The sequence below is a fragment of the Gordonia marina genome (assembly GCF_052036135.1).
Classification (GTDB): Bacteria; Actinomycetota; Actinomycetes; order Mycobacteriales; family Mycobacteriaceae; genus Gordonia.
This window is the reverse complement of record NZ_JBPSDN010000014.1, coordinates 1-56152: the sequence shown is the minus strand read 5'-3', so window position 1 is coordinate 56152 and position 56152 is coordinate 1. Positions and strand designations below refer to the sequence as shown.

Below are 56152 nucleotides of genomic sequence, written 5' to 3'. Positions count from 1 at the left end.
GCTGCGCCGGGCCGGGCAGATCGAGGCGCTGCTGGCCTTGGCCCGCGGTGAACAGCCCGAGGCCCTGCGCGAGCTGATCGCGCCGACCGAGTCGGCGGACGTCGCCTCGGCCTGTACCTGCCCGGACGATGCCCCGCGCTGCATCCATGTGCTGGCGACCGCCTTCGAGGTCGCCGACCGGATCGACCGGCAGCCGGCCATCCTGCTGCGGGTGATGGGCACCGACCTCCCCGATCTGCTGGCCCTCGCCCAGGACCGCTCCGACTCGGCCGCGACGGACTCACCGGATGACGTCGAGACCACCCCGGGCCGGTCGCCCTTCGACGACGCGTCGTCGCACGCTCCGGCGAGCGAGCTCAGGACCCGCGACGCCGAGACCACCGTGTTCTACGGCGACCACGCTCCCCTGCCCGCCATCCCGACGGTCCCGCGCGCCGACGCCCTCACCGAACTCGACGCGACCGCCCTGCGGGCGGCCTTGCGCGCCTCCGGTGTCGGCGCCACCCAGCTCGCCGAGGCCCTCGACGACCTCGCCGAGCTCTACGCGGTCCTGCGCGACCACCACTGACCCGGGCGCAACCCTCCGCGCCGCCTTCACCCGCACGACTCTCCTCGACGGGAGTCCCGCCCCCACCGAGTACGTGGGCAATGCCCAGCGAGTTCGGACCGACCGGCCCAGCGGGCCGGGGGTGTGTCCCACCGCACATCATGTCATTGAGTAATGGTTACAATGGTTATTGTCAGTATCGACGTCGTCGCTACCAGAAGGAATCTCCGACATGACCACCACCGAAGTCGAATCCGTCCCGACCGGCGCGCAGATCCAGGCCGCGCGCGACGGTGTCGCCCGCCGCCTGCTGAAAGGCTCGTCGAGCCGCTCGTACGATCCCGTCGTCGACATCGACTGGGAGGCCCCGTTCGTTCCGGGCAAGTACTTCCTCCCACCCCGGGTGATGAGCCTCTACGGGACCGAGGTGTGGGACGCGATGACGCCGGAGCAGCGCATCGAGATGTCCCGCCAGGAGATGGCGAACATCATGTCGGTGGGCATCTGGTTCGAGAACCTGCTCAACCGCGCCCTGCTGATCAGCCTGATGAAGGAGGATCCGGCCGCCGCGACCACGCACTACTCGCTCACCGAGATGGGCGACGAGTGCCGCCACATGACGATGTTCGGGCGCGCGATCGAGACCACCGGCACCCGCGCGTACGCGTTGCGCCGCTGGCAGCGGACCGTGATGCATCTGATCCCGGTCGTCATGCGCGGCACCGCCCTGTGGGTGATCACGCTGGTCGGCGAGGAACTGTTCGACGCCCTGCAGCGTGAGATCAAGGACGACCCGGAATTGCAGCCGATGGTCTCGCGCGTGATGCAGATCCACGTGACCGAGGAGTCGCGGCACATCGGTTTCGCCCGCGACGGCGTGATGCGGCGTATCCCGATCCGGTCGCGGTTCGACACGCTCCTCGCGTCGAGCGTGCACGGCCTCGCCGCGCCGATCTTCCGGCACCTGTTCACCAACCCGGAGATGTACCGGCGAGCGGGCTTCGACAACCCCAAGGAGATCGCACGGGTGGCCCGCGCGAACCCGAACTTCCACGACTCCCAGGTGACGTCGTTCGCGTCGCTCGCGGCCTTCCTCGAGCAGGCCGGACTGATGAACCGGTTCAGCCGGACCATGTGGAAGCGCGCGGGGTTCCTCCGATGACCGTCATCGCCCTCACCGGGACGTCACCGGCGATCGCCGAGGTCCGCCGCCACCTCGCCGCCTCGCCGCTGGACTTCCGGCTGACCGGCGACGCCGAGGCCGCCGACCTGGTCGTGACCGATGCGCCGGCGCCGGACCCGAATCACCTGACCGTGGCCTCGACGCTGGCCCCGGATACCTTCTTCGTCCGCGACGAGAGCGTCGACTATGTGATCGCGGCCCTCACCGAGGCCCAGCTCACGGCCGCGCACGGAGTCCGGGTCCGCCCGCCCGTGCAGAGCGGGACGGCACTCGAGCAGCAGAAGCCGCGCTGGTGGCAGCGCCGCCGGCGCACCGACCCCCTCGCACACTTCGATCCCGTCCACTACGACTGGGATTCGGAGGAGACCGTCGAGACCGAGGTGTTCGACGAGGACGTCGTGGTGACCGTGGGCGGCGAGGAGTTCACCGCGCGGCTGCGCGCACGCGGCCATCTCGACGGCAGCGACGGCCACTTCCACTGGGCCGGCACGCTGTACGGCGAGCGCGCGCACGCGCACAAGAGCGACGGCAAGTCGCGGGCGTCGGTCGCGGCCGCCGGGGGCGAGCCGGTGCCCGCGAAACTCACCGAGATCACCCAGTGGGGCACCGTCCGGATGACCGGCGTCGGCACTCCCCCGTGGGCGGCGGCGACCCAGGACGCATGACAGCGGCGCCCGGGGCGCTCACGCGGCCGATATGGCCGCGCGGGCGCTCGGGCGCCGTCACCGTCCCGGCCGGTAACGGAATCGTCAGCCCAGCGCCTGCGTCTCCTCGGGGAGATCGGCGAGCAGATGACCCAGTCGATCCCGTTTGGTGCGCAGATACCGGATGTTCTCCAGCGTCGGCACCGTCTCCAGCGGAACCCGGCGGGACACCGGAATGCCCTGATCCTCCAGTCGCCGGACCTTGTCCGGGTTGTTGGTCAGCAGAGCCGCCTGTTCGACGCCGAGGTGCGCCAGGATCTGGCCGGCCACCGCGTAGTCGCGCGCGTCGACCGGCGCGCCGACCGAGGTGTTGGCGTCCACCGTGTCCAGCCCCTCCGCCTGCCGACGGTAGGCCAGCAGTTTGCGGCCGAGACCGATCCCCCGGCCCTCGTGGCCGGTCAAATACACCACCACGCCGCCGCCCGCGGCCACCATCGCGGCGACGGAGACCTCGAGCTGTTCCCCGCAGTCGCACCGGCGGGACGCGAACAGGTCGCCGGTCAGGCATTCGCTGTGGATGCGCACCAGAACGTCCGCGCGTCCGGCGATGTCGCCGTAGACCATCGCGAGATGCTCCACGCCGCCGCTGGCGTAGGCGTAGGCGTGGGCCCGTCCGGCGGCCGTCGGCACCGGGGCGTTTCCGGTCGGGCGCAGCCGCTGGAACTCCTCCAGTTGGCCCACCGTGATCACCGGCAGGCCGTGCCGCGCGGCGAAGCGATGCGCGTCCTCGCCGCGCAGCATGTCCCGTCGATCCGCGGAGACCAGCTCACAGATGAGCGCGACCGGGGTGCATCCGGCGATCCGGCACAGCGCCACCCCGGCCTCGGTGTGTCCGGCACGCGCGGCCAGACCCCGGCGGTGCTCGGCGAGCGGAAAGGTGTGACCCGGCGAGGTGAAGTCCGCCGGCGTGCTGCGGGCGTCGGCGAGCGCCCGGATGGTCGCCGACCGGTCGATCGCGCTGATCCCGGTGCCGGCCCCGCGCAGGTCGACGCTGCGGAGGAACGCGGTCTGATGCACGTCGGTGTTGTCGTCCACCATCGGCGGCAGCCCGAGCCGGTCGGCGTGCTCGCGCGGCATCGGGACGCACAGCAACCCGGAGGTGTGCTCGACGAAGAAGGCGACCGCGTCGACGGTGGCGGATTCGGCCGCCATGATCAGGTCGGCTTCGTTCTCGCGCGCGGTGTCGTCGAGCACCACGGCCATGCCGCCGGCCGCGATCACGGCGGCGGCATCGCGGACCGTGCCTCCGGTGGCGGTCACCGGACGGGACACGGCGGGGTGGGTCATCGTTTCTCTCCAGACGGCGGATGCGGCAGGTGGGTGCCGAAGGTACGTGCGTGATAGGTCAGTGGTGCGCGGGCGGCGGTGTCCACGTCGGTGACAGTGCCGAAGACCACGGTGTGGTCGCCGCCGCGGATCAGGTCGGCCACCTCGCAGGTGACCCAGCCGGCGACGTCCTCGATCACCGGCACGCCCGCCTCGTCGGCCCAGGCGACGCCCTCGAACTTGGCCGCGCCCTTGCGGGCGAAGGTGAGCGCCAGATCGCCCTGCAGGGCCGACAGGATATTGATCGCGAAGCGGCGGTGCGCGCGCACGACGGCCAGCAGGTCGGAGCCCTCGTCGAGGGCGACCGCGATCATCGGCGGCGTCATCGACAGGGACATGAACGCCGAGACCGTGGTGCCGTGCGGCCGGTCGCCGTCGCGCGAGGTCACGACGACGACCGGGCTGCACACACCGGCCATGGCATCCCGGAAACGCGCACTGACATCTGTGGACATCGTGGTACCCAGGCTCTCTCGATCGGGGCCGGTCAGGGGATCAGGCCTTCGCGGCCAGCTCCGCCTCGTACTTCTTGGTCATGTGCTCGACGGCGGCCTCCTGCTTGGCCGCGTAGCCGTCGTGCACGACGCGGGCGCGGGCTGCCGCGTTGAGCGTGGGCTGGGACTGCCCCTGGAAGTGCGGCATCACGCGCTCGGCGAAGATCTGCGCGGACCGCCAGGTGTCGGCCGGGCTGGCCCAGTCGTGACCCATCTGCAGCATGGAACCGAAACCGCCGGACTGATCCCACAGGCGCTGCACCTGCTCGCGTGCCTGTTCGGCGGTGCCGATGACGCCGATGCCGTTGTCCTTGACGAAGTCGATCATCTCGTCGATGTGGTCGCCCTGCACGCCCATCTGCGGGAAGGCCGCCACGTGCTTGAAGTAGTCGAACCACTGCTCGATGCCGTACCGGACCTGGCGGCGCGCCTCGTCTTCGGTCTCGGCGAGGTGGAACAGACCGACCAGGCTCCAGTCCTTGCGGTCGACGGTCTTGCCGTGCGCCTCGGCGCGCTCCTCCATGATGCCCCAGTGGTGCGCGAGGGCATCGAAACCGTCGGCCGAGAGCGTGGCGCCGATGGACAGCAGACCGAGCCCGTGCGTACCGGCCAGTCGCGGGCCGGTCGGCGAGGCGACCGCGGCCACCGTGATCGGGATGCCGTTCTCGTTGTACGGCGCGAGCTGCAGCTGCGCGTCGATCAGTTCGTGGGTGCGCGTCTTGGCGTTGACCACCTCGCCGTTCAGCAGCCGGACGACGATGTCGACGTTCTCCTGCATCAGCTCGCGGCACGCGATCGGGTCGAGACCGATCATCATCGAGTCGGTGGGCAGCGAGCCCGGGCCCAGACCGAAGATCACCCGGCCGCGGGTGAGGTGGTCGAGCTGCATGATCCGGTCGGCCGCCCAGAGCGGGTTGTGGTAGGCGAGGGACGTGACGCCGGTGCCGAGCTTGATGCGCGGCGCACGACTGGCGGCCGCGGCGATCATGATCTCCGGTGACGCGTAGATCTCGCTGCCCGCCGAGTGATGCTCGCCGAACCAGAACTCGTCGAAGCCCAGGTTGTCGACGTGTTCGACGAAGCGCAGGTCGCGCTCCATGAGCGCGGTCGGGTTCTGGCCCGCCGGATGGAACGGCGCGAGGAAGTAGCCGAAACGAAGTCGCATGTGATTCTCCTGCTCGTGTCTGACTCACCGGCGGGTCGGCCCCACTCGGCGGTGATCACATTCTCGATCGGCAGTGACGTGCGTAACATCGCACCAAAGTGGAATCTTCGTCCGGAGACCGTGACGGCCGGGCCGGCGACACCCCATCCTGGACGGAACCGATCGGAGGCCGGAGGTACGCATGTCCAGACCTCGTCATCCCTCGCTGCCGGGCCGCGAGTACGACCGGATCTTCGCCGTGCTCGACGACTGCGGCGCGGCGCGCGACCTCCCCGATCTGAAGCTGCGCCTGATGGACTCGCTGCACGACCGGTACGGCTTCCCCAACACCACGTTCCTGACCGGACCGACGTTCCGCGGCGCGTTCCGCGACCCGGATCCGGTCGCCACCGGCCGGATCCCGGCGATCCTCGACGAGTACCACTCCGGCTGGTACCTCGACGACATGTTCTCCACCAAGGAGTCGTTCAGCGCCCTCGCCCGGACCCGCGCGATCTCCCACTCGGGACTGCGCTCACTGCCGTCCGGGGCCGTGAACTACCTGCAGGGATTCCTGTACCGGCACCGGCTGCGCAGCGCCTCGGTCCTGCATCTCGGCCTGGCGCACGGCGCGCACGCGATGGTCGGCATCTTCGACGACGAGGGCAAGGAGATCGTCGGCGAACGTCTCGCCGGCCTGGGGCTGCTCGCCCAGCAGCTGACACTGCTGGCGCGGACCCTTCCGGGCAATCCCGAGGGTTCGTGGCGCAGCAATCTCACGCCCCGCCAGCGCGAGCTCGGCGAGCTCATCGCCGACGGCAATTCGAACGAGGAGATCGCCGCGGTGCTGTCGATTCAGCTGGACACCGTGAAGAAGCACGTCAGCCACATCCTGACGGCGACCGGCGCCCGGAACCGGGTGGAGTTCGCGAAGATCGTGCTCACCGAGGAACTGTCGCGACGCTGATCGGCGGGATCCGCCCGCCGGAACTCAGAAGTCCCAGTCCTCGTCCTCGGTGTTGACGGCCTTGCCGATCACGTACGAGCTGCCCGAACCGGAGAAGAAGTCGTGGTTCTCGTCGGCGTTCGGCGACAGCGCGGACAGGATGGCCGGGTTCACGCCGGTCTCGTCCTTCGGGAACATCGCCTCGTAGCCCAGGTTCATCAGGGCCTTGTTGGCGTTGTACTTCAAGAACTTCTTGACGTCCTCCGTCAGCCCCACCTCGTCGTACAGCGATTCGGTGTAGTCCGATTCGTTGTCGTAGAGGTCGAAGAGCAGATCGAAGGTGTAGTCCTTCAGCTCGGCCCGCCGCTCGGGGGTCTCGATCTCCAGCGCCCGCTGGTACTTGTAGCCGATGTAGTAGCCGTGCACGGCCTCGTCGCGGATGATCAGCCGGATCAGGTCGGCGGTGTTGGTCAGCTTGGCGCGGCTGGACCAGTACATCGGCAGGTAGAAGCCCGAATAGAAGAGGAACGACTCGAGCAGCGTGGAGGCCACCTTGCGCTTGAGCGGGTCGTCGCCGCGGTAGTAATCCATGACGATGTGCGCCTTGCGCTGCAGGTGCTCGTTCTCCTCCGACCAGCGGAAGGCCTCGTCGATCTCCTTGGTGGAGCAGAGGGTGGAGAAGATGGAGCTGTAGCTCTTGGCGTGCACCGACTCCATGAACGCGATGTTGGTGAGCACCGCCTCCTCGTGCGGGGTCACCGCATCCGGGATCAGCGAGACGGCGCCGACGGTGCCCTGGATGGTGTCGAGCAGCGTCAGGCCGGTGAAGACCCGCATGGTGAGCTCTTTTTCGTAGTCGGTGAGGGTGCCCCACGACGGGATGTCGTTGGACACCGGCACCTTCTCCGGCAGCCAGAAGTTACCGGTCAGCCGGTCCCACACCTCGGCGTCCTTCTCGTCCGGAACGCGGTTCCAGTTGATGGCGCTGACGCGGTCGACCAGCTTGATCGGCGCGCCTTCGGCGGGACTGTGAGCGGACGCAGACATGGCACCTCGGATTTCTACGAATGTCAGACGAGCGGTGCCGTCAACACTACTCGTTGGGGACGACGACGCCCGGCACCACAAGATGGTGTGTCTCGCCCGGTGCGGCGTGTCGCGATGTTCCCGGTCCCGGGCGTGTCACGGCGGTCTGGATAGACTCGCACATCATCGGCCGACACGGGGAGGACGGGCGTGCGCACAACTCCCTTCGGCGACGCCGGACGCCGACTCGTCACCCGGCGCGTCCGCTTCTACCACGCCCTCATCGGCCTCGTCACGGTCATGTTCGCGGCCGAGACCGTCATGCACTTCACCGCCGGGGCGGCCTCCCGATGGATCGTCGCCGGGGTGGCGCTCGCGGCCGCCGGGCTGGCGGTGGGTTCGGGAATGACCGCGGCGGACCTCGGACTGGCGCGCGAGACGCTCGGCCGCGGACTGCGCTGGTCGGCCGCGATCATCGCGGTCGTGGTCGTCGCGATCGCCGCCGGGCTGGCGATCCCGCCGATCCGCGAGCTCTTCCACAACGACGCCTACCGGGATCTGTCCTGGGCACTGCTGTCCGCCTTCGTCCTCATCCCGTGGCAGACGGTCGTCCCGGAGGAACTGCTCTTCCGCGGCGTGCTCCTCGGCGCGCTGCGCCGCCGGCACACCGAGCGGACCGCCGTCATCGCCCAGGCCCTGCTGTTCGGCCTGTGGCACGTGGTGTCGGCGACCGGTCTGTCGACCGGCAACCGGGGTATCGGCGACGTCGTCGGCGCCGGCCCGGCCGGCGTCGTCCTCGGGATCCTCGGCGCCGTGGTGTTCACGACCATCGCCGGGCTGCTGTTCGGCTGGCTGCGAGTGCGCACCGGCAGTCTGCTGCCGTCCCTCGCGCTGCATTGGGCCGCCAACGGCGCCGGCGCGGTGGCCGCGGCCCTCGCCTGGAAGATCGGTTGACCCTCCCCACCGTCCTCACCCGTGCGCCGCGCCGACCTTTCCGGCCGCCGCGCTCGGCGCGTCGCGGGCCGATCGCCGCCCGCGGGCGCATGCTGATGCCATGACGGTGCTGCCGATGTTTCCGCTCGAACATCCGCTGCTCCCCGCGGAGCCGCTGAGCCTGAACGTGTTCGAGCCGCGCTACCGCCGGATGGTGAGCGACGTGCTCGCGGGCGACGGCCGGTTCGGCGTCGTACTGATCGCCCGCGGCAGCGAGGTCGGCGGCGGCGACGAGCGGTTCGGCGTCGGCACCGTCGTCCAGCTGATCGGCCATCGTCTCCAGGCGAGCGGGCAGATCCGGCTCGCCTGCCGCGGCATCGAGCGGCTGCGCGTCGTCTCCTGGCTCGACGACGACCCGTATCCCCGTGCCGAGATCGAACTCTGGCCGGACGAACCGGCCGGCGGACCCGCCGAGTGGGCCCGGGCGCGCGTTCCGTTCACGTCGGTCCTCGCCGAGACGCAGGACCTCTACGACCAGATGGCGGCGCGCAGCGGCCGGCCGGCCGTCGTGCTCGGTGCCCCGGACGATCTGCCGCCCACCGACTACACCTTCCGCACCGCCGCCAATCTGCCGCTCGGCGCGGCGGACCGGTACGACGTGCTGCGCGCCCCCGGCCCGCGTGAGCGCCTCGACGCGATGATCCGCGCCCTCGACGACGTCCTCCCCATCCTCCGCGACCGCCTCGCCCCGCAGTCCTGACGCCCCGGCTCCGGCTGTCCTCCAGAAGGAGGACAGCGCGGGTGCCGAGCCCCACCGAACGGCGCGCCTGTGCGTACGATGCCCGTGGCACACAGGAGGAGTCGCGCATGGGTGAAACGCAGTCCAGCCGGGCCGGTCAGACCTTCGGTCCGTACCGGCTCGAGTCGCTGCTCGGCAAGGGCGGCATGGGCGAGGTCTACCGGGCGCACGACACCGTCCGCGACCGCACCGTCGCGCTGAAACTGCTGCCGCCACACCTCGCCGAAGACCCCGTCTTCCAGGAGCGATTCCGCCGCGAATGCCAGACGCTGGCGCGGCTCGACGAGCCGCACGTCATCCCGATCCACGACTTCGGCGAGATCGACGGGCAGCTCTTCCTCGACATGCGGCTGGTGAACGGCAACGATCTGCGCGCCATCATGCGCGAGCGAGGGGTGCTGGAGCCCGCCGAGGCCGTCGCACTGATCGAGCAGGTCGCCGCCGCGCTCGACGCCGCGCACGACGCCGGCCTGGTGCACCGCGATGTGAAGCCGGAGAACGTGCTGGTCACCCACGCCGACTTCGCGTATCTGGTGGACTTCGGCGTCGCCCACGCCGAGACCGACACCCATCTGACCCGGACCGGTACCGCGATCGGCTCGGTCGCGTACATGGCCCCCGAGCAGTTCGACGACAAGCCGGTGACCGGTGCCGCCGACACCTACGCGATGACCGTCATGCTGTTCGAGTTGCTCACCGGCCGCAAACCGTTCCCGGGCGAATCCGTCTCGACCATCACCAAGGGAGTGCTGTTCGACGAGGTCCCGGTCGCGAGCAGCATCAATCCGGCCATCACCCCGGCGCTGGACGCCGTGCTCGCCTGGGGGCTGAACAAGTCGCCCGAGCAGCGCTGCCCGTCGTCGCTGGAGCTGGCGCGCGCGGCCCGGGCGGCCCTGGCCGGCGAACGGCCGCCGACGCTGGGCGAGTCGGAGACCGGCCTGATCGGCGGGCCGGGCGCCGGGCGCACGACCGGCTTCCCGGTCGCCCCCACGGCGGTGATGGGTTCGGTGTCGAACCCGGCCATCTCCAACCCCGCCATCTCGAACCCGGCCATCTCCAACCCGGCGATCGACCGCACCGGCGTCGCCGGGGCCGGCTATCACCCGGGCGCACTGTACGGCCCGCCCGGCGGGCAGCCGCCCGGGTATCCGCCGCAGGCGTATCCCCCGCCGCCGCCGTCGGGCCGCAGCACCACCAACACCGTCCTGCTGGTGTCCATCGGCGTCGTCATCGCGGCCCTGATCGGCATCAGCGCGTGGCTGATCGCCGACCGGATGGGCGGCTCGGACGGTAACGACACGGCCGCCGCCGGCGGCGTCACCACGGTCACCACCACCGACGACGGTGCCACCACGAGCGACGCGTCCGGCGGGACGACGGCCACCTGGACGCCCGGCTCACCGCCGTCGGACAATCAACCCTGCCCGGGGTACACCGGCGTGGGTACCGGTTACCCGCAGTGGACCGGCTGCGAGTTCGCCGCGAACGTCCGCGACGCGTATGTGCGCAGCGGCCCGATGGGCGAGGCCCGCACCGTCAACGGCTGGGCACCGCAGATGCAGAAGAACTTCGTGATGGAATGCAGTCCGTACCTGGGGATCATCGCGTGCCGCGGCGGCAACCAGGCCGTCGTGTACATCTACTGACCTCGGAGCACCCGTGCACCTTTCCCGATCGGCGCGTCCGGCGCGCGCCGCGGCCCTGTTGACCGGCGCGACCCTGGCCGTCGCCCTGACCGCCTGTTCCGAGACCCGCGGCACACCGGTCGCCTCCCCGTCGGCGCCACCGGCGGCCGCGTCGTCGTCCGATCGGCCGCCGACGGCCACCGGCCCCGAGGTCTCCGAGCTGCGCACGAGCTGGGACAGGCTGAACCTGGGCCCCGGCGTCGGCGTCGCACTGGTTCCGGTCGGCGGCGGTCCGGTGACGGCCTTCGGCGATCCGCCCGTGATGACGGCGTGGTCGACGATCAAGGTGCCGCTGTCGATCGCGGCCCTGCGCAACAAGCCCGGCGACGCCGACATCCTGGCCACGGTCAAGCAGGCGATCATCCACTCCGACAACGACGCCGCACTCAAGCTCCGCAGATCGCTGGGCGGCCCGAACGGCGCCGGCGACGCGGCGACGGCGCGCACGAAGGTCACCGACGTGCTGCGCAGCGGCGGCGACGAGAACACCGACCCGGTGCACATCGCCTACGACTCCGACGAGACCTTCGGCCTCACGCCCTGGAAGCTCACCGACGCCGCCACCTTCGCCGCACACCTGCCGTGCATGAAGAACACCGCCAAGGTCCTCGACTACATGGGCGAGGTGGACGGGATGCAGCAGTGGGGCCTGAAGTCGATCGAGATCCCCGGCGGGTCTACCGCGGTCAAGGGCGGCTGGGGCCCCGCCGACGACGGCGGCTACGACGTCCGCCAGCTGGGCCTGATCACCTTCTCCGACGGCCGCCAGGTCGCGGTCACCATGCAGAGCCACCGCGCCGGCGAGGAGATGGGCGTCGGCACCGACACGCTGGACAAGGTCGCCGCCTGGCTGAAGAAGCACCTCTCGAAGTTGCCTCGCGGCCGCTGCTGAGGCCAGTGACACGAGTGAAAGTCCGCGACTCATGACCTTATTAGGGCAACGATCCACGGACCTTCACTGGTGTCACACGAAGCACCGGACAGATAGTTGCGTTTGCAACTACAGCATGCAGCTGACGCACCCCTCCACGGCCGTCCCCTCGAGGGCCATCTGGCGCAGACGGATGTAGTACAGCGTCTTGATGCCCTTGCGCCACGCGTAGATCTGCGCCCTGTTCACGTCGCGGGTGGTGGCGGTGTCCTTGAAGAAGAGCGTCAACGACAGGCCCTGGTCGACGTGCTGCGTCGCCGCGGCGTAGGTGTCGATGATCTTCTCGTAGCCGATCTCGTAGGCGTCCTGGTAGTACTCCAGGTTGTCGTTGGTGAGGTACGGCGCCGGGTAGTAGACGCGGCCGATCTTGCCTTCCTTGCGGATCTCGATCTTCGCGGCGACCGGGTGGATGGAGCTGGTCGAGTGGTTGATGTAGCTGATCGACCCGGTCGGCGGGACGGCCTGCAGATTCTGGTTGTAGATGCCGTGCTCTTGGATCGACGCCTTCAACTCACGCCAATCGTCCTGCGTCGGGATCGCGATCCCCGAGCTGGCGAACAGGCTGCCGTCCGACTGCCCGGCGTTCGCGAACAGCTCACGCACCCGCTGGGTGGCCGGCTCCCACGGCTGATCGATGTACTTGTCGAAGAACTCGCCGGACGCGTACGTGCTGTTCTCGAAGCCGGCGAACGGGCGGCCCTTCTCCTTCGCGAGCTTGTTCGACGCGCGCAGCGCGTGGAACAGCACCGTGTAGAAGTACATGTTGGTGAAGTCGATGCCCTCCTCGCTGCCGTAGAAGATGCGCTCGCGTGCCAGGTAGCCGTGCAGATTCATCTGCCCGAGGCCGATCGCGTGCCCCTCCTCGTTCGCGCGGCGGATCGACGGCACCGAGTCGATCGACGTCTGATCGGCGACGGCGGTGAGCCCGCGGATCGCGGTCTCGATGGTCAGCCCCAGATCCGGCGAGTCCATCGCCTTGGCGATGTTCATCGACCCGAGGTTGCAGGAGATGTCCTTGCCGACATGCGAGTACGAGAGATCGTCGTTAAAGGTCGACGGCGTCGACACCTGCAGGATCTCCGAGCACAGGTTGGAGTGGGTGATCTTGCCCTCGACCGGATTCGCCCGGTTCACCGTGTCCTCGAACATGATGTACGGGTAGCCCGACTCGAACTGCAGCTCGGCGAGGGTCTGGAAGAACTCGCGCGCCCGGATCTTCGACTTGCGGATCCGCTTGTCCTCGACCATCTCGTGGTACAGCTCGGTCACGTTGACGTCGGCGAACGGCTTGCCGTAGATGCGCTCGACGTCGTACGGGCTGAACAGGTACATGTCGTCGTTGTTCTTGGCCAGCTCGAACGTGATGTCCGGGATCACGACACCCAGGCTGAGCGTCTTGATCCGGATCTTCTCGTCCGCGTTCTCCCGCTTGGTGTCCAGGAACCGGTAGATGTCCGGGTGGTGGGCGTGCAGGTACACCGCACCGGCGCCCTGGCGCGCGCCGAGCTGATTGGCGTAGCTGAACGAGTCCTCCAGCAGCTTCATGATCGGGATGACGCCGCTGCTCTGGTTCTCGATCTTCTTGATCGGCGCCCCGTGCTCGCGCACGTTCGAGAGCAGCAGGGCCACGCCGCCGCCGCGCTTGGACAGCTGCAGCGCCGAGTTGATCGACCGCCCGATCGACTCCATGTTGTCCTCGATGCGCAGCAGGAAGCACGAGACCGGCTCACCGCGCTGCTTCTTGCCCGAGTTCAGGAACGTGGGGGTGGCCGGCTGGAACCGGCCGTCGATGATCTCGTCGACCAGGTTCCGGGCCAGCGCGGTGTCACCGGCGGCCAGCGTCAGCGCCACCATGCACACACGATCCTCGAAACGCTCCAGGTAGCGCTTACCGTCGAACGTCTTCAGCGTGTAACTGGTGTAGTACTTGAACGCCCCGAGGAAGGTCGGGAAGCGGAACTTCTTCGCGTAGGCGTGCCCGAACAGCAGCTTCACGAACTCGCGGTCGTACTGCTCCAGGACCTCGGGCTCGTAGTAGTTCTCCTTGACCAGATAGTCGAGCTTCTCGTCGAGATCGTGGAAGAACACCGTGTTCTGGTTGACGTGCTGCAGGAAGTACTGCCGCGCGGCCTCGCGGTCCTTGTCGAACTGGATCCGCCCGTCCGCGTCGTACAGGTTCAGCATCGCGTTGAGCGCGTGGTAGTCGAGCTCGGCCGGGTCGTGCCCGGCCGGCCCGGCGTGCACGCCGGAGACACTCGCCGACACCGTGGTGTCGGAGGGACCATCGGTCACGGGAACTGCGGTGGGCGACAAGGAAACTCCTGCTGGTCGAGCGATGAAAAGTGTGGAGCGAAAAGACGATGAACTTTCGACGCGGCGCGCGTCAGCGTGCGAACGACGGTCCGGCGGCGAACTCGGCGAGGCCTTCGCGGACGCGGTCGACGTCGTCCGCGGTCCCCATCAGTTCGAAGCGGTAGAGGTAGGGCACCTGGCATTTGCGGGCGATGATCTCGCCGGCCACCCCGAACTCCTCACCGAAGTTCGTGTTGCCCGCCGCGATCACGCCCCGGATGAGGGAGCGGTTGTGTTCGGCGTTGAGGAAGCGGATCACCTGCTTGGGGACGTATCCGCTGCCCGCATGGGTCTCGAGGCCGCCGGTCTGGGAGATCTTGCCGCCGCCGTAGGTGGGGCAGATCAGGATGTAGGGTTCGTCGACGCGGAACTCCCCCGCGCGGTCGAGCAGCGGGATCCGCTGCGCCCGCGCCCCCAGCTTCATCACGAAGCGGTGGGTGTTCTCCGAGACCGACGAGAAGTAGACGACCAGCGGCAGCCGCGGATCACCCGCAGGCGGAACCTGCGTTCCACCCGCGACGGCCTCGGCGACTGACACGACGACGTCCCGGCGATCAGGCCGCGCGCGAGGCGACGGCCTTGATGCGATCGGGACGGTAGCCCGACCAGTGCTCGTCGGAGAGCAGCGGCCCGCTCGCTGCGCTCCCGGCGCCGGTGACCACGACGACCGGCGCCTGCAGGTACCCGAGCGCCATCACGTAGTCGCGCGCCTCGTCGTCCTGGCTGATGTCGACCACGTCGTACTCCAGGCCGTGCTTGTCGAGGGCCTTGTAGGTCGCGTTGCACTGCACGCAAGCCGGCTTGGTGTAGACGGTGATGGCCATAGCGGACTCCCTCGATCGGATGACTGTTCTCTTCGTATGACGTCCGGCGGCTTCTCCGCGGAGAATCACCACTGTGTAGTTCACCGCCGGAGCGCCGAACCGGCGCTGTGGGCCATATCTCCCCGCCGGACACCCTGAACACTACACCTTGTGTCCGATATTTCCATCGACCACAACTGCTTGTGAATAACATTCGTGAAAGTCCCAGGTGAACAGGAAGTAGTCCACAGGCGTTCCGGCGTGTCTCGGCGTGTTCGGCGTGTCGAAAACGACGGCGGGCCCGCACCGGTTCTCGGTGCGGGCCCGCGGGGCCGATCCCCGTCGCCGGAGGGACTCAGCCGGCGGCCACGAGCTCACCGAGCAGCGCCTCGAACACCGCATCGGCCTCGATGAGCGCCTCGTCGAATTCCGCGCTGCGCAGGCCGAGTTCGACGGCCTCGATCACCTCGGCGCCCGCGATACCGGCCGCCTTCCGCGCATCCTCGCGCGCCCAGGTGCCCGCGAAGCGGCCCAGCGCCGCACCGACCACGCCGACCGGGCGGCCGCTCAGGGCGCCGGCGCCGTACGGCCGGGACAGCCAGTCGATGGCGTTCTTCAGGACGGCGGGCAGTCCACCGTTGTACTCCGGGGTCACCAGCAGCACCGCGTCGGCGGCGCCGACCTGCGCGCGCAACGCCTCCACGGCGTCGCCGCGCCGCCCGTCGACGTCGATGTCCTCGTTGTAGAACGGCAGCAGGCCGAGGCCGTCGGCGATCTGGACATCGACGCCTTCCGGCGCCTCGGCCGCCAGGTGCGCGGCCAGCCGGCGGTTCACCGACTCCCGGCGCAGACTGCCGACGAGGACGACGACGGTGCGAACAGCATCAGACATGAGCGGACTCCAATCAGGGGAAACAGCACTGTTGCTCACCCTGAGTGAAACGGACCCTGGTCCTATTGGCTTCCTTTGGAATCAGTGAGACCCGTCACTTTCCGGGCACTTCGGCGCGCAGAACGACCGGGGAACACCGGGCCACACGGCGCCACCACGATATTCTCGATACATGTCCTCTCAACTCGGGCAGCCCGTGTCGCTGCCGCTGGTCCGCGGGAGCGACACCGGAGGCGAACGCGCCGACGCCGCCCGCAACCGGCAGTTGCTGCTGACCGCCGCCAAGACCCTGATCGACGATCAAGGCGCCGCGGCGGTCACCATGGATGCGGTCGCCCGCGAGGCGGGCGTGGGCAAGGGGACCGTCTTCCGCCGGTTCGGCAGCCGCACCGGGCTGATGATGGCGCTCCTGGATCACTCCGAGCACGCGCTTCAGCACGACTATCTGTCCGGCCCCGAACCCCTCGGCCCGGGCGCACCCCCGCTCGACCGGCTGATCGCCTACGGCCGGGCCCGCCTCGAGCTCACCATCGCCCACCTCGACATCCTGCTCGAGGCCGGTTCCGACGATCCCGATCGTCTCAACCACCCGGCGTGGCGGATGTCCACCCTGCACGTGCAGTATCTGCTCTCCGAGCTCGGCTATCCCGGCGGCCTGGACACGGTCGCCATCGCGATCCAGGCGCCGCTGGAGGCCATCGCCGTCCGGCACGTGATCGAGGTGATCGGCCTGACCGCCGAACAGATCGCCGACGACTGGGAACGGATGGTCCGGCTCCTGGCCGCCGGCCTCCGCTGAGCCCCGCGCCGGTCGAGACCCGCACGACGGTCTGGCGAAGTCGAGACCGCACCCGTCACCGAGGCAGATCACGCGTCACCAGCGCCGCCTCCCGCGACAGCTGCGGCCCGGCCGGCAGTAACGACACCACCGGCCACGGCGCCGGTTCCGGCTCGGCGGGCAGCCCCAGCATCTGCGCGGTGTCCGCGTCGGCGATCGGATAGCGGACACCCGCGTCGGTGATGTAGTACCGCCCACCGGGCACCGCCACCTGTTCACCGGTCCCCGGCCGCAGGTACACGCCGTCGAGCCCGGGACCGCCGCCGTCGGCCGCACTGAGCGTCACCACCCGCGCACCACCCGGCAGCGGGAGATGCGCGGTGACCAGCAGACTCTCACGCACCCCCGGCCGGCCCGCCACCGCCGACCACGACCGGCACAGCACCGGTTCAGCGCCGGCGGCCCGGCTCTCGGTCAGATCGGGCGGTGCCTCCGGGAAGCCATCGAGCGGCAGCCTGTGCACCACCGGCACCGACGCCAGCGCGGCCGGCGCCACCTGCGTCACCGTGCCCGGTGCCGTCGCGTCCGCGCCGCGCAGCGCCTCGGCGGCGACGGGTGTCAGCGGCTGGACGCCGTCGGCCAGCACCGCGAAGTACGACGGCGCATCGTCGACGCCGAGCGAGCGGACCACCGTGCCGACCGGCGTTTCGCGCAGCGTCGCCGGACCCGCCCCGCCGGCCCCCGGGATCTCCGGCACCGCGAGTTCGGGTTCGGCCGGGAACGCGTTCAGCAGGGCCGCGCTGACCGGCCGCGCCGCCACCCCGTCGAGCCCGAGCGCTCGGCGCACCGCGACCGACTCCGGCCGCAGCCGCGCCCGCACCGGCCGCGCCACCGAGTCCCGCCGCAGCTGATACAGCAGCCATTCCTCGTCGCCGGCCCGGACCAGCACGCCCGCCCGCGCCGAGGCCGGTGGCGCGGCGGGCCGGCCGGCGATCACCGCCGTGCCGCCGGCCGGATCGTCGCACACCGTCCACGTCGACTCCCGCCGGTCGGCCGGGCCGGGCAGCCCGGCCGGTGCGCCCGGGATACCGAGCGACGGGCCGCGCGGGTAGGCGCTCACCGAGCGCGCGGTGACGTTCTTGACCGGCGACGGCTCCCCGATCACCAGCCGCGCCGAGGCCAGATTCGGCACCGGATGCATCACGCCGTCGACCAGAACGAAGAGCCCGCCGGTGTCGGCGGCGACGATCTCGGCATCGGCGACCGACGGCGCCGGCCGGATGATCCCGTAGATCCCCGCCCCGGCCAGCAGTACCAGCGCGATCACCGCGCCGCCGATCAGCGCGCGCAATTCCGATCGCATGGGGTCGGCCAGCATGCGCGCATCGCGCCGGATCAGTGCGTGTTCGGCGCGGGACAATCCAAATCGGTAGCCGCTGACCTGTGCGCGCGTCGTCAACTGTCTCGGCATCGTGCTCCCCCGATCAAACGCCGTGCCGCCACCGTAGTGCCGGGTTACGGTGTTGCCACGCGCTTTCGCCGAAAGCGCGGGAACGACGGTCGTTCGGGGGAGGCGGTCATGCGGGTCCTTCGATCGCGCGCGACGACGCCGGGACGCCGCCGTACCGCGGCGTCGTCACCGTTCGACGTACCGTCCGGCGACGGCTTCCTCGGCGTCCGCCACGAGTCCGGCACCCTGTTCACGACGCTCACCGTCGGCCCCGGTCCCGCGCGCCCCCACCGCGTCGACCGGCCGTGGCCCGATCTCGGGCCGGGCGCCGTGCTGCCGCTGGCCCTGGTGGCGCAGTGGATGCGCCACCCCGACGCCGCGGCCACCGAGCTGACCGTGAGCTGTCGCGGCTCCGGCTGCGTCGGCGACGGCCCGGCCGCGGCCGCCTACCGCGGACTGACCGGCCCGCTCTCGATCGCGGCGGACCGCGGCGTCCAGCTGCGGCTCCGATTCGCCCCGCTCGCACACCCGGAGCTGGTGGCCCGGCACGGTTCCGGCAGCGCCGCACCACTGCGGGCCTGCGTCTCGGCGACCCGCAGGCTCGCGGTGCTGCTGCGGTCCGGCGGCCTCGCCGTGACCGCGCTGACCGCGGCCGAACTGACCGCCGCGGCACCGTCCACCGACCCGATCGCCGGTGACCCGCCGGACGCCGGGCACGACGATCCCGGTGCCCTGATCGGTGCCCTGACCGCGCAGTGCGCGGGCACGCCGCGGACCGCGACTCTCCTCTGGCGGCCGGGCCGCCCCGAGCCGCGGGTCTTTCTCGACCCCGACGGTCCGGCGCTTCCCGCGGCGACCGTCGCCGCCCTCACCGCCGCCGCCCTGCCCTGCGGCGGTTCCGGCACGATCGTCGGCGCCGATCACGCCGGTCACCCGATCGGCCTGCGCCTGGCCGGCCCGGCGATCGCCGAGGCGACGATCACCGGCGAACTCGACCTGGCCCGGCGGATCGTCGCCCGGCTCGCCGCGACCGGTGTCTCCGCCGCGGTGTTCACCGATCGTCCCGGGCGGTGGGCCGGCCTGATCGACGCGGTCGGCGACCCCGCGCTCCTGCACGCGGCCTCCGGCGGCACCGCGCGGGTGCTGGTCGACGACCGGCCGGATCGGCGCCTCGGCCCTCTCGACGGGCACACCGTGCTGCGGGTGGCCGGCCCCGGGACCGTCGTCGACGCTCCGCCGGAATCGCCTGCCCTGCACCAGGATCCGTCCGACCCACGACGGGCCGTCGCCGTCGGCGGCGGCCGCTCGATCCCGGTGCGCCTGGTCGGCACCCCCGCCGAGGACGCCCTGCTACGGGCGTGAGCGTGAGATCCCCGGCGCCGGCGAGGGACGTGGCAGCGTTGGCGTACAGAAGCAGCGCTCGCGAACGCTGCTCCTGTTCCGGGTCGCTGCTACGTGCGCCAGGACTAGGCCGTGTTACGAAAGTCTTCGTAGCCAATGATCGATGCTGGCGATTTCGATGGTCGCGGCGAATCGGACAGCGAGTTTGTCGTAACGAGTGGCGCAGGCCCGGTGTTGTTTCAGCTGGTTGATGCCGCATTCGACGGCGTGACGCGCTTTGTAGCGTTCGGGGTCGAAGGCCGGTGGCCGCCCGCCGGCTGAACCGCGACGGCGACGGTGCTCTCGTTGGTCCTTCGGCTGGGCGATCGTGGCGCGAATGTGATGACGGCGCAACCATGCACGATTCGAACGCGACGAGTAGGCCTTGTCGGCCAGGACCTGCTCGGGGCGACGCCGGGCACGTCCTGTCCGCTTACCGCGGATGCTGATCAGTTCCAGTACCGGGACCATCTGCGGACTGTCTCCGGCCTGACCACCGGTCAGCAGGAATGCCAGGACGCCACGACGCTGATCGATGGCGACATGGGTCTTCGTTGACCAGCCGCCACGGGAACGGCCGAACGCATGATCGGCCGGTTCGCCGGCCACTCGCTGCGTGCTGTCGCGACGCGCTCCGGCAGCATGAACGTGACCTCGCGAGGTCATCGAATCAATGCTAACCTGCCAGGACAGTACATCCTGGTCGCCGGCTGCCCCGCGCAGTGCGTCATCGATCCGTTTCCAGACTCCGGCGCGCTGCCACTGAGCGAACAGGACGTAGACCCGCCACCACGGCGGGTACCGTTCGGGCAGATCACGCCACGGACAACCACTGCGGGTCCGGTACCGGGCAGCGTCGATCAGGTCTCTGATCCGGTAGTCCCGCGGCCGGCCCCGGGAAGACGGGGCAGGAAGCAGCGGCCGTAGAAGCCGCCATTGCTCGTCGGTCAGATCGTGACGGGCCGAAGCCGATACGGTGGACATGGGAGGTCTCCCAGCGTGCGTTGATGATTCGACACCAACTTCGTAAGCCCGGAGACCTCCCCTCAGCACTCAGACACGCCGAAGCACCACCAGACACTTTCGTAACACGGCCTAGACGGTCAGCGGCACCCGGGAACGGAAGAACACCGCGTGCGCCGACGCGGCGTGCACCACCACATCGGGATCGGAGTCGGCCAGCCACAGCGCGTCGCCGCATCGCACAGTGCAGCGGCGGCCGTCCGGACCGGCCACCTCGATGCGTCCGGCGGTGACGGTCAGGATCTGCGGACCGGGCATGTCGAAGCTGACGCTCGCCGGGGCGCGCAGCGCGGTGCCGTCGAGTTCCACCCGAGACAGCCGGAATTCGGGGGCCGGCGTCAGATAGATCCGTTCGGCGCCGACGGTCTGGATGTCGGGCATCAGCTCCGCGCAGGAGACCGGGTGGAAGTCGAGCACGCGGAGCAGTTCGGGCACGTCGATGTGCTTCGGGGTCAGTCCGCCGCGAAGCACGTTGTCGGAGTTGGCCATCGCCTCCACCGCGGACCCGCGCAGGTACGCGTGCAGATTGCCGGCGGCCAGATAGATCGCCTCCCCGGGACGCAGGCGCACGAAGTTCAGGAGCAGGGCGGCGAGCACGCCGGGGTCGTTCGGGTAGGCCTCCCCCAGTTCGAGCACCGCGCGCAGTTCGTCGGCGAACGGCGTCGCGCCGCGCTCCAGGGCCGCGATCGCACCGGTCAGCACCTGCGGGACCAGCGTGGCGATCACCGGCTCGGGCAGCGTCAGCCAGGTGGTGAAGACCGCCCGCAGCCCGTCGCGGTCCGGCGCCCCGACGAGCATGCCGAGCGCCGAGTCGAGGCCGGGGACCTGCAGGCTGCGCAGGAGCTCGACGGTCACCGCGGGGTCGCGGAATCCGGCCAGCGCCTCGAAGTCGCTCAGCGCCACGACCACTTCCGGCTTGTGCCACGAATCGCGGTAGTTGCGCCGCGGATCGTCCGGGGCCAGGCCCGCGGCGTTCTCCGCGGCGAATCCCACCCGTGCCTGCTCGGAACTCGGGTGCGCCTGCAGGGACAGCGGTTCGTCGGCGGCCAGGACCTTCACCAGGAACGGCAGCCGTCCCTCGAAGGCGGCGGCGGTGCGCGTGCCGAGCGCGGCGGCCGGGTCGTCGTCGATCACGGCCAGCAGGTCGCCGGGGGTGCCGTCGAGCCGGGCGGGCGACGCCGGGTGCGCACCGAACCACAGCTCGGCCTCCGGGTGGGCCGACGGCGCGGACCGGCCCTGGAGTTCGGCGATCGCGGTGCGTGAACCCCACGCGTAGGGGCGTACCACCCCCTTGAGCACCTTCATTCCAGCGTCCTGTCCGTCATCCCCGCACCCGGTGTCCCCGTGTTCGGCCCCGCCATCGTCTCATTCATTCTGCCCCGGTCAGCGCCAGGTAGGCCGCGGCGAGTTGGGCTCGCACGACGATCACCAGGTAGGCGCCCAGATCGGCCGGGGTATCGGCGAGCGCCTCGGCCCCGCCGGACGGGTTCGCCGGGGGCGGGCCGGCGTCGTCGACCTGCTCGGTCACCACGTCGACCGCGCGGTCGCCGATGCGCCGGTGGGCGAACCAGGATCGCGCGGCGAGGGTCACCAGGAACGCCCGGATCGGGTCGCGCGCCGGCGGTCCGTCGAACTCCGGGTCGTAGAAGAGCGATTCGGCCGGCGCGGGTGCACCGCGGCCGGCGAGCACTGCCAGGATCCGGGCTTCCTCGGCGACGGCGGCGGGCACGCCGCCGATCTCGAAGAACGCGGCGGCCGCCTGTGCGGCGGCCGCGGCCGCGGCCGGGGTGTCCCCGGTCCAGGCCAGTCCGTGGCCGGCCGCGCGCATCGCCAGCAGTTTCGCCTGGTTGTGGAAACTCTCCTGGCCCGGATGCCCGACGGCGGCCTCGGCGTCGAGCCGGTCGGCGAGCTCGGCGAGCGGTTCGGGCCGCGGCGCCACCCGCACGGCCGCGAGCCCGGTCAGCACGGCGCTCAGACCCGCGACATGACCGGTGAACCGGAAGCGCGGATCGATCGGCAGCCGCGGTGCGAGGTTCACGAACTCGGCGGCCCCGCGGCGGCCGACACCGGCGGCCTCGGCCAGCGGGCCTTCGAGCGGTGCCAGGACGACGATCTCCGCGCGGCGCCGCGCGGCGCGGGCGAGCGCGTCGGAGAGCAGCGGGTCGCCGGCGTCGTCGCCCAGCACCACCACGACGTCGAGCGGTCCGATCCAGCCGGGCAGCACCGGCACCACAACCAGCGGTACGTCGATCCGCCCGCCGAAAGCGGCGACCACCAGCGCGGACGCGCGGGCACCGACGGTCCCGCCGCCGGTGACGATCACGACGGCCCGCGGCCGCAGCGTGGACAGGGGTTCCAGCACGCCCTCGGCTTGCGCCTCCGCGACGGCGCGCACCTGGGCACCGGCCATCGCGGCGCTGCGCAGCAGACCGTCGCGGTCGACGGAGTACAGCGACTCCACGTCGTCCAGATCGTCGATGATGGCGGGCATGGTCACACGATGCGCGCGGTGAGCGGGGTCAGTCAACCGGGTCCGGGAGCACCCGCAGGTGCCCACGACGACCCGGGCGCGGACCGGCGGCCGGGGCGCTCCGCGCGGACTCCCGTTCGGCGCGATGGCGGCCCGGTTCGTCGGCGCCGCGACGCGGACCCGGCCGCAGGTCCAAGGCGGCGTCGACATCGGCGCGGGAGGTGAACGACGGCAGCGGCGGCAGCCCGGGGCCGCCGCCGACGGCACCGGCTTCGCGCACCACGTCGGCGAGGGCGGTGAGGTCCTGGTCCTCGGCGGGCTGCACGAAGTCACGCTCACTGCGCAGCAGTTCCCAGCCGCGGGGCACGGTGATCCGGTCGGCGTGCTCGGAACACAGATCCCAGGAGTGCGGCTCGTCAGCGCCGGCCAGCGGCCCGACGACCGCCGTCGACTCGGCGTAGACGAAGGTCAGGGTGGCGACCGCGAGGCGCGAGCACCCGGGACGGCAGCACTGACGGGGAGCGTTCACGAAGGTCAGCCTATCGTCTGGACCGCCGCGGGCAGACATCGACACGCATCGGCCGCGCGTAGACTGCCGCCTATGCGCTTTCGACCGGCGACTCCGCGCGAACTCCTCGTCCCGCCGCGGCGCACGCGCGACCGGCACGGCCGGGGTCTGCGCGGCCCGCTGCTACCGCCCGTGGTGCCCGCCTACCGGACCCGCGCCGACCGCTTCGACCGGGCGGCGACGGCCGCCTTCGCCGAGCTCGACGCGCTCTGGCACGACCGGCTCACCGATCTCGACGTGGCCGTCGACGACATCCCGCGCATGCTGCCCCGCGACCTGGACACCGTGCAGTGGCCCGAGGAGGTCACCGCGGACGGCCCGGTCCCCCTCGCCCGGCTGATCGGCGCGGGCGTCGACGCCCGCGGGCGCTCGACCCGCGCGCAGCTGATCCTGTTCCGGCGGCCCATCGAGCTGCGGGCCACCGGCGACGAGGAACTGCCGGAGATCCTCCGCGAGGTACTGATCCAGCAGATCGCCACCTATCTGGGCGTGGACGAGGAGACCGTCGAGGACGGCCCGGAACTCTGACTCGGCACCCCGGAGACGACACCGGCCCGGCAGCTCACGCTGCCGGGCCGGTTCGTCATGTCTGGCTCAGATGATGCCGCGCTTGAGACGGCGGCGCTCCCGCTCGGACAGGCCGCCCCAGATCCCGAAACGCTCGTCATTGCCCAGCGCGTATTCGAGGCATTCGGCCTTGACCTCGCAGCCGTGGCAGATCCGCTTCGCTTCGCGGGTCGAGCCGCCCTTCTCCGGGAAGAACGCCTCGGGGTCGGTCTGTGCGCAGAGCGCGCGCTCCTGCCACTGGTCCTCGGCGTCGTCGATGAACGCGTCGAAGCCTTCGGGCACCACCGAGAGATGGCTGCCGTCGGTGGTGAAGACCGAACTCGACGACGAGATACCGGTTTGTGTTCCGTGGCCCGCTGACGTCATCGCCGCCTCCCTGCTCGATATGGTCGTGGGTCTCGCGTCGTGCGATCCCCAAGAGCGAATGCGGCGAAGCGTCCGCTGAATCACACAGTTGTGATTACACACGGAAGCGGGCGCCACGGTCAAGCGAACGGCGAAGATTCCTTAATATCACCTGAAAGTCGCCGGCGCTGCACGGCGCGCCATACTTTCAGCGTTTTCGGCGTGTCGGGCAAACGGACGACCCCTCCGCCGCCCGGAACCGCGCACCCGGGACCGCCGGAAGTAGGGTGTTCGCTGTGAAGGTGACGGTACTGGTCGGGGGCGTCGGCGGCGCCCGGTTCCTGCAGGGTGTCCGGGAGGTCTTCGGGCGCACCCCCTTCCCCGCGGTCGACGCTCCCGCCGACGGCGAGCCCGTCGCCGCGGCGCCCGCGAACGAGGTCACGGCGATCGTCAACGTCGGCGACGACGCCTGGATGCACGGCGTGCGCATCTGCCCGGATCTCGACACGTGCATGTACACCCTGGGCGACGGCATCGACACCGACCGCGGCTGGGGCCGCCGCGAGGAGACCTGGCACGCCAAGGAGGAGCTGGCCGCGTACGGCGCCGATCCCGACTGGTTCGGTCTCGGCGACCGCGATCTGGCCACCCATCTGATCCGGACGCAGATGCTCGATGCCGGATACCGGCTGTCCGACATCGCCGCGGCCCTGTGCCGGCGCTGGCAGCCCGGCGTGCGGCTGCTCCCGGTGACCGACGACCGGCACGAGACGCACGTAGTGGTCGACAAGCCCGGCGGCGAACCCGGCGAACGGATCGCCATGCACTTCCAGGAGTGGTGGGTGCGCTACCGGGCGCAGCTGCCCACCCACAGCTTCGCCCACGTCGGGCAGCCGGGCACCGAGACCGCGCCGGCGCCCGGGGTGCAGGCGGCGATCGACGAGGCCGACATCGTGCTCCTGGCGCCGAGCAACCCGGTGGTCTCGATCGGCGCCATCACCTCGGTGCCGGGGATCCGTGCCGCGCTCCGCCGCACCTGCGCGCCGGTGGTCGGCGTCAGCCCGGTGATCGACGACAAGCCGCTGCGCGGTATGGCCGACGAGTGTCTATCGGTGATCGGCGTGCCGACGACGGCGCGGGCGATCGCCGAGCACTACGGCGCGCGCGGCGGAAACGGGCTGCTCGACGGCTGGCTGGTGGCCCCCGGCGATGCCGCGGCCGCCACCCCGATCGACGGTATCGCCGTCGCCGAGGCACCGCTGCTGATGACCGATCCGGCGGCCACCGCCGCGATGGTGCGCGCCGCGTGCGCGCTCGGCGGGGTGCCGGTGTGACCGATCACGCGGCGGCCGGGGAACTGACCCTCCGGCCGGTGACCGGACTCGGCGAATTCGGCCCGGACAGCGACCTCGCGGGTGAGCTGCTCGCGGCCGCGCCGTGGATCGCCGACGACGACGTCGTGGTGGTCACCAGCAAGGTCTTCTCCAAGATCGAGGGCCGCACGGTGCCCGCTCCGTCCGATCCGGATGAGCGGGATGCGTTGCGCCGCAAGCTGATCGACGACGAGACCGTGCGCGTCGTGGCCCGCCGCGACCGGCTGCTGATCACCGAGAACCGCAACGGCCTGGTGCAGGCCGCCGCGGGCGTGGACGGATCCAACGTCGCCACCGATCAGCTGGCGCTGCTGCCGCTCGACCCCGACGCCAGCGCGGCGCGGCTGCGCGCGGAGTTCGCCGCCCGCGGCCGCCACGTGGCCGTGCTGGTGACCGACACCATGGGGCGGGCCTGGCGGGCCGGGCAGACCGACGTCGCGATCGGGGCGGCCGGGATCGCGGTCCGGCACGGCTATGAGGGCACCGTCGACGCGCACGGGAATCCGCTGGTGGTCACCGACATCGCCGTCGCCGACGAGCTGGCCGCCGCCGCCGACCTGGTGAAGGGGAAGCTCGGCGGCATCCCGGTCGCCGTCGTGCGCGGCCTGGCGCCGGTCGACGACGGCAGCAACGCCCACGATCTGGTGCGCGACCCGGCGTCGGACATGTTCCGGCTCGGCACCGACGACGCGCTCGCGCAGGGCCGGCGCCAGGCGCTGCTCACCCGGCGCAGCGTGCGGGCGTTCGCGCCCGGCGCCGTCGATCCGGATCTCCTGCACGCCGCCTTCGCCGAGGCGCTGACCGCGCCGGCGCCGCACCACACCCATCCGGTGCGGTTCGTCTGGGTGCGCGATGCCGGGCGGCGGGCGGCGCTCCTCGACGCGATGGCCGAGGACTGGCGCGCGGATCTGGCCGGCGACGCCAAGTCCGCGTCGTCGATCGACAAGCGGGTGGCGCGCGGGCAGATCCTGTACGACGCCCCGGAACTCGTGATCCCGGTGCTGACCGGCGACGGCATGCACGTCTACCCCGACGACCGCCGCAACGACTGCGAGGACACCATGTTCACCGTCGCCGCGGGCGCGGCGGTCGGGTATCTGCTGGTCGCGCTCTCGGTGCGCGGGGTCGGCAGTTGCTGGGTGGGTTCGACGATCTTCGCCGCGCCCACCGTGCGGCGCGTGCTCGACCTGCCCGAGCACTGGGCACCGCTCGGTGCCGTCGCGATCGGCCGGCCGGCCGACGATCCCGGGCTCCGCGGGCCCGCCGACGCCGAAGGACTGGTGGTGCTCCGATGACCGAGCGATTGGCGGCGTCGACGCGCTCCGCGCTGACCGCGTGGACCGCGCCGGACGCCGAGCAGGATGCCCTGCGACACACGTACCTGGCGTTCCTGGACGCCGCCGCGAATCCGTGCGAGCGGGCGTGTGTCCCCGGGCATGTCACAGCGTCGGCGATCGTCTTCGACGCGACCGGGGAGCACGTGCTCCTGACCCTGCATCCGCGCGTCGGCATGTGGGTGCAGCTGGGTGGTCATTGCGAGCCCGGCGACCCCGGGCTCGCCGCGGCCGCGCTGCGCGAGGCGACCGAGGAGTCCGGCCTCACCGGCCTCACGCTCAGCACCGGGCCGGTGCACCTGCACACCCACCCGATCACCTGCTCGCTGGGGAAGCCGACCCGGCACCTGGACGTGCGCTTCGGCGCCGTCGCCCCGGCCACCGGCGACGGCACCCCGCCGCCGCCCGTGCGCAGCAGCGAATCGGTCGATCTCGCCTGGTGGCCGGTCGACGCCCTCCCCGACGAGGTCGACGCCGTGACGGTCCCGCCGCTGATCGCCCACGCCCGCACCGCCCTGCGCGCGCAGGGTCTCCTCCCCTGACCCGAGGCCCGGATCGTGCGACCGAGCGCCCCACGATGATCGAGCGATCGCCCCACCGGCATGGAAGTGCCTCACCAGCATGAGACCGGCCGGCCGGCCGGGAACCGCTCAGCCGGCATACGACCACTAGAACGGCTTAGACGACCTCGTTCTTCGCCACGGTCACGATTCCGCCGACGCTCACGGTGAAGCGCTCTTTGTCGTGCTCGAGGTCGACGCCGACCTGGCCGCCGTTGCTGACCTGGACGTTCTTGTCCAGGATCGCGTTGCGCACCACCGCGTTCCGGCCGACCCGGACGCCGGGCATCAGGACGCTGCCCTGGACCACGGCGCCGTCTTCGATCACGACGTCGTTGAACAGCACGGAACTGTGCACGGTCGCGCCGGACACGATGCAGCCAGCGCCGACCATCGAGTCGTTGGCGGAGCCGCCCTTGATGAACTTCGCCGGCGGCAGGTGTGAGGTCTCGCCGCGGATCGGCCAGCGCTCGTTGTAGAGGTTGAACACCGGGTTGGCCGAGACCAGATCCATGTGCGCCTCGTAGAACGCGTCGATGGTGCCGACGTCGCGCCAGTAGCCGCGGTCGCGGGGGGTGGCGCCGGGGACCGCGTTGTCGTTGAAGTCGTAGACGTAGGCCTCGCCCCGTTCCACGAAGGCGGGGATGATGTCGCCGCCCATGTCGTGATCGGAGTCCGGATCGGCGGCGTCGGTGCGCAGGATGTCGACCAGGGCCTGCGTGGTGAACACGTAGTTGCCCATCGACGCGTAGGTGACGTCGGGGTCGTCGGGTGTGCCCGGCGGGTCGCTCGGCTTCTCCACGAAGCGGGTGATCACGTTCTCCGCATCGGAGTCGATGCAGCCGAAGGCCACCGCCTCCTTGCGCGGTACCCGGATCCCGGCGACGGTGACCGAGGCCCCGGTGGCGATGTGCTGTTCCACCATCTGGGAGGGATCCATGCGGTAGACGTGGTCGGCGCCGAAGACGACGATGTATTCGGGCTTCTCGTCTTCGATGAGATTCATCGACTGAAAGATCGCGTCAGCGCTGCCGGTGTACCAGCGCGGCCCGAGTCGCTGCTGCGCGGGGACCGGCGTGATGAACTCCCCGTGGAAGCCCGACGACCACCAGGTCTGCGAGATGTGCCGGTCGAGCGAGTGCGACTTGTACTGGGTCAGCACGCAGATCCGCTCGTAACCGGCGTTGACCAGGTTCGACAGGACGAAGTCGATCAGCCGGTACGAGCTGCCGAACGGCACCGCGGGTTTGGCCCGGTCCTTGGTCAACGGATACAGACGCTTGCCTTCTCCGCCTGCGAGGACGATTCCGAGCACCTGCGATTGTGATCTCACGACTCCAACATATCCGGATACCGGGCGCCGCGGGCGGCGGCGGGACAGAAGGGGCCCTTTGGACTCCTCAGCGCCGGGCGACGGTCATCGTGACGTCGACGGTCGCCGCCACCGCACCGCTCCCCGCCACCAGCGCGGCGGCGGCCGCGGCGAGCTCGTCGGGGCCGCGGTGAAAGCCCGCGGGGCCCATCCCGGCGAGGTCGGCGGCCTGCGTGGCGCCGAGTTCGGAGGTGGAGGTCACCGGCTCGCTCGCGGTGACCCGGAATCCGGCGGCGGCCAGTTCGTCGTGCAGCCGGACGAGCTTGTCCGCGCCGATGTCGAGCATGCCGAGCGCCTCCCGCACCTCGTGCAGGTGGCCGGGGTTCGGGGTCACGATCAGCCAGCATCCGCCGGGCGCCAGGATCCGGGCCACCTCGGCGGCGTTCCGGGGAGCGAAGACCGACAGCACCGCGTCGGCGACACCGTCACCGAGCGGAAGGGGCTCCCACAGATCGGCGACCACCGCCAGTGCCCGGGGATGCGCCTTCGCGGCGGCGCGGGCGCAGTACTTGGACAGGTCGATGCCGATGCCGAGCGCGGCGGGCGCCGCGCCGAGCGCCGCGGCCAGATAGTGACCGGTTCCGGTCCCGGCGTCGACGACGACGCCGGTGTCACGCGGGATCGCGGCGGCGAGCGCGTTCGCCACCGCGTCGAACATTCCGGAGTCGAGAATCCGGCGACGGGCCGCGACCATCGGCGCGGTGTCGCTGCGATGACCGCTGCCGCGGCCGGTGAGGAGGGAGACGTAACCTTGCCGGGCCCGGTCGAAGACGTGTCCGCGAGGGCACCGCAGTCCCGTCTCGGTGGCGGACGGTTCGTCGCCGCAGACCGGGCAGCGCAGGATGTGCGCGCCGGAGCGCCAGAGCTGTTGCTCCGTGCCGTGTGTCAGGCGACGACCTCGCGCAGCACCTCGCCGAGCGCGCTGGCCTCCTCAGCGTTGAGTTCCACGACCAGCCGACCGCCACCGTCGATCGGAATGCGCACCACGATGCCGCGCCCCTCCTTGACCGCCTCGAGAGGACCGTCACCCATCCGGGGCTTCATCGCTGCCATTGTCGCGCTCCCTTCACCGAATACTGCGTCACAGACAATTGGTCGTAGACACTGGGTTTCATAGTACGTGGCGCAGATCTCGCTGGTGCCGCCGGTCACCGGGCACGCTCAGCGGGCCTCTTGCTCGGCATCACGCGCGGACAGGTCGTGCACCGTCGCACGCAGATCGTCGATCTCGCGCGCCAGCTTCTCCAGCGCCCAGTCGACCTCTTCCGCTTTGTAGCCCCGCAGCGTCTGCTGGAAGACGAGGCGGCGCGCATCGTCACCGGTGATCCCCGCGCGCGGGAGCCGGGTGAGCGTCGTGCCCTTCTGCACCGGCGGCAGTTCCTCACCGCGCCCGAAGACGAACCAGACGATCGCGAAGACGATCGCGATGATGAGCGCCATCACGATCACGTACAAGCCGATGACCACCACGGGAATCAGCCTAGCGCGACCGGTGGGCGCTCGTCGGTGGTGAGCGGCGTGGTGTGCGGTGCGAAGGTGCCGTCGGCGGCCGGCACGTACTGGGTGAGGCCCACCCCGGAGTCGGCGATCCCGCAGCGACTGAGCAGCGTCGCGATGATCTGCCGGCTCATCACCGCGAGTTCGGACAGCGGCCGGTTCCGATGGGCCCGCACCCCGAGGTTGACCTGCCCGATCCCGGCCAGGCCGTAGCGGTCGTAGGTGTCGATCAGCAGCCCGATCTCCACCCCGTACCCGGCGGCGAAGGGCACCGTGGCGAGGAGTTCGCGGGTGCCGGCGTATTCGCCGCCGAGCGGCTGCACCACCTCGCCCAGCTCCGGCTTGAGCGCGGTCAGCAGCGGCCGTGCCGTCAGCTCGGTGACGCGCCCGCCGCCGTCGGCGACGCGGGCGCCGCCTTCGGTGAGCGGCCTGCGGTAGTAGCCCTTGACCAGGTGGATCTCCGGGTTCAGCAGGAGCGGTCCGAGGAGCCGGGGTACGAACATCGGGTCCGGGTCGACGAGATCGGCGTCGACGAAGGCGATCAGGTCGCCGGTGGTGGCGGCGACTCCGCGCCACAGCGCCTCACCCTTGCCCGGACGCGGCGGCACGTCGCCGAAGACGTCCTCGCGGGCCACCACGCGGGCCCCGGCGCGGCGGGCGATCTCGGCGGTGGCGTCCGTCGAACCGGAGTCGAGCACCACCAGTTCGTCGACCAGCCCGCCGAGCAGCGGCACGATGGTGGCGACGACGTCGCCGACGGTCGCCTCCTCGTTCAGCGCGGGCAGGATCACCGAGACGGTGCGGCCGTTCTTCGCCGCCACCAGCCGGTCGACGGTCCACTCCGGACGGTCCCACGCATGCGTGTGCGACCAGGGAGCTTCGTCGTTCATGCCAATCCTCTGACCGTGCGGGCCGGCGGGCGGGTCCCCGCTATCGATGCGGTCATGTCCAGCACGCGGCGGGTGTCGGCGACTTCGTGGACCCGGAACACCCGGGCACCCGCGGCGGCGGCCAGAGCCGTCGCGGCCAGCGTACCGGCCACCCGCTGGTCCAATTCCACGCCCAGGGTCTCACCGATGAAATCCTTGTTGCTCAGCGCCATCAGCACCGGCCAGCCGGTGGCGACGAGCCGGTCGACGTGGCGCAGCAGCGTGAGCCCGTGATGGGTGTTCTTGCCGAAGTCGTGGGTGGGGTCGATCAGGATGCCGTCGCGGCGCACCCCGGCCGCCTCGGCCCGCTCGGCGGCCGCCACCAGCTCAGCGGTCACCTCGCCGACGATGTCGGCGTAGGCCACCCGGTGCGGCCGGGTCCGGACGACGGCGCCACCGGTGTGCGAGCAGACCAGTCCGGCGCCGGTGTCGGCGGCCACCCGCACCAGGTCGGGATCGGCACCCGCCCAGGTGTCGTTGATCAGGTCGGCTCCGGCCGCGACCGCCGCGGCGGCGACCTCGCCGCGCCAGGTGTCGACGCTGATGAGGATGTCGGGATACCGCGCGCGGATCCACGCGATCATCGGCACCACGCGGCCGGCCTCGGCGTCCGCGTCGACCTCCTCACCCGGACCGGCCTTCACCCCGCCGAGGTCGACGATGTCGGCGCCTTCGGCGATCACCGTGTCGATCCGCGCCTGCGCGGCCTCGTCGGTGAAGGTGGCCCCCCGGTCGTAGAACGAGTCGGGGGTGCGGTTGACGATGGCCATGACCAGCGCGCGGTCGGTCGCGACGCGGCGCCCGCACAGCGTGTCGGACGGGGTGGGGACGGCGTCGTCGGCGGTCAGGGCAGCATCCTCTCGACGGTCAGCGCGGAGCCTTGGCGGCGGCCACCTCGGCCGGGTACTCGTCGTAGAACGGGACGTAGCCGTCGGCGCGGCCCCGCAGGACCAGAACCTCGTCGCCGGCGACGTCGGTGTACGACTCGTCGCGCAGTTCCACCTTCCGGTTCTTGAAGGTGGTGGTGGCCTCGATCTTCTGCACCATCCGCAGGAAGAGCGGGACGGCGTAGCCCGGGAGCTCGGCGTACAGGTGCGCGGCCAGCGCGGCGGCGTCGAGCGTGGCGCCCTCGCGCAGGGTCAGCGCCGCCATCCCGGCACGCCCGTCGCAGCCGGGAACCTCGACGCCGTAGACGACGGCCTGCTCGATCGCGTCGAACGTACCGAGGGCGGCCTCCACCTCGGTGGTCGCCACGTTCTCGCCCTTCCACCGGAAGGTGTCGCCGAGGCGGTCGACGAAGGCGATGTGGAAGAAGCCCTGCTGGCGCACCAGGTCGCCGGAGTTGAAGTAGGCGTCGCCGTCCTTGAAGGCGTCGCGGATCACCTTCTTCTCGGTCTCGGTGTCGTCGGTGTACCCGTCGAGCGGGACGCGCTCGCTGATCTCGGCGATCAGCAGCCCCGGCTCCCCCTTCCTCACCGAGCGCAGTCGGCCCTGGGCGTCACGCTTGGGGCTGCCGTCGGCCTCGTAGTCGACCACCTTGAACGGCAGCGGGCAGAAACCGGCGGTGCGCTTGACGTTGAAGGCGTTCACGAAGGCGAGGTTGAGTTCGCTGGCGCCGTAGAACTCGACGATGCGGTCGATGCCGAAGCGCTCGGAGAACTCGTCCCAGATCTCCGGCCGCATGCCGTTACCGGCGCACACCCGGACGGCGTGCTGCCGGTCGGTGGGCTTCTCCGGCTGCGCCAGCAGGTAGCGGCACAGTTCGCCGATGTAGCAGAACGCGGTGGCCCGGTTGGCGATCACGTCGTCCCAGAACCGGGACGCGGAGAACTTGCGGGCGATGGCGATACAGGCGCCGCCGGCCAGGACCGCGCCGAGCGACACCGAGAGCGCGTTGTTGTGGTACAGCGGCAGCGGTACGTACATGGTGTCGCTCGGGCGCAGCCGGACCGCCAGGCCGCCGATGCCCGAGTAGTTGGCGAGCCAGCGGTTGTGGCTCATCACGCTCGCCTTGGGCAGACCGGTGGTGCCGGAGGTGAAGATGTAGAACGCGGTGGTCGACGCGGGCAGCGCGGCCGTCGCCACCGGATCGGTGTCCGGCTTGCCTGCGGCCTCGGCGTCGAGTTCGGCGAAGTCGAGCACATGCTCGGGGTGCTGCTCGGGGCTCATCGTCTCCCACGCGTCGGTGCAGCGCGGGTCCCGGACCAGGACCTTCGCGTCCAGCAGCGTCATGCTGTGGTCGATCACGTGGCCGTGCTGGTTGTAGTTCAGCATGCCCGCGACGGCGCCGAGCTTGAGGGTCGCCAGCACCACCAGCAGGTCGGTGGCGCTGTTCTCGGCGAGGATGCCGACGACATCGCCGGTGACGACCCCGCGGCCGGCGAGCACCGCCGCGTAGCGGTTGACGCGGCGGTTGGCCTCGCCGTAGGTGAGGGTCTCCCCCTCGAAGCGCACGAACGGGCGGTCCGGGTGCTTGTGGGCGAGCTTCTGGAAGATGTGCCCGATGGTCTTCTTGGCGTCCGGCGAACGGAACACCAGACCCGGCGCGTGCTGAGCCATCGAGAGCGCGTCCGGCGCCATGCCGACGGCGCCCTTCACCAGATCGACGAGGCCGACACGGTTACGCGCGAGGGCGGGGTTCTGGCTGGTCGATTGAGCCATGCGCGGACTCACTCCTTCTCGATCCGGGGGTGTGAACCGCTACCCTACCGCCGGGTCAGCTATGGCCAGCGCGGCCCCCAGATCCGGCGCCACCCGCAGCCGGGCCAGCGCGCGCGGAGCGACGAAGCCGCGCGTCGCGAGATCGTCGAGCCAGGTCAGCATCGGGTCGTAGAAGCCGTCGTGGTTGAGCAGGGCGATCGGCTTGTCGTGCACGCCGAGGAACCCGCCGGTCCAGGTCTCGAACAGCTCCTCGAGGGTGCCGATGCCCCCGGGCAGGGTGATGAAGCCGTCGGAGAGGTCGTCCATCAGCCGTTTCCGCTCGCGCATCGTGTCCGTGACGATCAGCTCGTGGGAGTCGGTGTCGGCGACCTCGGCGGCCATCAGATGCTCGGGGATGATGCCGATGGTGTAGCCGCCGGCCGCCCGCGCGCCGCGCACCACGGCGCCCATCATGCCGACCCGGCCGCCCCCGGTGACCAGCGCGTGGCCGGCCTCGGCGATGGCGCGGCCGGTCTGTTCGGCGAGGTCGAGGTAGCTCTGGTCGACCGGGCCGGACGCGCAGTACACGCAGATCGCGCTCATCGGATCCCCGAGGCACGGACCACCGCGACGGCTTCGGCGGGCGTGTCGACGAGGGTGATCAGGTCGTCGTCACCCGCACTGATCTTGCCGCCGCCGGCCAGGCTCGACCGGATCCAGTCGACCAGCGGCGCCCAGAAGTCGCGGCCGATGAGCACGATCGGGAAGCGGGTCACCTTGCCGGTCTGCACCAGCGTGTACGCCTCGAAGAGTTCGTCGAGCGTCCCGATACCGCCGGGGAGGCAGACGAAGCCCTGCGCGTACTTGACGAACATCGTCTTGCGGACGAAGAAGTAGCGGAAGTTCATCCCGAGGGTCAGATACGGGTTGACGTGCTGCTCGAAGGGCAGCTCGATGTTGAGGCCGATCGACTCGCCGCCCGCCTCGAAGGCGCCCTTGTTGGTCGCCTCCATCGCGCCGGGGCCGCCGCCGGTGATCACCGAGAAGCCCGCCTGCGCCAGCAGCCGGCCGAGCTCCACCCCGAGTTCGTACTCGGCGCTGCCGGGCCGGGACCGGGCCGAACCGAACACCGTCACCGCCTCGGTCACCTTGTCCAGGGCGTCGAACCCGGCGACGAACTCCGACTGGATCCGCAGCACCCGCCAGGAGTCGCGGACGGTGCGCTCGAGCATGCGCGCGCCGTCGCGCGGATCGACCCACTTGAGCAGCGTCTCGTCGCTGGTGACGTAGTCGGCGCCCTCCGGGACGAGCACCTTGGCGGCACCGGCGTAGCGGATGCCTGCGTCGTCGTCGACCGGCCGGTCGTCGTCGAGCGGTTCGGGCGGGGTGTCGGTCATGGGCTCACGCTAGCAACCGCCCCCGACAGCGGCGTCACCCCGCCAGATACCTGCGCAGCAGGCCGGTCACCTCGTGGATCTGCGCGACGGGAACGCGCTCGTCCGCCCGGTGGGCCAGGCTCGGATCACCCGGGCCGAGGTTCACCGCGGGGACCCCGAGCGCGGCGAAACGGGCGACGTCGGTCCACCCGTACTTCGCACGGAACCGCCCCTGGGCCGCCTCGACCAGAGCGGCCGCCGCGGGATTGGCCAGGCCGGGGAGGGCGCCGGGCGCGGAGTCGGTGACCTCCGCGGTCAGCACGCCGCCGTCCAGATCGGCGGCGAAGACCTCGCGCACGTGCTCGAAGGCCTGCTCCGGCGACCGGTCGGGAGCGAACCGGAAGTTCACGTCCAGGTACGCCTCGTCGGGCACCACGTTCCCGGCAACCCCACCGCCGACGGCCACCGCCGACAGGCCCTCGCGGTACTCGCAGCCGTCGATGTCGACGCGCCGCGGCGTGTAGCCGTGCAGCGTGGTCAGCGCGCGCCCGAGCTTGTGGACGGCGTTGTCGCCCATCCACGCGCGCGCCGAGTGGGCGCGAGTCCCGTTGGCGGACAGCCGGACTCGCAGCGTCCCCTGGCACCCGGCCTCGATCAGTCCGCCGGTGGGCTCGCCGAGGATCGCCACGTCGCCGGCCAGCCACTCGGGCTTCTCGCGTTCGATCACGCCGAGCCCGTTGTACTTGGCGGCGATCTCCTCGCAGTCGTAGCAGATCAGGGTCAGGTCGTGCGCGGGGTCGTCGAGGGTGGCCGCCAGGTGCAGGAACACCGCCAGCCCCGACTTCATGTCGACGGTGCCGCACCCGTGCAGCACGTCGCCCTCGTCGTCGGTCATGGTTCGATGCGACGGCACGTTCCCGGCGATCGGCACGGTGTCGAGGTGCCCGGCGAGGATCACCCGGGAAGCCTTGCCCCGCGTGGTCCGGGCCAGCACCCGGTTGCCGAACCGGCTGATCTCGAAGCCGCGCGTCTGCGCGCGCAGCGCCGCCTCGACCGCATCGGCGATCAGCGATTCGTCGTGGCTCACGCTGGGCATGTCGACCAGCGCGGCGGTCAGTTCGGCGGGATCGGCACGCAGGTTCAGGTCCGGAACGCTCACCCGGCCCACTCTAGAGAAGCGGGCCGGGTGAATGTGCTCAGGCGGTGGTTCCGCCGTCCGCGGTGATGATCGCGCCGTTGATGAACGACGCCTCGTCGCTCATCAGCCAGCTGACCAGCGCCGCCATCTCGTCCGGACGGCCGTATCGGCCGAGCGGGATCGAGGCGATCAGCATGTCCTGCACGGCCTGGGTGTCGGCGGGGTTCCACTGTTCTTCCAGCCGGGTCAGCATCGGGGTGACGATCTGCCCCGGACAGATCGCGTTGACGCGCACGCCCAGCGGCCCGGCCTCGAGGGCCGCGCTGCGGGTCAGGCCGATCACCGCGTGCTTGGAGGCGGCGTACGCCGACAGCCGGGGCACGCCCTCCAGACCGGCCTGGCTGGCGGTGTTGACGATGACCCCGCCGCCCTGCGCCGAGAACAACGGCAGGATCGCCCGCATGCCGTAGAACACGCTGCCCACGTTGACGGACATCACCGACTCGAAGTCGGTATCGGACAGGTCCACCAGCGGGACCGCCGCGCCCTCGATGCCGGCGTTGTTGTGCAGGGCGTCGATCCGGCCGAAGCGGTCCAGCGCCGCCCGGATGTAGGTCTGCGCCCCCTCGGCGGTCGAGACGTCGACGGCCACCGGCAGCACGGCGTCACCGTGCGCGTCCGCGACGGCGCGCACCGCGTCGGCCGACAGATCGACCGCGGCGACCCGGTAGTCACGGGCGACGAGGGCGGCCACCACGGCGGCGCCGATGCCGCCGCCGGCACCGGTCACGATGGCGACGGGATTCTGAGTAGTCACGAGAGTTCTCCTTAGGGTGTGTCAGACGACGGCCGGGTCGTGCATGTGCTGGGACGGATCGGTCGCGTAGTCGACCACCTGGGTCAGCGCGGTCGCGCCGTTGTCGCGGGCCATGTAGTAGTGCAGGCGCGCGTCCGCGACGACCGCCAGCGCACCGTCGGGCAGATAGCCGGCGATCGGCCCCTCGATGAAGGCCAGCATCGTGGTTCCGTCCGGTGCGAAGGGCTGGTGCACCGCACCGGCCACCTCGCAGGTGAAGGTGCCCGCCCGGCCCGGATCGTCGTCGTGGTAGTGGAATCCGCCGTCCAGGATGTAGGCCTGGACGTTGCCCATGTGCCAGTGCGGAGTCGCCTGCACGCCGGGGTCCACCTGCAGGATGAGACTGAAACTGCCGGTCACCAGGTTGGCGTAGAGCAACCGGAACCTGGTGCCCGGCATCAGCCAGTCGGTCCAGGGGATGTCGTCCGGGTCGACGAACTCCTTGCGCGAACCCTTGGCCGTGGTGCCGGGATTGGTCATCCAGAAATCCGCGGCGAAGTGAGTTGGAGACGCCATTGTGCTTGCCTTTCGGTCGGTGAGAAGAGGTCCCGCGATGTGCCGCGGGGTGTCCGGATCCGTCGGGGCGTGCACGGCGTGTCAGCCGTTCGCGGACCGGATTCCTTCAGCCTCCCGGCCGCCGAAAGTGATGTCCATGACATGTTTCTTCCGCGACGTTAACCGTTCCGCTAATCGTCGGGAGTGCCTCCGCGCCGAGGTCCGCGCGGCCATACTTGGCGGGTGGTTGATCTCAATCTGCGACAGGTGTCGTACCTGTTGGCGGTCCTCGAGGAAGGGCACTTCGGCCGCGCCGCGGACCGGCTGTACATCAGCGCCCCGGCTCTGACCCAGCAGGTGAAGAAGCTCGAGGACAGGCTCGGCGCCGAACTGATCGATCGATCGCGGCATCCGCTCCGCGCGACGGAGACGGGCCGGCGTTTCGTCGCGGAAGCGCGCGAGGCGGTCGCGGCCGCCGAGCGTGCGATCGCCGCGGTCCGCCGGACCACCGGCCGGCTCCGCATCGGTTTCATGACCGCCGCGATCGACCCGCACGCCCGCACGCTGTTGCACCGGCTGCGCGAGCGGAATCCGGAGCTGCTCGTCGAGCTGGTCGAACTGTCCTGGTCGGAGACCACCTCCGCGGTGCGCGCCGGACTGGTCGACGCGACCCTGATGCGGCCGCCGGTCGCCGACCGTACCCATCTGCGCTTCGACGAGTTGTGCACGGAGGGGCGGGTCGCCGCCCTCCCGGCGACCCATCGGCTCGCCGGCCGCGCGTCGATCTCGGTGAGCGACCTGGACGGCGACATCCACGTGACCGATGACGCGGCCGAACCGGGATGGGTGAAGTGGTGGGCCTGCGATCCGCGCCCCAGCGGCCGGGAGGTGGTCTACGGCCCGTCGGCGCACACCATGGCCGAGGTCCTCGAGGTGGTCGCGCTCGGCGAGGCGATCTCCATCACCGATGAGCAGGTGCCGCTGAGCCACCGTCATCCGCACGTGGTGTTCGTACCGATCGACGACGTCGAGCCCGCGCACCTGTGTCTCTGCACCCGATCGGCCGACTCGACTCCGGCGGTCGAGTCGGCCCGGGCGGTGGTCGGCGAATTGCGCGCGGAGATCGCCGGGACGGGGAACGGCGTCGCGGTCAGCCGTTGATCACGTGCGGCACGGCGACGTGCTTGAGGCCCTCGACACCGAACTCGACGCCGTAGCCGGACGACTTGATCCCGCCGAACGGCACGCGCGGATCGATCGCGCCGTGCGCGTTGATCCACACCGTTCCGGCCTCGATTCGCTCGGCGACCGCACGGGCGGCGGCCTTGTCCGACGACCACACCGACGCGCCCAGACCCACGTCGAGGCTGTTGGCCTGGGCGATCGCCTGGTCCAGGTCGGTGTACCGGATGATCGGCAGCGCCGGCCCGAACTGCTCCTCGACCACCAGCGGATCATCCGGATCGATGTCGGCGATCAGCGTCGTCGGATAGAAGAAGCCTGCCGCCTCGCGGTCGGGGTCGCCGCCGATCAGCACGTCGGCGCCGGAGGCCTTGGCGGCCTCGACGAGCCGGTCGACCACGTCGAACTGGTTCCGGTTCTGCAGCGGCCCGAGGACGTTCTCCTCGGCCAGCCCCACGCCCATCGGCATTCGCCGGGCGACGCGGACCAGCGCCTGGCAGACCGTGTCGTAGATGGCGGCCGGCACGTACAGGCGCTTGAGCGCGGCGCAGGTCTGGCCGGTGTTGATGAACGCGCCCCAGAAGATGCCCTCGGCCACCGCGTCGTTGGCCTCCTCGTCGTCTCCGAACGCGTCCTCGAGGACGATGCCCGCGTCGTTGCCGCCGAGTTCCAGAGTGAGGCGTTTGAGGGTGCCGGAGGCGCCCTCGGCGATGCGGCGGCCGGTGGCGACGGATCCGGTGAACATGATCTTGTCGATGCCGGGGTGGCCGGGCATCGCGGCCCCGACCTCGCGATCACCGGCGACGACGGTGAGCACTCCGGCGGGCAGGACCTGATTGAGCACGTGGCACAACGCCAGCACCGACAGCGTGGTGTTCTCCGACGGCTTCAGAACGACGGTGTTACCCATCCGCAGGGACGGCGCGATCTGCCAGATGGAGATCAGCATCGGCCAGTTCCACGGGCCGATCGCGCCGACCACGCCGATCGGCTTGTACGACAGGGTGGCGTACACGGTGCCGTCGTCGACCAGCACCTCGGGCTCCAGCGGAACCGTGGCCGACACGCGCATCCACGCCTGCTCGAACATTCCCATCCGCCGAGTATCGCAAACCCGGCCCTCAGCCGGACACCGCCGATCCACCGCGATTCGACCGCGGCACCGGGGAACCGGCCCGAGCGCGGTTCCCGTCACCCACACGCAGGAGCACGCGCATACCGCCACTGCGGTAGATATCGGCGCTCAGCCCTCGCGCTCGCCGCCGCCGATGCCCAAACTGTTCGATTCGCGCCGAACGGGTGCCCGGCACCACGACGGGAACGACATAATTCGACTCATGCCAGACGACGATTCGCCCCGCGACCCACGCTTGCCGCCGACGTACCACCGGCACGCCTCGGGTGCGGAGAACCACGATCCCGACGCGGTGCACCCGCAGCGGCCGGCCGGCACCCCGCCTCCGCCGAAGAACAAGCACCGCACCCGGAACCTGATTCTCGCCGGTATCGGCACGCTCGCGGCGCTGGCGATCGTGGTCGGAGTGATCGCGGCGACCGCCGGCCGGTCCGACTCACCGACGATCGCCGGGCCGTCGATCACCGGCTATCAGCTTCCGCCGAAGCCGCCCGAGTGTGCCGACGGCGTGGCCGGCCAGCGTCATCCCGCCTCCGGCCTGGACCTGGGCGACGTGCTGGTCCCCCGCAAGGAACTCCCGCCCGGCTGGCGGACCAGCGACATCGCGCTGCCCTTCGCCACCGCCGCACAGATCGTGACGCCGCCGCCTGCTCCGGCCGCGTCGCCATCCCCGCCTACGACGTCCGGGAACCCGCCGGCGAGCACGCCGCCGGCACCGAATCCCCCGCTGTTCGGACTGGTCCAGTTGCCCAAGGACAGCGGAACCGACCTGCGCGCCGCCGGCGAGAGGTTCTTGCGCTGCCTCATCTACATCCCGCGCTATGCGAGCAGCAAGCCGATGCCGCCGGCCATCGTGGACTCACGCTCGGCGCGCACCGAGAACGGCGTCGACTACCTGCAGCTCACCGCCCGGCTGACCACCGGCGAGGACGAACAGCGCGGCGGCGACGTGGTCAACCTCGTGGTGATCGGCACCGTGCCCATCACCATGGCCGTCGTCATCGCTCCGCTCACCGACGAGCGCGCGCCGAAGGCACAGCAGGACCGGCAACGCGAGCAGACCGAGCAGATCCAGAAAGCCCTGCGCGGACTGCAGATCCGCGCCCCGCAGCGCTGAGCGGGCTCGATAGACTGGCGGCCGTGACTACTCAAGGTGCTGTTGCCATCGGAATCGCCACGCTCACCGACGACGGCGTCGTCCTGGACACGTGGTACCCCGCCCCCGAACTGACCGCCGGCGGCGAGGCCGCCGGCACCACCGTGCTGAGCGACGTCGACACCCCGCGCGAACTGGTCGATGCGGTCGGCGTCGACGGCGCCCGCGGCGTCAAGACCGTCGCCGTCCGCACGGTGATCGCCGATCTGAACGACGACCCGATCGACGCGCACGACGTCTACCTGCGCCTGCACCTGCTGTCGCACCGTCTCGTCAAGCCGCACGGACAGAACCTCACCGGTATCTTCGGGCTGCTCGCCAACGTCGTGTGGACCAACTTCGGCCCGTGCGCCGTCGACGGCTTCGAAGCCACCCGCCTGCGACTGCGCGGCCGCGGCCACGTCACCGTCTACTCGGTCGACAAGTTCCCCCGCATGGTCGACTACGTGGTGCCGTCCGGCGTCCGCATCGGCGACGCCGACCGCGTCCGCCTCGGCGCGCACCTCGCCCCGGGCACCACCGTGATGCACGAGGGCTTCGTCAACTTCAACGCCGGCACCCTCGGCACCTCGATGGTGGAGGGCCGGATCTCGGCGGGCGTCGTGATCGGCGACGGCTCCGACATCGGCGGCGGCGCGTCGACCATGGGCACCCTGTCCGGCGGCGGCAAGGAGATCATCTCCATCGGCCGCCGCTGCCTCCTCGGCGCCAACGCCGGCTGCGGCATCCCGCTCGGCGACGACTGCGTGATCGAGGCCGGGCTCTACATCACCGCGGGCACCAAGGTGACCGGCCCGGACGGCACCGTCGTCAAGGCCCGCGACCTGGCCGGGCAGTCGAACCTGCTGTTCCGCCGCAACTCCACGACCGGAGCGGTGGAAGTGACGGCCAAGGCGGGCGACGGGATCGAGCTCAACGAGGCTCTACACGCGCACAACTGATTCCATTCCGACTGTGGGCGGCCGGGCCGGCCGACATCCGTCTTCGACAGTCCTCGCTACTGGTTTCTAGGAAGCTCGCGACTCGCCAGATGGGCTGCGGAGAGCTCAGCCGGATGTCGTCCGTCCCGGCCGCTCTCGGTCCGGAGGCAGTTGAGTGCCGGGCCCTCGTTGCGTGCTCTCCTGGCCTGGGCGAGTGGCGCTCGGTTCGAGAACGTGCACTTCCCCGGTCGACGGCCGAGCGAGCCAAACCGCCGACCCAGCCCCGCCGAGCCCGCCCAACAGCCGGCCGAGCCCCGCGCGCCCGCCCAACAAGCCCGCCGAGCACGCCCCAACAACCGGCCGAGCCCCGCCGAGCACGCCCCAACAGCCAGCTGTGCCCCGCCGAGCCCGCCCCAACAACCGGCTGTGCCCCGCCGAGCCCGCCCCAACAACCGGCCGAGCCGCACCGAGCCCGCCCAACAGCCGGCTGAGCCGCGCCGAGCCCGCCAGGGCGAGGCGGGTGTCGAAGCCATCCCCAGACAGGCGTCACGCTCTCAGTAAGGAGCGGCCCCGACCGCTCCGACCACACCCCGAAGACATCGCCCACTGACTTCGTGGACGACGCACACCGACATCGTCCTCGCCCACCCGCCGAGCAGGCGACAACGAACTGGCCGGCACTCACGAACGCGGCAGCCGCCCCTATCCACCGGCCGAGCCCCCTCGGACGCTGTTCTCCTCCCGAGACGCGTTCCCCCACCCGCTTTCCGTTCCGCCACCTGGTCTAGAGCGGGCGGGGGAACGGAAAGCGCGTGGGGGAACGGAAAGCGGATGGGGCGACGGAATGCGGCCAGGGGCGGGCGATCAGACGGTCGTGACGCGCAGTTCGCTGGAGACCGGAGTGGGGTTCACGGTCAGGTCGAGCACGGGGCAGTGCTTCTCGACCGCCTCGTGGAGCTCCGCGTAGCGCGCCTCGGTGTCCGGGCCGGACACGTCGACGACGATGCGGATCGCGCCGAAGCCCGGGCGGACGTCGTCGTCGAGCCCGAAGAAGCCGCGGACGTCCAGATCGCCCTCGGCGCGCAGCGCGAGCGAGTCGACCTGGATGCCGAGGCGCTGCGCCCAGAAGCGGTAGGTCACGACCTGGCACGACAGCAGCGAAGCCAGGTAGTACTCGACCGGGTTGGGCGCCGAGTCCGAACCGCCCAGCACCGGCGGCTCATCCACGGTGATCGAGAACGACCGCAGCGCCACGTCGGACTTGACGCCGTCCGTGCCGACGACCTCGGCGGCGAACACCGCGGCGGCGTTCTTCGGGTTCTTGCGGACCGCGTCCGCCGTCGCGACGGTGATCGCGTTCAGCGGGGTGTCGGCGGTCGGAGCGGGGAGATCGATCAGTTCGGTATCAGCCATGGCCCCGAACATACGGGCGGATTCTCTGCCGCCCCAGCGTTAAATTCAGTGTGCGTTGATCCGGGAACCGGCTTGACAGTCGCGGCGGCCGGTCAGCACGAGAGCCGGGCGACGGCGGCGTCGACGCGCTCGTCGGTGGCGGTGAACGCCATCCGGATGTGGTTCGCACCGCGCGGACCGTAGAAGTCGCCGGGGGCCACCAGGATGCCGCGCTCGGCGAACCAGTCCAGGGTCGCGCGGGATCCTTCGACGGGCTCAGGCGGCGAGGCAAGCTCAGGCGGCGAGGCAAGCTCAGGCGGCGAGGCGAGCTCGGGCAGCGAGGTCGCGGTCGCCCAGAGGTACAGGCCCGCCTCGGAATGATCGATGGTGAACCCGGCGGACTCCAGTGCCGCCTTCAGCTTCGCCCGGCGGAGGCGGTAGCGCTCGCGCTGGGCATCCACATGGACGTCGTCGTTCAGCGCCGCGACCATCGCGCCCTGGACCGGGAACGGGACGATCAGGCCCGCGTGCTTGCGGACCGCGAGCAGCTCGGCGATCAGGTCCTTGTCGCCGACCAGGAAACCGGCCCGGTACGACGCCAGGTTCGACACCTTCGACAGCGAGTGCACCGCGATGAGGCCCGTGTGGTCACCGTCGCAGACCGCCGGATCCAGAATCGACACGGCGGGCTGATCCCAGGCCAGACCGAGATAGCACTCGTCGGACACGACCACCACGCCGCGCTCGCGCGCCCACGACACCACCTTGCGCAGGTGATCGGCGGGCAGCACCTTGCCCGTCGGGTTCGACGGCGAGTTGAGGAACAGCAGCGCCGGGATCTCCGGCCCGATCGCGACGGTCGAGTCCGCCCGCAGCACCCGCGCTCCGGCCAGCAGCGCGCCGACCTCGTACGTCGGGTACGCCACCTCGGGGATCACCACGAGCTCCCCCGCGGGCACGCCCAGCTGCGACGGCAGCCCGGCGATCGCCTCCTTGGTGCCGATCACCGGGAGGATCGAAGCCTCGTCCAGTCCGTCGATCCCGAAACGACGGGCCAACGCGCCGGCCGCCGCCTCACGCAGTTCCAGCGTGCCGATCGTCGCCGGGTAGCCCGGGAACTCGGAGGAGTCGGCCAGCCCCTGGCGGATCACGGCGTCGACCGGATCGACCGGTGTGCCGACGGACAGATCGACGATCCCCTCCGGGTGCGCGGAGGCCTTCGCCTTCGCACCGGAGATGGTGTCCCACGGGAAGTCGGGCAGCGCCGCGCTGACCGGACGCAGTCGTCGAACCGCCGTCACGATGGCCTCTCCTAGTCCTCTTCGCCCATGGGCGGCAGGTTCTTCACGAACGGCGGGTCGTAATCGGTCTTGCCGATCTTGCTCGCGCCGCCCGGCGAACCGAGCTCATCGAAGAAGTCGACGTTGGCGCTGACGTAGGGCTCCCACTCGTCCGGAACGTCGTCCTCGTAGAAGATGGCCTCGACCGGACAGACCGGTTCACACGCACCGCAGTCGACGCACTCGTCGGGCTGGATGTAGAGGCTGCGGCCACCCTCGTAGATGCAGTCGACGGGGCATTCCTCGACGCACGCCTTGTCCATCACATCCACACACGGTTCCGCGATGATGTAGGTCACTCTCGACTCTCCTTACGCACACGCCAGGCGCCCGGACGAGGGCTGATCGCGCCGGGGACACCACAGACAGACCACTACAGCCTAGCTTTTCGCCCTCGGGCACGACGAACCCGCCGTCCCCCTTCTGTCGCCGCCGCACCGCCTCACCGGGGCAGACTTTTACCCAGGCTGAGGAAAATGTCCGCGCACTCGGCGTGACTTGCCGAACCAGATACCCCTAGGGGTATAGTGATCAGCGAGGAGGCAACCATGAGAATCGTTGTGGTCGGCGGCGTCGCCGGCGGAATGAGTGCCGCGGCCCGGGCCCGCCGCCTGGACGAGTCGGCCGAGATCATCGTCTTCGAGCGCGGGGATCACCCGTCGTTCGCGAACTGCGGCCTGCCGTACTACGTGAGCGGCGAGATCACCGATCGGCAGGATCTACTGGTCCAGACCCCCGAATCGCTGCGGGAGGCGCTCGACATCGACGTGCGCGTGCGGCACGAGGTGATCGCCGTGGATACGGCGGCCAAGACCGTCGACGTGCGCAGCGCGGACGGCGTCGAGACGGTCGCGTACGACGCGCTCGTCCTGTCCCCCGGCGCCAAGGCCGTGCGGCCGCCGCTGCCCGGGCTCGATTCGCCGCGCGTCCAGACGCTGCGGACGGTCGCGGACGCGGTGCGGCTGAAGGACACGGTCGACTCGGGCGCCGGGAGCACTTCGACTCCGCTCAGCATGAACTCCGCGAGCGGGCCCACTGCGACAGCCGCGCTCCGCGCGGTGGTTCTGGGCGCCGGTTTCATCGGCTTGGAGGCCGCCGAGGGCCTGCGCATGCGCGGTCTCGCGGTCGACGTCGTGGAGCTGGCGCCGCACGTGCTGCCACCGCTGGAGACCGAGATGGCCTCGCTGATCCGCGACGAGCTCACCCGACTGGGCATCACGGTGCACGACGGTATCGCGGCGGTCGCGATCGACAGCCGCGACGACGAGGACGTCGTGGTACTGGGCGACGGCACGATGATCGAGACCGACGTCGTGGTCCTGTCGGTGGGCGTCACCCCGGACACCGCCGTGTTCGCCGCGGCCGGTGTCGAGTGCGAGCGCGGCGCCATCGTCGTCGACGACCACGGCCGGACCAATGTGGACGGGATCTGGGCCGTCGGCGACGCGACCCTCGCCACCGATCGGGTGACCGGTCTGCGCCGCCCGGTTCCGCTGGCCGGCCCCGCCAACCGCGCCGGCCGACTGGTGGCCGACGACATCGTCACCCCGCAGATCGCCCGGCCGATCCCGCATCCGCTGGGGACGGCGATCGTCCGCGTCGGCGAATTGACCGCCGCGCTGACCGGTGCGAACCGCGCCGCTCTCGACGCTGCCGGGATCGACTACCGCACCGTCCACCTGCACGCCGATCACCACGCCGGATACTTCCCCGGCGCGCGGCAACTGCACCTGATGATGCACCTGCGGACGTCCGACGGGCTGATCCTCGGCGCCCAGGGCGTCGGTCCCGAGGGCGTCGACAAGCGGATCGACGTGCTGGCCACCGCCATCGCCAACGCCATGACCGGTCCGGAGCTGATCGACCTCGATCTGGCGTACGCGCCGCCGTTCGGCTCCGCGAAGGACCCGGTGAATCTGCTCGGGATGATCGCCGAGAACGTGCTCGACGGCGAGATGGCGCTCTGGTACGCCGAGCAGGTCGCCGATCCCGGCTACTTCATCCTGGACGTGCGCAGTCAGGAGGAGTACGACGATGACCACCTCGACGGCGCGTATCTGGTGCCGCACACCGAGGTTCGTGCACGGCTGGACGAGATCCGCGAGGCCGCGGCCGGTCGTCCGATCCGGGTGCACTGTGCCAGCGGCAAGCGCAGCTACCTGGCATACCGCGTGCTGACTGCCGCGGGCCTGGAGGCGGCCAACCTGTCCGGCGGCCTGCTCACCCTGCGCGCCGCGCTCGCCCACGAGCCCGCGCTCGCCTGACGACGGAGCCCGTGTCGACACCACCGGTCCGACGGTTGAGCCGGGCGACGACGGAGCCCGTGTCGAAACCACACCCACACACCGATAGAAGGAGAACACCATGTGCCAGCAAGCAACCTGCAAGACCTGCGGCAAGGTCACCTGGCGTGGCTGCGGCCAGCACGTCGACCAGGTGATGCGCGGCGTCCCCGCCTCGCGTCGCTGCCCCGGCCACCCGAAGGAGCCCGGCCGACTGTCCCGGATGTTCGGCGGCCGCTGACCTCGTCTGGGGCTTAACCCGGTCGCGGGTCAGCTCTCGACGACGAGCAACTCCGTACGCACCGACACCGGGTTCTCGACGCGGCCGTACTCGGTGGTGCGCTGCCGGGGGGTGCGGCCGATACCCTCGACGATCTCGTGGAGTTCGGCGACGGTCTTCTCCGAGCCGTGCTGGGAACCGGCCATCCGGGAGATGGTCTCCTCCATCAGCGTGCCGCCGAGGTCGTCCGCACCGCCGCGCAGCATCACCCGGGTGCCCTCGACGCCGAGCTTCACCCAGGACGTCTGGATGTGGTCGATCCGGCCGTGCAGCATGATCCGCGCCAGCGCGTGGACCGCGCGGTTGTCCCGCCGCGTCGGGCCTGGACGGGACGCTCCGGCCAGATACAGCGGGGACGACTGGTGCACGAACGGCAGCGGCACGAATTCGGTGAAACCCCCTGTGCGGTCCTGGATTCCACGCAGCACACGCAGGTGAGCCACCCAGTGACGGGGCGCGTCGACGTGCCCGTACATCATGGTCGAACTCGACCGCAGGCCCACCTCGTGCGCCGTGGTGATCACGTCGATCCACGACGCCGTCGGCAGCTTGCCCTTGGTGAGGATCCAGCGCACCTCGTCATCGAGGATCTCCGCGGCGGTCCCCGGAATGGTGTCCAGGCCCGCCTCCCGCAATCCGATCAGCCAGTCGCGGATCGACTCGCCGGAGCGGGCGGCGCCGTTGACCACCTCCATCGGGCTGAACGCGTGCACGTGCATCGACGGCACCCGCCGCTTCACCGCCCGGACGATGTCGGCGTACCCGGACGCCGGTAGTTCCGGATCGATCCCGCCCTGCATGCAGACCTCGGTGGCCCCGGCGAGGTGCGCTTCCCACGCCCGGTCGGCCACCTCGTCGGTCGACAGCGTGAACGCATCCTCGTCACCTTTGCGCTGCGCGAAGGCGCAGAACCGGCAGCCCGTGTAGCAGATGTTGGTGAAATTGATGTTGCGGTTCACCACGTAGGTGACATCGTCGCCGTTGACGTCGGCGCGGATCGAATCCGCCAGTGCGGCAAGAGCTTCCAACCCCTCACCGTCAGCGGTCGCCAGGGCCAGGTACTCGTCGTCGGACAGCCCGGCCGGATCGTTCTCCGCGTGCCGCAGGGCGGCGGCCACCTCGGCGTCGAGGCGACCCGGGGCGCGGGCGCCGGGCACCTGCGAGCGGGCCGCACCCGGCTCGCCATCGCCCAGGGCGAGCACTTGCTCACGAATGGTGTCCCAGTCCCCGAACGCGCTCGACAGGTCGCTGCGCGTCTCGGTGCGCCGGCCGTCGACGTCGATCTCGGTGTTCAGGTCGACGCGCCCGGACGACGTCCAGTCCTCGTCCGGTTCCTGCCACGGCCGGCCCTCGGGCTTCACGTCCCGGGCGAGTCCGGTCTCCGGGTCGGCGAGTGCTGCGACGTGGCGGGCGATCCGCGGGTCGATCCACGGTGATCCGGCGAGCACGTACTTCGGTTGTGCCGCGATTCGTTCGGTGAGGGTGAAACCGGCCGACGCGGTGATCTCGGCGAGCGTGTCGAGGTTGGGCCAGGGCCGTTCCGGGTTCACGTGGTCGGGGGTGAGCGGCGAGACGCCGCCCCAGTCATCGATCCCGGCGCCGATCAGCGCGCGGCATTCGGCCTCGGACACCAGGTTCGGCGGCGCCTGGATCCGCATGCCGGGCCCCAGCAGCAGCCGGGCGACGGCGACCGTGGCGAGGAATTCGCTCATCTCCGCGTCCGGCGCGCCGCGCATGGCGGTGTCCGGCTTGGCGCGGAAATTCTGCACGATCACTTCCTGGATGTGCCCGAACGCCTTGTGCACCTTGCGGATCTCCAGCAGGGAGTCGGCCCGCTCGGCGCGGTTCTCCCCGATCCCGACGAGGATACCTGTGGTAAACGGCACGGCGAGGCGCCCGGCGTCGACCAGGACGCGCTTGCGGACCTCCGGGTCCTTGTCCGGGCTGCCGTAGTGACACTCCCCCTTGTCGGTGAAGAGCCGCCGCGCGGTGGTCTCGAGCATCATGCCCATCGACGGGGCGACCGGCTTGAGCCGATTGATCTCCTCCCAGCCCATCACGCCGGGGTTGAGGTGCGGCAGCAACCCGGTCTCCTCCAGCACCCGGATGGCCGCCGCCCGCACGTAGTCGAGGGTGGAGTCGTAGCCGCGCTCGTCGAGCCACCGCGCGGCTTCCGGCCACCGGTCCTCCGGGCGGTCACCGAGGGTGAACAGTGCTTCCTTGCAGCCCAGCTCGGCGCCGCGCCGGGCCACGCCGACCACCTCATCGAGTTCCATGAACGCGCCGTGACCGTCGCGCGCGAGCTTTCCGGGCACGGTGACGAAGGTGCAGTAGTGGCACCGGTCCCGGCACAGCCGGGTGAGCGGGATGAACACCTTGCGCGAATAGGTGACCTGCCCGGCACGACCGTCGGCCGCGAGCCCGGCGTCGCGCACCCGAGAGGCTGCCGCGCACAGCTCGTCGAGGTCGTCGCCACGCGCGGCCAGCAGCACCGCGGCCTCGTCCTGATTGAGGGTGACGCCGTCGCGGGCGCGCCGCAGTGCGCGCCGCATCGCCGAGGGGGCCGGGTCAGCTTCTCCGATCACCTAAGCCAGAGTAGACAGCCCAGCTTCGACACGCTTGTCGCCCCTGACTGGCTCGAGGCCGCTCAGCCGGCGGTGAAGCGGGCGGCGATGGTCGACGGGGCGCCGAGACCGAGGAGGAACAGCAGGATCAGAGGGAGACCGTCGATCCAGGCCCCGTTGCCGCCGATCCCGGGAATCATCGCGACGATCACCACCACCGCCCACGCGGCGATCGGGGCGAAGCGCCAGCCCGACGAGGTGTACTGCCCGGCGAGCCAGAGGAAGCCGAGGTTGGCCGCGCCCGCGATCACGGCGGTGATCGGGAACGGCACCGGCCCCCACGAGATCATCAGAAACGCGCAGCACAGCATGGCCATCAGCGCGCTCGCGACGGTCAGGGCGGCGAGTTCCAGCTTCGCGCCGACGGTCACGACAGGCCCTCGAAGAGATCTGTTTCGACAGTGCCGGGTTCCGGCCGGAGGTCCACACGGAGGAAGTGCTCGACGGGCAGGATCGGCTGAATGATGTCGTTGCTCAGCGCGAACTCCGTGCCCGACGGTGCGACGGTGATCTGAGTGGCGTGGGCGGCCAGCGCCGCCACCTTGGCGTCGTACACCCCGGACACGTCGACGGCGGCGTGGACCTGCTCGTCGGGGTAGCTCGGCAGTTCCCCCGGCTCGGGCCGCCGCCAGCCCTCCGGAACGTCGGCGATCGCGGCCAGGCCGGCGTTCAGCGCCCCGGCCCGGGTCACCGACTCGTACACCTTGAAGCCGTGGCCGAGACGCTGCGCGGCGAGGGGGATCGCCAGGTGGGAGATCTCGTGGACCCGCTTGTGGTCCGGATGGCCGTAGGTGCCGTCGGCGTCGTACGTGACGATCACCTGCGGATCGAAGTCGGCGATCTCGTCGGCGAGCGTCCGCGCGAGCTCATCGGCGGACGCCTGGAACAGCGCGCGCGGGTGCTCGGCCGACGGGGTGCCGGCCATCCCGGAGTCGCGCCAGCGGCCCGCACCGCCGAGGAACCGCGGCGCCAGCGGCTCCCGGCCGGCCGGGGTCAGCGCGGCCAGCGCGGCGGCGAGTTCGCCGATCCGGAACCCGCCGAGCTGATCGGCCTCGGCGGCGACGAGGTGTGCCCAGCGATCCCCGATCACCTCGCCTTCCTCGCCGAGCGTGAAGGTGACGACGCGGACGCCGGCCCCGGCGGCGAGGTAGTGCGCGATGGTGCCACCGGTCATGATCGACTCGTCGTCGGGGTGCGCGTGCAGCACCAACAAGCGACGGTCACCGGCCGACGCACCCTGAACCTCCGGCGACCCACCCTGAGCCTGTCGAAGGGTCGACGTACTGCTCACGACTGACTCCATTTCGCCGCCTCACCGAAGATCCCGACCTGCACCGGACCGGACAGCGGCACCCCGCGCACCTCGTCGGTCACCGCCACGAACACCGTGTCCTGGAAGATCGGCAGGTACACCGCCTGCGCGGCGAGCAGATCCTCGGCCTGACGCAGCGTCGACGTGGGATCGGACTCGCTCATCGCCTGCGTCGCCAGCGCGATCAGCGCCGGATCACACAGGCCCGAGGTGTTGCCGATGTAGGCATCGGGGGCCGCCTTGCCGGGTGTGCCGCTCGCCGACGGCGCCGGCCGCTCGGCCGTCCCGGTCGGCGTCGGCAGCACACTGTGATCGATCGCCGGATCGGTCTCGGGTTCGACGGTGTGGGCGCCGGCCTCGGTGCCCTGCGGCGGCGCCTGACAGCCCACCTGCGAGGCCAGGGCCGTCGCCGGATCGATGCCCGCCGAGGTCCAGCCGACCACCAGGTCGACGTCGGCGGCCGCCAGGGCGTGCCCGTACAGCTCGGTGTTGGTCATCGGCCGCACCACCGCGCGCACCCCCTGGGCCTGCAGCTGGTCCGCGATGTTCTCGGCGGCCGACATGGTGCGCTGGTCGGTGTTGGTCGCGCCGATCCGGACCACCAGCGGCGCATCGCCCTTCAGGTACGGGGCCACGCCGACGGGCAGCTCCGGCACGTCCTTGTCCGCGCTGGTCGTCGGCGCCGCGGACGTCGACGACGGCGGAGTCACCGACGATGTCGGTGCGTCCGACGGCGCCGTGGACGACGCCGTGGTGCGCGGCTCACCGCGCACATATCCGGCGGCGGTCAGCCAGTCGTGCACCTGCGCCGGAGTGGGCCGCGCCCGATCGACCGGGAAGTAGCCGTCGTCCGACGGGAAGTAGACAGTGTTCGCGAAGCGGTCGACGACGTCGTCGCCGGCGGCCGCCGCGGTGATCACGTCGCCGTTCAGCATGCCGAGCACCGCCTGCCGGACGTCGCGGTTCGCCATCTCCGGGGCGCGGGTGTTGAGGTTCACCGTGAGTGCGCGCGCCGACGGCATCCGGTTGCTGCGCACCCCGGGAATCGCCGAGACCTCGGTCGCACTGGAGGTACCCGCGGTCAGCGCCACCACGCTGGTGTCGCCGTTGCGGACGGTCTGCGCCATCTGCGGGAGCGTCCCCGCCCTGCGCAGCACCACCTGGTCGAGTTCGGGCGGCGTGCTCCAGTAGCGGTCGTTGCGGATCAGCCGGACCTCGTCGCGGGCGCGGTCGATCGAATAGATCGAGAACGGTCCGGCGGTGACCGGTTTGCCCTTGTCCATCCCGGTCTGGAATCCGGTCGGATTCGACCGCAGCTTGTGGCTGGGCAGCAGATCGGTGAACAACTCGCGCCAGGCCGGATACTCCTCGTCGAAGGTCACCGTCACCACCTTGCCGCCGCCGGAGGTCTGCACCTTGCTGATCGCGCGGTAACCGGCCGCTCCGACGACGTTCGGCTGGCGCGCCATCTGCTGCCAGAGGTACGCGAAATCGTCGCCCGTCACCGGCAGGCCGTCGGACCACTGGGCGTCGTTCACCAGCTTGTAGGTGACGGTGAACGGCTCGGTGGACGAGACCTCCGCCGAGGTGAGGAGCACCGAATTGAGCCGCCAGTCGATGCCCTCCGGCGTCTGGACGGGCTCGAACGCGCTGGGCAGCGTCATCGCGGCGATCGCGGTGGTCACCGTGCTCTGGTCGGCGCCCAGGTGCGGGTTGAAACCAGCGCCGATCGAGTCGGTCGCCAGGTAGACGGTGCGCTCGTCGGGATACTCGTTGGGCGTCGGGGTGGGCAGGGTCTCCCGGACCGGGGGCGGCGGATCGGCCATGCAGGCGGTCGCGCTCACCGCGACCATCCCGGCCACCGCCGCGGCGGCGAGGCGGCGCCGCACGCGGCCGCCGCTCATCGCGGCCCCCAGCGGGAATCCCATCCGCACTCCAGTGTTTCTCTCTCAGGCGTTCGCGTCGCGCGCCTTGGCCCGCGAACGCTCGCGGGCACGGGTCGTGCTGTCCAGGTTGACCTTACGCACGCGCACCACCTCGGGCGTCACCTCGACGCACTCGTCGGCGGCACAGAACTCCATCGCGCCCTCGAGATCGAGCTCCATCGGCTTGGCGAGGGTCTCCATCACGTCGGCCGACGACTGCCGCATGTTGGTCAGCTTCTTCTCGCGGGTGACGTTGATGTCGAGGTCCTCCAGGCGGGGGTTGATACCCACCACGTGGCCCTCGTAGGTGTCGTCACCCGGGTCGACGAAGAAGGTGCCGCGGTCGGCGAGCTGGATCATCGCGAACGGGGTGACGCTGCCCGCGCGGTCGGACACCAGCGAACCGGTGTGGCGGGCGCGGATCTCGCCGGCCCACGGCGCGTATTCGAAGAACACGGCGTTGGCGATGCCGGTGCCGCGGGTCTCGGTCATGAAGTCGGTGCGGAAGCCGATCAGGCCGCGCGACGGGACGGTGAACTCCATGCGGACCCAGCCGGTGCCGTGGTTGTTCATCTGGTCCATCCGGCCCTTGCGGGCGGCCAGCAGCTGCGTCACCGCGCCGAGGTACTCCTCGGGGACGTCGACGGTGAGGTGCTCGAACGGCTCGTGCACCTTGCCGTCGACCTTGCGCGTGACCACCTGCGGCTTGCCGACGGTCAGCTCGAAGCCCTCGCGCCGCATCTGCTCGACGAGGATGGCCAGCGCCAGCTCACCGCGGCCCTGCACCTCCCACGCGTCCGGGCGGCCGATGTCCTCGACGCGCAGCGACACGTTGCCGATCAGCTCGCTGTCCAGGCGGTCCTTGACCATGCGGGCGGTGAGCTTGTGGCCCTTCACCCGGCCGGCGAGCGGCGAGGTGTTGGTGCCGACGATCGCCGAGATGGCCGGCTCGTCGACGGTGATGCGCGGCAGCGGCTGCGGGTTGTCGGCGTCGGCGAGGGTGTCACCGATCATGATCTCCGGCATGCCGGCGACGGCCACGATGTCGCCCGCGGTGGCCGACTCGGCCGGGGCGCGGTCGACGCCGATGGTCGCCAGCAATTCGGTGATCTTGGCCTTCTCGATCACCGGCTCGCCGTTGACCTCCCGGCACCAGGCCACCTGCTGGCCCTTGCGCAGGGTGCCGTTGTGGATGCGGACCAGCGCGAGACGGCCCAGGAAGGGCGACGCGTCGAGGTTGGTGACGTGGGCCTGCAGCGGCGCCTCGTCGTCACCCTTGGGGGCCGGGATGTTGTTGATCAGGACGTCGAACAGCGGGTCCAGGTTCTCGCCCGGGGGCACCTCGCCGTTGGCCGGCTGCTCGGTGCTGGCGATGCCTGCGCGGCCCGAGGCGAACAGGACGGGCAGTTCCAGGGCCAGCTCGGCGGCCTGCGCGGCCTCGTCGTCCAGGTCGGACGCCAGGTCGAGGAGAAGGTCCTGCGACTCGGTCACGATCTCGTCGATGCGCGCGTCCGGGCGGTCGGTCTTGTTGACCACCAGGATCACCGGCAGCGACGCGGCGAGCGCCTTGCGGAGCACGAAGCGAGTCTGCGGCAGCGGGCCCTCGGAGGCGTCGACCAGCAGCACCACGCCGTCGACCATCGACAGGCCGCGCTCCACCTCGCCGCCGAAGTCGGCGTGGCCGGGGGTGTCGATCACGTTGATGATGTATTCGGTGCCGTCGGGCTGACGACGATGCACCGCGGTGTTCTTCGCGAGAATGGTGATGCCCTTCTCGCGCTCCAGGTCTCCGGAATCCATCACGCGGTCGACGAGTTCAGCGCGCTCGCCGAACACGCCGGACTGGCGCAGCATCGCGTCGACCAGGGTGGTCTTACCGTGGTCGACGTGCGCCACGATCGCGACGTTGCGGAAGTTGGTGACAGGGCTCACTGAAGGTCTCTCTCGTTACTCTCTAGTTTCCCGCACGCCGGAATCACCCCGGGGGGCCGCGCGCGGAAAATGAACCTCATCAGGGTACCGGCAAGGGTGCCCGTCGCGCGATTGCACGCAATTCGGGCCCTGCCCCGGGAGTACCCTGGTGGGTATGGGGAAGAAGAAGCCGGACCCGGCGAAGGTCGCGCACCTGAAGCCGAAGAAGAAGTGCTGCAAAAAGCGCACCCGGTGTCTCAAGTGCCCCGTCGTCGTCCACAAGATGCAGCGGCTCGACCTGGACCACCTGTCCAAGAAGGATGCCCGCAAGGCCCTCGAAGCCGCGCGCGTGAACCCCAGCCGCCGGGGGCAATGACCTGGTCTTATCGGGTGTCCGGAGCGATCGACGCCTGGTCCGTCGGGCATGCTGCCGCTCCCGCCCCCGACCAAGGGGGCCCAGCACCCGTTTCTCGTTCTCGTTCCCTCGGCCGAGGGAACGAGAACGAGAAACGCCGCGAAAGAGACCGTCCAGCACCGCCTCCGGACCAGCCCACGGCATCGCTCCGCGAGCCCGCACTCCAACCCGAGCCGATACGACGAATGTCACACGCGCACACCGCCAGGCGTGCTCGTCGCGGCATTCGTGGCCCTGAATCACCCCAGGTTTTCTGCCGCTCCTATACGGGGTGCAGCTCTCGGTTGAGGGCGGCGTAGTAGGCGGACTCGAACTCGGCGGGCGGGACCGTGCCGATGCTGGAGTGGAGCCTGTCATTGTTG

Annotated in this window: 55 protein-coding genes (1 of these 55 cut by a window edge); 20 read left to right on the top strand and 35 right to left on the bottom strand. The window is 70.6% G+C overall.

Annotated elements, in window-relative coordinates:
• The 3 genes from ACSEEN_RS11030 to ACSEEN_RS11020 form a co-directional block, all read left to right on the top strand.
• A protein-coding gene (locus tag ACSEEN_RS11030) for an SWIM zinc finger family protein (protein WP_440713185.1) crosses the window boundary here: on the top strand, positions 1–568 show its 3' portion. Its footprint begins 260 nt before the window's first position; 568 of the gene's 828 nt are visible here — the last part of the coding sequence; its start codon lies off the left edge, out of view; it ends in the stop codon at positions 566–568.
• A gap of 211 nt (positions 569–779) precedes the next feature.
• Positions 780–1709, top strand: coding sequence for an AurF N-oxygenase family protein (locus ACSEEN_RS11025; protein ID WP_440713184.1), 930 nt, complete (start codon positions 780–782; stop codon positions 1707–1709).
• Positions 1706–2395 (top strand): DUF4873 domain-containing protein, encoded by a 690-nt coding sequence (locus ACSEEN_RS11020; protein ID WP_440713183.1) that lies wholly within the window; start codon positions 1706–1708, stop codon positions 2393–2395. The genes ACSEEN_RS11025 and ACSEEN_RS11020 overlap by 4 nt, the downstream gene beginning before the upstream one ends.
• A gap of 84 nt (positions 2396–2479) precedes the next feature.
• Here the strand turns inward: ACSEEN_RS11020 and ribB are convergent, their stop codons facing one another.
• The 3 genes from ribB to ACSEEN_RS11005 are packed head-to-tail and all read right to left on the bottom strand — an operon-like array spanning position 2480 to position 5419.
• Positions 2480–3721, bottom strand: coding sequence for a 3,4-dihydroxy-2-butanone-4-phosphate synthase (ribB, locus tag ACSEEN_RS11015; protein ID WP_440713182.1), 1242 nt, complete (start codon positions 3719–3721; stop codon positions 2480–2482).
• On the bottom strand, positions 3718–4215 hold the full coding sequence (locus ACSEEN_RS11010; RefSeq protein ID WP_440713181.1) for a flavin reductase family protein: 498 nt from the start codon (positions 4213–4215) through the stop codon (positions 3718–3720). The genes ribB and ACSEEN_RS11010 overlap by 4 nt, the downstream gene beginning before the upstream one ends.
• A gap of 40 nt (positions 4216–4255) precedes the next feature.
• Positions 4256–5419, bottom strand: coding sequence for an LLM class flavin-dependent oxidoreductase (locus ACSEEN_RS11005; protein WP_440713180.1), 1164 nt, complete (start codon positions 5417–5419; stop codon positions 4256–4258).
• 181 nt (positions 5420–5600) lie between these two features.
• Between ACSEEN_RS11005 and ACSEEN_RS11000 the strand changes: the two genes are divergently transcribed.
• On the top strand, positions 5601–6365 hold the full coding sequence (locus ACSEEN_RS11000; RefSeq protein ID WP_440713179.1) for a helix-turn-helix transcriptional regulator: 765 nt from the start codon (positions 5601–5603) through the stop codon (positions 6363–6365).
• Between the two features lie 24 nt (positions 6366–6389).
• Here ACSEEN_RS11000 and nrdF read toward each other — a convergent pair whose 3' ends face one another.
• Entirely contained in the window at positions 6390–7391 is a 1002-nt protein-coding gene (gene nrdF / locus ACSEEN_RS10995; RefSeq protein WP_440713178.1) for a class 1b ribonucleoside-diphosphate reductase subunit beta, read from the bottom strand.
• A gap of 189 nt (positions 7392–7580) precedes the next feature.
• Between nrdF and ACSEEN_RS10990 the strand changes: the two genes are divergently transcribed.
• The 4 genes from ACSEEN_RS10990 (at position 7581) to ACSEEN_RS10975 (ending at position 11679) form a co-directional block, all read left to right on the top strand.
• On the top strand, positions 7581–8324 hold the full coding sequence (locus ACSEEN_RS10990) for a CPBP family intramembrane glutamic endopeptidase (protein ID WP_440713177.1): 744 nt from the start codon (positions 7581–7583) through the stop codon (positions 8322–8324).
• A gap of 100 nt (positions 8325–8424) precedes the next feature.
• Complete coding sequence (locus ACSEEN_RS10985; RefSeq protein ID WP_247864472.1) at positions 8425–9063, top strand: LON peptidase substrate-binding domain-containing protein; 639 nt, start codon at positions 8425–8427, stop codon at positions 9061–9063.
• 107 nt (positions 9064–9170) lie between these two features.
• On the top strand, positions 9171–10748 hold the full coding sequence (locus ACSEEN_RS10980) for a serine/threonine-protein kinase (RefSeq protein ID WP_440713176.1): 1578 nt from the start codon (positions 9171–9173) through the stop codon (positions 10746–10748).
• A gap of 13 nt (positions 10749–10761) precedes the next feature.
• The gene (locus tag ACSEEN_RS10975) at positions 10762–11679 is read left to right on the top strand and encodes a serine hydrolase (protein ID WP_440713175.1); all 918 of its coding nucleotides are present in this window, start codon (positions 10762–10764) and stop codon (positions 11677–11679) included.
• A 108-nt stretch (positions 11680–11787) separates the two neighbouring features.
• Here ACSEEN_RS10975 and nrdE read toward each other — a convergent pair whose 3' ends face one another.
• The 4 genes from nrdE to ACSEEN_RS10955 all read right to left on the bottom strand — a co-directional run bounded on the left by nrdE (position 11788) and on the right by ACSEEN_RS10955 (position 15765).
• On the bottom strand, positions 11788–14031 hold the full coding sequence (gene nrdE / locus ACSEEN_RS10970; protein WP_440713174.1) for a class 1b ribonucleoside-diphosphate reductase subunit alpha: 2244 nt from the start codon (positions 14029–14031) through the stop codon (positions 11788–11790).
• Between the two features lie 70 nt (positions 14032–14101).
• Positions 14102–14548: a class Ib ribonucleoside-diphosphate reductase assembly flavoprotein NrdI gene (gene nrdI / locus ACSEEN_RS10965; RefSeq protein ID WP_298445800.1), complete on the bottom strand. Its 447-nt coding sequence runs from the start codon at positions 14546–14548 to the stop codon at positions 14102–14104.
• Between the two features lie 76 nt (positions 14549–14624).
• Entirely contained in the window at positions 14625–14894 is a 270-nt protein-coding gene (gene nrdH / locus ACSEEN_RS10960) for a glutaredoxin-like protein NrdH (RefSeq protein WP_247864514.1), read from the bottom strand.
• A gap of 334 nt (positions 14895–15228) precedes the next feature.
• Positions 15229–15765, bottom strand: a complete 537-nt coding sequence (locus ACSEEN_RS10955; protein ID WP_247864515.1) for an NAD(P)H-dependent oxidoreductase — start codon at positions 15763–15765, stop codon at positions 15229–15231.
• Positions 15766–15937: 172 nt separating this feature from the next.
• On the opposite strand from ACSEEN_RS10955, the gene ACSEEN_RS10950 reads away from it, so the two are divergent.
• On the top strand, positions 15938–16564 hold the full coding sequence (locus ACSEEN_RS10950) for a TetR/AcrR family transcriptional regulator (RefSeq protein ID WP_247864517.1): 627 nt from the start codon (positions 15938–15940) through the stop codon (positions 16562–16564).
• Positions 16565–16619: 55 nt separating this feature from the next.
• On the opposite strand, the gene eccB is transcribed toward ACSEEN_RS10950, so the two are convergent.
• Entirely contained in the window at positions 16620–18014 is a 1395-nt protein-coding gene (gene eccB, locus ACSEEN_RS10945) for a type VII secretion protein EccB (protein WP_440713173.1), read from the bottom strand.
• 108 nt (positions 18015–18122) lie between these two features.
• On the opposite strand from eccB, the gene ACSEEN_RS10940 reads away from it, so the two are divergent.
• Complete coding sequence (locus ACSEEN_RS10940) at positions 18123–19355, top strand: type VII secretion protein EccE (RefSeq protein WP_440713172.1); 1233 nt, start codon at positions 18123–18125, stop codon at positions 19353–19355.
• Positions 19356–19469: 114 nt separating this feature from the next.
• Here ACSEEN_RS10940 and ACSEEN_RS10935 read toward each other — a convergent pair whose 3' ends face one another.
• The 4 genes from ACSEEN_RS10935 to ACSEEN_RS10920 form a co-directional block, all read right to left on the bottom strand.
• Positions 19470–20357, bottom strand: a complete 888-nt coding sequence (locus ACSEEN_RS10935) for an IS5 family transposase (protein ID WP_440713171.1) — start codon at positions 20355–20357, stop codon at positions 19470–19472.
• Between the two features lie 111 nt (positions 20358–20468).
• On the bottom strand, positions 20469–21701 hold the full coding sequence (gene manA / locus ACSEEN_RS10930) for a mannose-6-phosphate isomerase, class I (protein WP_440713170.1): 1233 nt from the start codon (positions 21699–21701) through the stop codon (positions 20469–20471).
• Between the two features lie 64 nt (positions 21702–21765).
• Positions 21766–22887 (bottom strand): hypothetical protein, encoded by a 1122-nt coding sequence (locus tag ACSEEN_RS10925; RefSeq protein WP_440713169.1) that lies wholly within the window; start codon positions 22885–22887, stop codon positions 21766–21768.
• A gap of 28 nt (positions 22888–22915) precedes the next feature.
• Entirely contained in the window at positions 22916–23395 is a 480-nt protein-coding gene (locus ACSEEN_RS10920; protein WP_247864523.1) for a DUF3499 domain-containing protein, read from the bottom strand.
• A gap of 72 nt (positions 23396–23467) precedes the next feature.
• Here ACSEEN_RS10920 and ACSEEN_RS10915 point away from each other — a divergent pair, with 72 nt between their 5' ends.
• The gene (locus ACSEEN_RS10915) at positions 23468–23962 is read left to right on the top strand and encodes a metallopeptidase family protein (protein WP_247864524.1); all 495 of its coding nucleotides are present in this window, start codon (positions 23468–23470) and stop codon (positions 23960–23962) included.
• A 66-nt stretch (positions 23963–24028) separates the two neighbouring features.
• Here ACSEEN_RS10915 and ACSEEN_RS10910 read toward each other — a convergent pair whose 3' ends face one another.
• Positions 24029–24367 carry a WhiB family transcriptional regulator gene (locus tag ACSEEN_RS10910; RefSeq protein WP_247864525.1) on the bottom strand — a complete coding sequence of 113 codons (339 nt, stop codon included), beginning with the start codon at positions 24365–24367 and terminating at the stop codon, positions 24029–24031.
• Positions 24368–24642: 275 nt separating this feature from the next.
• Between ACSEEN_RS10910 and cofD the strand changes: the two genes are divergently transcribed.
• Genes cofD through ACSEEN_RS10895 form a run of 3 tightly spaced genes read left to right on the top strand, consistent with a single transcriptional unit; the run spans position 24643 to position 27595 of the window.
• Positions 24643–25680: a 2-phospho-L-lactate transferase gene (cofD, locus tag ACSEEN_RS10905; protein ID WP_298445546.1), complete on the top strand. Its 1038-nt coding sequence runs from the start codon at positions 24643–24645 to the stop codon at positions 25678–25680.
• Positions 25677–27014, top strand: a complete 1338-nt coding sequence (locus tag ACSEEN_RS10900) for a coenzyme F420-0:L-glutamate ligase (RefSeq protein ID WP_298445543.1) — start codon at positions 25677–25679, stop codon at positions 27012–27014. The genes cofD and ACSEEN_RS10900 overlap by 4 nt, the downstream gene beginning before the upstream one ends.
• Entirely contained in the window at positions 27011–27595 is a 585-nt protein-coding gene (locus ACSEEN_RS10895) for an NUDIX hydrolase (RefSeq protein WP_440713168.1), read from the top strand. The genes ACSEEN_RS10900 and ACSEEN_RS10895 overlap by 4 nt, the downstream gene beginning before the upstream one ends.
• 136 nt (positions 27596–27731) lie before the next feature.
• Here the strand turns inward: ACSEEN_RS10895 and glgC are convergent, their stop codons facing one another.
• The 12 genes from glgC to ACSEEN_RS10835 all read right to left on the bottom strand — a co-directional run bounded on the left by glgC (position 27732) and on the right by ACSEEN_RS10835 (position 37937).
• The gene (gene glgC / locus ACSEEN_RS10890; protein ID WP_247864529.1) at positions 27732–28946 is read right to left on the bottom strand and encodes a glucose-1-phosphate adenylyltransferase; all 1215 of its coding nucleotides are present in this window, start codon (positions 28944–28946) and stop codon (positions 27732–27734) included.
• Positions 28947–29013: 67 nt separating this feature from the next.
• The gene (locus ACSEEN_RS10885; protein ID WP_440713208.1) at positions 29014–29778 is read right to left on the bottom strand and encodes a methyltransferase domain-containing protein; all 765 of its coding nucleotides are present in this window, start codon (positions 29776–29778) and stop codon (positions 29014–29016) included.
• Positions 29779–29870: 92 nt separating this feature from the next.
• On the bottom strand, positions 29871–30038 hold the full coding sequence (locus tag ACSEEN_RS10880) for a DUF3117 domain-containing protein (RefSeq protein ID WP_247864533.1): 168 nt from the start codon (positions 30036–30038) through the stop codon (positions 29871–29873).
• Between the two features lie 108 nt (positions 30039–30146).
• Positions 30147–30455: a DivIVA domain-containing protein gene (locus ACSEEN_RS10875; RefSeq protein ID WP_247864535.1), complete on the bottom strand. Its 309-nt coding sequence runs from the start codon at positions 30453–30455 to the stop codon at positions 30147–30149.
• Positions 30456–30460: 5 nt separating this feature from the next.
• Complete coding sequence (locus ACSEEN_RS10870; protein ID WP_298444442.1) at positions 30461–31372, bottom strand: glucosyl-3-phosphoglycerate synthase; 912 nt, start codon at positions 31370–31372, stop codon at positions 30461–30463.
• Positions 31369–32181 (bottom strand): dihydropteroate synthase, encoded by an 813-nt coding sequence (folP, locus tag ACSEEN_RS10865; RefSeq protein WP_440713167.1) that lies wholly within the window; start codon positions 32179–32181, stop codon positions 31369–31371. The genes ACSEEN_RS10870 and folP overlap by 4 nt, the downstream gene beginning before the upstream one ends.
• Positions 32182–32278: 97 nt before the next feature.
• Positions 32279–34072: a long-chain-acyl-CoA synthetase gene (locus ACSEEN_RS10860; protein WP_298444438.1), complete on the bottom strand. Its 1794-nt coding sequence runs from the start codon at positions 34070–34072 to the stop codon at positions 32279–32281.
• 39 nt (positions 34073–34111) lie between these two features.
• Entirely contained in the window at positions 34112–34654 is a 543-nt protein-coding gene (locus tag ACSEEN_RS10855; RefSeq protein ID WP_298444435.1) for an LOG family protein, read from the bottom strand.
• A complete protein-coding gene (locus ACSEEN_RS10850) occupies positions 34651–35448 on the bottom strand; it encodes an LOG family protein (RefSeq protein WP_247864543.1) in 798 nt (265 codons plus the stop codon). The genes ACSEEN_RS10855 and ACSEEN_RS10850 overlap by 4 nt, the downstream gene beginning before the upstream one ends.
• Positions 35449–35482: 34 nt before the next feature.
• Complete coding sequence (dapE, locus tag ACSEEN_RS10845; RefSeq protein WP_440713166.1) at positions 35483–36586, bottom strand: succinyl-diaminopimelate desuccinylase; 1104 nt, start codon at positions 36584–36586, stop codon at positions 35483–35485.
• Positions 36587–36623: 37 nt separating this feature from the next.
• Positions 36624–37382 carry an SDR family NAD(P)-dependent oxidoreductase gene (locus ACSEEN_RS10840; protein WP_298444430.1) on the bottom strand — a complete coding sequence of 253 codons (759 nt, stop codon included), beginning with the start codon at positions 37380–37382 and terminating at the stop codon, positions 36624–36626.
• Positions 37383–37403: 21 nt separating this feature from the next.
• Positions 37404–37937 (bottom strand): 2,4'-dihydroxyacetophenone dioxygenase family protein, encoded by a 534-nt coding sequence (locus ACSEEN_RS10835; RefSeq protein WP_440713165.1) that lies wholly within the window; start codon positions 37935–37937, stop codon positions 37404–37406.
• Between the two features lie 222 nt (positions 37938–38159).
• Here ACSEEN_RS10835 and ACSEEN_RS10830 point away from each other — a divergent pair, with 222 nt between their 5' ends.
• The gene (locus ACSEEN_RS10830) at positions 38160–39077 is read left to right on the top strand and encodes a LysR family transcriptional regulator (RefSeq protein WP_440713164.1); all 918 of its coding nucleotides are present in this window, start codon (positions 38160–38162) and stop codon (positions 39075–39077) included.
• Here the strand turns inward: ACSEEN_RS10830 and ACSEEN_RS10825 are convergent.
• Positions 39067–40194 carry an aldehyde dehydrogenase family protein gene (locus ACSEEN_RS10825; protein ID WP_440713163.1) on the bottom strand — a complete coding sequence of 376 codons (1128 nt, stop codon included), beginning with the start codon at positions 40192–40194 and terminating at the stop codon, positions 39067–39069. The genes ACSEEN_RS10830 and ACSEEN_RS10825 overlap by 11 nt on opposite strands.
• 241 nt (positions 40195–40435) lie before the next feature.
• On the opposite strand from ACSEEN_RS10825, the gene ACSEEN_RS10820 reads away from it, so the two are divergent.
• Together ACSEEN_RS10820 and dapD are read left to right on the top strand one after the other, a co-directional pair.
• On the top strand, positions 40436–41350 hold the full coding sequence (locus ACSEEN_RS10820; protein WP_440713162.1) for a hypothetical protein: 915 nt from the start codon (positions 40436–40438) through the stop codon (positions 41348–41350).
• 23 nt (positions 41351–41373) lie between these two features.
• On the top strand, positions 41374–42330 hold the full coding sequence (gene dapD / locus ACSEEN_RS10815; RefSeq protein ID WP_298444422.1) for a 2,3,4,5-tetrahydropyridine-2,6-dicarboxylate N-succinyltransferase: 957 nt from the start codon (positions 41374–41376) through the stop codon (positions 42328–42330).
• Positions 42331–43173: 843 nt separating this feature from the next.
• On the opposite strand, the gene ACSEEN_RS10810 is transcribed toward dapD, so the two are convergent.
• From ACSEEN_RS10810 to fdxA, 3 genes are all read right to left on the bottom strand, one after another.
• Positions 43174–43722 carry an OsmC family protein gene (locus ACSEEN_RS10810; RefSeq protein ID WP_440713161.1) on the bottom strand — a complete coding sequence of 183 codons (549 nt, stop codon included), beginning with the start codon at positions 43720–43722 and terminating at the stop codon, positions 43174–43176.
• A gap of 92 nt (positions 43723–43814) precedes the next feature.
• Positions 43815–45002 carry a succinyldiaminopimelate transaminase gene (dapC, locus tag ACSEEN_RS10805; protein ID WP_440713160.1) on the bottom strand — a complete coding sequence of 396 codons (1188 nt, stop codon included), beginning with the start codon at positions 45000–45002 and terminating at the stop codon, positions 43815–43817.
• A gap of 11 nt (positions 45003–45013) precedes the next feature.
• Positions 45014–45340, bottom strand: a complete 327-nt coding sequence (fdxA, locus tag ACSEEN_RS10800; RefSeq protein ID WP_247864549.1) for a ferredoxin — start codon at positions 45338–45340, stop codon at positions 45014–45016.
• 249 nt (positions 45341–45589) lie between these two features.
• Here fdxA and ACSEEN_RS10795 point away from each other — a divergent pair, with 249 nt between their 5' ends.
• Together ACSEEN_RS10795 and ACSEEN_RS10790 are read left to right on the top strand one after the other, a co-directional pair.
• Complete coding sequence (locus tag ACSEEN_RS10795) at positions 45590–47305, top strand: FAD-dependent oxidoreductase (RefSeq protein ID WP_298444485.1); 1716 nt, start codon at positions 45590–45592, stop codon at positions 47303–47305.
• Positions 47306–47405: 100 nt separating this feature from the next.
• Positions 47406–47564: a DUF8730 family Cys-rich protein gene (locus ACSEEN_RS10790; RefSeq protein WP_247864551.1), complete on the top strand. Its 159-nt coding sequence runs from the start codon at positions 47406–47408 to the stop codon at positions 47562–47564.
• 29 nt (positions 47565–47593) lie between these two features.
• Here the strand turns inward: ACSEEN_RS10790 and ACSEEN_RS10785 are convergent, their stop codons facing one another.
• The 5 genes from ACSEEN_RS10785 to typA form a co-directional block, all read right to left on the bottom strand.
• A complete protein-coding gene (locus ACSEEN_RS10785) occupies positions 47594–50188 on the bottom strand; it encodes a bifunctional FO biosynthesis protein CofGH (protein ID WP_298444487.1) in 2595 nt (864 codons plus the stop codon).
• 62 nt (positions 50189–50250) lie between these two features.
• On the bottom strand, positions 50251–50598 hold the full coding sequence (locus ACSEEN_RS10780; protein ID WP_440713159.1) for a hypothetical protein: 348 nt from the start codon (positions 50596–50598) through the stop codon (positions 50251–50253).
• On the bottom strand, positions 50595–51440 hold the full coding sequence (gene mshB / locus ACSEEN_RS10775; RefSeq protein ID WP_283255314.1) for an N-acetyl-1-D-myo-inositol-2-amino-2-deoxy-alpha-D-glucopyranoside deacetylase: 846 nt from the start codon (positions 51438–51440) through the stop codon (positions 50595–50597). Before mshB ends, ACSEEN_RS10780 begins: the two co-directional genes overlap by 4 nt.
• A gap of 74 nt (positions 51441–51514) precedes the next feature.
• Positions 51515–53467: an ABC transporter family substrate-binding protein gene (locus ACSEEN_RS10770; protein ID WP_298444490.1), complete on the bottom strand. Its 1953-nt coding sequence runs from the start codon at positions 53465–53467 to the stop codon at positions 51515–51517.
• A 21-nt stretch (positions 53468–53488) separates the two neighbouring features.
• Complete coding sequence (gene typA, locus ACSEEN_RS10765) at positions 53489–55396, bottom strand: translational GTPase TypA (RefSeq protein WP_371306922.1); 1908 nt, start codon at positions 55394–55396, stop codon at positions 53489–53491.
• Positions 55397–55550: 154 nt separating this feature from the next.
• On the opposite strand from typA, the gene ACSEEN_RS10760 reads away from it, so the two are divergent.
• Positions 55551–55751 carry a hypothetical protein gene (locus tag ACSEEN_RS10760; RefSeq protein WP_247864557.1) on the top strand — a complete coding sequence of 67 codons (201 nt, stop codon included), beginning with the start codon at positions 55551–55553 and terminating at the stop codon, positions 55749–55751.
• Positions 55752–56152: the final 401 nt, after the last annotated feature.

Coding starts and splice junctions, on each gene's coding strand:
- ACSEEN_RS11025 (WP_440713184.1), top strand. CDS start 780: ATGACCACCACCGAAGTCGAATCCGTCCCGACCGGCGCGCAGATCCAG.
- ACSEEN_RS11020 (WP_440713183.1), top strand. CDS start 1,706: ATGACCGTCATCGCCCTCACCGGGACGTCACCGGCGATCGCCGAGGTC.
- ribB (WP_440713182.1), bottom strand. CDS start 3,721: ATGACCCACCCCGCCGTGTCCCGTCCGGTGACCGCCACCGGAGGCACG.
- ACSEEN_RS11010 (WP_440713181.1), bottom strand. CDS start 4,215: ATGTCCACAGATGTCAGTGCGCGTTTCCGGGATGCCATGGCCGGTGTG.
- ACSEEN_RS11005 (WP_440713180.1), bottom strand. CDS start 5,419: ATGCGACTTCGTTTCGGCTACTTCCTCGCGCCGTTCCATCCGGCGGGC.
- ACSEEN_RS11000 (WP_440713179.1), top strand. CDS start 5,601: ATGTCCAGACCTCGTCATCCCTCGCTGCCGGGCCGCGAGTACGACCGG.
- nrdF (WP_440713178.1), bottom strand. CDS start 7,391: ATGTCTGCGTCCGCTCACAGTCCCGCCGAAGGCGCGCCGATCAAGCTG.
- ACSEEN_RS10985 (WP_247864472.1), top strand. CDS start 8,425: ATGACGGTGCTGCCGATGTTTCCGCTCGAACATCCGCTGCTCCCCGCG.
- ACSEEN_RS10980 (WP_440713176.1), top strand. CDS start 9,171: ATGGGTGAAACGCAGTCCAGCCGGGCCGGTCAGACCTTCGGTCCGTAC.
- nrdH (WP_247864514.1), bottom strand. CDS start 14,894: ATGGCCATCACCGTCTACACCAAGCCGGCTTGCGTGCAGTGCAACGCG.
- ACSEEN_RS10955 (WP_247864515.1), bottom strand. CDS start 15,765: ATGTCTGATGCTGTTCGCACCGTCGTCGTCCTCGTCGGCAGTCTGCGC.
- ACSEEN_RS10950 (WP_247864517.1), top strand. CDS start 15,938: ATGTCCTCTCAACTCGGGCAGCCCGTGTCGCTGCCGCTGGTCCGCGGG.
- eccB (WP_440713173.1), bottom strand. CDS start 18,014: ATGCCGAGACAGTTGACGACGCGCGCACAGGTCAGCGGCTACCGATTT.
- ACSEEN_RS10940 (WP_440713172.1), top strand. CDS start 18,123: ATGCGGGTCCTTCGATCGCGCGCGACGACGCCGGGACGCCGCCGTACC.
- ACSEEN_RS10935 (WP_440713171.1), bottom strand. CDS start 20,357: ATGTCCACCGTATCGGCTTCGGCCCGTCACGATCTGACCGACGAGCAA.
- manA (WP_440713170.1), bottom strand. CDS start 21,701: ATGAAGGTGCTCAAGGGGGTGGTACGCCCCTACGCGTGGGGTTCACGC.
- ACSEEN_RS10925 (WP_440713169.1), bottom strand. CDS start 22,887: ATGCCCGCCATCATCGACGATCTGGACGACGTGGAGTCGCTGTACTCC.
- ACSEEN_RS10915 (WP_247864524.1), top strand. CDS start 23,468: ATGCGCTTTCGACCGGCGACTCCGCGCGAACTCCTCGTCCCGCCGCGG.
- ACSEEN_RS10910 (WP_247864525.1), bottom strand. CDS start 24,367: ATGACGTCAGCGGGCCACGGAACACAAACCGGTATCTCGTCGTCGAGT.
- ACSEEN_RS10895 (WP_440713168.1), top strand. CDS start 27,011: ATGACCGAGCGATTGGCGGCGTCGACGCGCTCCGCGCTGACCGCGTGG.
- ACSEEN_RS10880 (WP_247864533.1), bottom strand. CDS start 30,038: ATGGCAGCGATGAAGCCCCGGATGGGTGACGGTCCTCTCGAGGCGGTC.
- ACSEEN_RS10870 (WP_298444442.1), bottom strand. CDS start 31,372: ATGAACGACGAAGCTCCCTGGTCGCACACGCATGCGTGGGACCGTCCG.
- folP (WP_440713167.1), bottom strand. CDS start 32,181: ATGGCCATCGTCAACCGCACCCCCGACTCGTTCTACGACCGGGGGGCC.
- ACSEEN_RS10860 (WP_298444438.1), bottom strand. CDS start 34,072: ATGGCTCAATCGACCAGCCAGAACCCCGCCCTCGCGCGTAACCGTGTC.
- ACSEEN_RS10855 (WP_298444435.1), bottom strand. CDS start 34,654: ATGAGCGCGATCTGCGTGTACTGCGCGTCCGGCCCGGTCGACCAGAGC.
- ACSEEN_RS10850 (WP_247864543.1), bottom strand. CDS start 35,448: ATGACCGACACCCCGCCCGAACCGCTCGACGACGACCGGCCGGTCGAC.
- ACSEEN_RS10835 (WP_440713165.1), bottom strand. CDS start 37,937: ATGGCGTCTCCAACTCACTTCGCCGCGGATTTCTGGATGACCAATCCC.
- ACSEEN_RS10825 (WP_440713163.1), bottom strand. CDS start 40,194: ATGGGAATGTTCGAGCAGGCGTGGATGCGCGTGTCGGCCACGGTTCCG.
- ACSEEN_RS10820 (WP_440713162.1), top strand. CDS start 40,436: ATGCCAGACGACGATTCGCCCCGCGACCCACGCTTGCCGCCGACGTAC.
- ACSEEN_RS10810 (WP_440713161.1), bottom strand. CDS start 43,722: ATGGCTGATACCGAACTGATCGATCTCCCCGCTCCGACCGCCGACACC.
- ACSEEN_RS10795 (WP_298444485.1), top strand. CDS start 45,590: ATGAGAATCGTTGTGGTCGGCGGCGTCGCCGGCGGAATGAGTGCCGCG.
- ACSEEN_RS10790 (WP_247864551.1), top strand. CDS start 47,406: ATGTGCCAGCAAGCAACCTGCAAGACCTGCGGCAAGGTCACCTGGCGT.
- ACSEEN_RS10770 (WP_298444490.1), bottom strand. CDS start 53,467: ATGGGATTCCCGCTGGGGGCCGCGATGAGCGGCGGCCGCGTGCGGCGC.
- ACSEEN_RS10760 (WP_247864557.1), top strand. CDS start 55,551: ATGGGGAAGAAGAAGCCGGACCCGGCGAAGGTCGCGCACCTGAAGCCG.